The sequence below is a fragment of the Pseudomonas agarici genome (genome assembly GCF_001543125.1).
Lineage (GTDB): Bacteria > Pseudomonadota > Gammaproteobacteria > Pseudomonadales > Pseudomonadaceae > Aquipseudomonas > Aquipseudomonas agarici.
The window spans coordinates 653,461-711,131 of record NZ_CP014135.1 but is presented as its reverse complement, the minus strand read 5'-3'; the positions used below and the strand labels follow the sequence as shown (position 1 = coordinate 711,131).

Here is a 57,671-nt window from a genome sequence, read left to right as displayed (position 1 = left end):
CGAGTGGGCTCGCCACAAGATCGCGTTGGGCTTCAGGCGGATAGCGTCCCGATCCGTCAGAGATCGCCCAGCGCGTCGATCAACGCCTGGTTCTGCTCCGGCGCACCAATGGTGATCCGCAGGAACTGGGCAATGCGCTCCTGCTTGAAGTGACGGACAATCACTCCCTGCTCACGCACCTTGGCCGCCAACGCCGCCGCATCGTGCCGCGGGTGCCGGGCGAAGATGAAGTTAGCCGCCGACGGTAATACCTCGAAGCCTTTGGTCTGCAACTGTGCCACCAGCCACTCGCGGCTTTCGATGACTTTGTTGCAAGTCTGCCGGAAATATTCCCGGTCCTCGAACGCCGCCGCCGCGCCGGCAATCGCCATACGGTCCAGCGGGTAGGAGTTGAAGCTGTTCTTGATCCGCTCCAGGGCTTCCACCAAATCGGGATGCCCGACCGCCAGCCCGACCCGCAGGCCCGCCAGCGAACGTGACTTGGACAAGGTCTGCGTCACCAACAAGTTCGGAAAACGGTCGACCAGGCTGATGGCCGTTTCACCGCCAAAGTCAATATAGGCCTCGTCCACCACCACGACCGAATCGGGGCTGGCCTTGAGGATCTGTTCGACCGCTTCCAACGCCAGCAGGCAGCCGGTCGGCGCATTCGGGTTAGGGAAGATGATCCCGCCATTAGGCCGGGCGTAGTCGGCGACACGGATCTGGAACTGCTCATCCAACGCCAGCGCGGCGTAGTCGATACCGTACAGGCCGCAATAGACCGGATAGAAGCTGTAGCTGATATCCGGGAACAGCAGCGGCTTATCCTGCTGGAACAGACCGTGGAAAATGTGCGCCAGGACTTCGTCGGAACCGTTGCCGAGAAACACCTGGTTGGTCTGCACCCCGTAGTACTCGGCTACGGCGTGCTTGAGCAGGTCGCCGTTGGGGTCCGGATACAAGCGCAGATTGTCGTTGACCTCGGCCTGCATCGCCGCCAGGGCCTTGGGTGAAGGGCCGTAGGGATTTTCATTGGTGTTGAGCTTGACCAGCTTGCTCAGCTTCGGTTGCTCACCTGGCACATAGGGCACCAGGTCCTTGACGAACTTGCTCCAGAACTTGCTCATGCTGGTTTCCCCTGTACGTTGTCATCGGCGACGATCCGGTATTCCGCGCTACGGGCATGGGCGGTCAAGGATTCGCCACGGGCCAGCACCGAAGCGGTCTTGCCCAGTTCCGAGGCGCCCTGTTCAGAGCAGAAGATGATCGATGAACGTTTCTGGAAGTCATACACGCCCAAAGGCGACGAGAAGCGTGCGGTACCCGACGTCGGCAGGACGTGATTGGGACCGGCGCAATAATCACCCAGGGCCTCGCTGGTGTGACGTCCCATGAAGATCGCCCCGGCGTGGCGGATCTGCGGCAACCAGGCCTGTGGGTCGGCGACCGACAGTTCCAGGTGTTCCGGCGCGATGCGATTGGCCACTTCGATCGCCTGCTGCATGTCGCGTACCTGGATCAGCGCACCGCGACCGTTGATCGAGGTTTCGATGATAGCGGCCCGCTCCATGGTCGGCAGCAGCTTGGCGATACTCACCGCCACCCGATCGAGGAACGCGGCGTCCGGGCTGACCAGGATCGCCTGGGCGTCTTCGTCGTGTTCGGCCTGGGAGAACAGGTCCATGGCAATCCAGTCCGGGTCGGTCTGGCCGTCGCAGACCACCAGGATCTCCGACGGGCCGGCGATCATGTCGATGCCGACCTGGCCGAACACATGGCGCTTGGCGGTCGCCACATAGATATTGCCCGGGCCGACGACCTTGTCGACTTTCGGCACACTTTCAGTGCCATAGGCCAATGCGGCGACCGCTTGCGCGCCACCGATGGTGAATACGCGGTCGACGCCGGCGACACAAGCCGCCGCCAGTACCAGCTCGTTGATCTCGCCGCGTGGGGTCGGGACCACCATCACCACCTCAGTGACACCGGCCACTTTGGCCGGGATCGCGTTCATCAGTACCGATGACGGGTAAGACGCCTTGCCGCCAGGGACATAGAGGCCGGCGCGATCCAGTGGCGTGACCTTCTGGCCCAACACGGTGCCATCGGCTTCGGTGTAGCTCCAGGACTCTTGCTTTTGCTTCTCGTGGTAGCTGCGCACACGCTCGGCGGCTTTTTCCAGCGCCTCGCGCTGAGGCGCACTGATCCGGGTCAAGGCCAGTTCCAGGCGCGCGCGTGGCAGGATCAGGTCGGCCATCGAGGCAACCTGCAGGCCGTCGAAACGCTGGGTGAATTCGACCACGGCGGCATCGCCGCGCTCGCGTACCGCCTTGATGATATCCAGCACCCGCTGGTTGACCGAGTCATCGGACACACTTTCCCAGCTCAGCAGATGATCCAGATGATGGGCGAAATCCGGGTCGGCAGCGTTGAGTCGGCGAATAGCGGTGGACGTGGTCATAGCGAGGGCCTCAATAATTGGCGAATGCTTGGGAACAGCAAATCTCAGGCGCCCCAGCCTACCAAGCCATCCGCGCGGGCACCTGAGAATTCTGGCTATGACACGGATAGATGGGCGCGACTCAAGGCCGCGCATGTGAATCAACTGCGGTGTCGCGACTCCACTGCCTTGCGCAGGGTGTCGATCAGGGACTGAATGCGGGCATGTTGTATTTTCATCGAGGCCTTGTTCACCACCAGGCGCGAGCTGATGGTCGCGATCAGTTGCTGGGGCTCCAAGCCGTTGGCCCGCAGGGTGTTGCCGGTGTCGACGACGTCGATGATTTTGTCGGCCAGACCGATCAGCGGCGCCAGCTCCATCGAACCATACAGCTTGATGATATCGACCTGACGCCCCTGCTCCGCGTAGTAACGCTTGGCGACATTGACGAACTTAGTCGCCACCCGCAGGCGGCCCTTGGGCTCTACCGCGCCGACGGCCCCGGCGGTCATCAGTCTGCATTGGGCGATCTGTAGGTCCAGTGGCTCGTACAAGCCCTGGCCACCGTACTCCATCAACACATCCTTACCGGCAACGCCGAGGTCGGCGGCACCGTGCTCGACATAGGTCGGCACATCAGTGGCGCGAACGATCAGCAGGCGCACGTCGGCCTGGGTCGTGGGAATGATCAGCTTGCGACTCTTGTCCGGATTCTCGGTCGGCACAATACCCGCTTCGGCGAGCAACGGCAGGGTATCGTCGAGGATGCGGCCCTTCGACAGTGCAATGGTCAGCATGGGGGAAACCTAGGTCCTTAAATCAGGATACTCATGCCCGGCGACAACGGGCGCCGGACATAGATCGAGCCTGCAATGATACAGGCTCGACGCGTAAAACCAATGGTTGGCGTATCCCTACGCCGCTCCACTGCAGGAGCCAAGCTCGCGCCTTCAGTGGAACGTGGGACTAGCCCGGAACGCGGCGGATCTTGGCACCGAGCATCTGTAGCTTCTCTTCAATGCACTCGTAGCCACGGTCGATATGGTAGATACGATCGATCAGCGTATCGCCTTCGGCGGCCAGCGCCGAAATCACCAGGCTGGCCGAAGCCCGCAGGTCGGTAGCCATGACCGGAGCGCCCTTGAGGATCTCGGTGCCGGTGACGATCGCGGTATTGCCTTCGACCTGGATCTTGGCGCCCATGCGATGCAGTTCATACACGTGCATGAAACGGTTTTCGAAGATGGTCTCAATCACCGCACCAGTGCCTTCGGCAATGGCGTTGAGGGAGATGAACTGGGCCTGCATGTCGGTCGGGAACGCCGGGTACGGCGCGGTACGCACGTTGACCGCTTTGGGCCGCTTGCCATGCATGTTCAGCTCGATCCAATCTTCGCCGGTGGTGATCACCGCGCCGGACTCCTTGAGCTTTTCCAGGACGGCTTCGAGGATGGTCGGATCGGTATCCTTGACCTTCACCCGCCCGCCAGTGACAGCAGCGGCCACCAGGTAGGTGCCGGTTTCGATACGGTCCGGCATGACCTTGTAGGTCGCCGAATGCAGGCGCTCCACACCATCGATGGTGATCGTGTCGGAACCGGCGCCAGAGATCTTCGCGCCCATGGCGATCAGGAAGTTCGCCAGATCGACCACCTCCGGCTCGCGCGCGGCGTTCTGCAGCACACTGCGACCACGGGCCAGGGACGCAGCCATCATGATGTTCTCGGTACCGGTCACGGAGACGGTATCGAAGAAAAAGTTCGCTCCGCGCAGACCGCCTTCCGGCGCCTTGGCCTTGATGTAGCCGCCTTCCACATCGATCATCGCGCCCATGGCTTCAAGGCCACGGATGTGCAAGTCAACCGGACGCGAACCGATGGCGCAACCGCCAGGCAAGGCGACTTCGGCTTCGCCGAAACGGGCAACCATCGGGCCTAGCACCAGGATCGAGGCACGCATGGTTTTCACCAGCTCGTAAGGTGCCACCAGCGTCTTGATGGTGCGCGGATCGATTTCCACGGAGAGTTTTTCGTCGATCACCGGCTCAATGCCCATGCGCCCGAACAGCTCGATCATGGTGGTGATGTCGTGCAGGTGCGGCAGATTGGCGACAGTGACCGGGCCATCGCACAACAGGGTGGCGGCCAGGATAGGCAGGGCAGAGTTTTTCGCCCCGGAAATGCGGATTTCGCCATCAAGACGAACACCGCCGGTAATAATCAGTTTATCCATAGGAATCTCGACGCCAATTCAGGCTCAGGTGCGCTCGACCCAGGCCGCGCTGCTGAAAAATTTCATAGTGATCGCGTGGATGCTGCCATCGGTGATCCACGGGTTCAAATGGGCATAGACCTGCTGTTGACGCTTGACCGGGCTCAATGCCGCCAGTTCGTCGCTGATCACATTCAGCTGAAAATTACAGCCCTCGCCCTCAACTTCAACCTGAGTTCCTGGCAGCTTTGCTTCAAGGAAACTCTTTACTTCGGTGGCCTGCATGCTCAACCTCAATCGGCGCCCAACGCGCGCGGGTCGGCCATCATACAAAAAAGCCCCGCGCCTGCGAACCCCGCATTGCAGGACTCCGATGGGGGGCTTGTCTGCTTGTGGCAATTAATGGACAGCCAACAGTTCCGTCAGCTCGGAAACTTCGGCGATTTCACGCATGTCCAGAGGCATCGCGCGAATGCTCAACGACTTGCCATCCTGCGCCGCGTCCCGCATGAACGCCAGTAGCAGGGCCAGGCCGACGCTGCTGGACTTCTCCACGGCCGAGCAGTCGACCACCAGGGCCGGCGCTTCGCTAGCCTTGATCAGCGCCTGGCCCTGCTTGCGCAAAGCCGGGCCGGTGGTGTAATCGAGCACACCCGCCAGGTGTACTTCACCCGGTTCGCCGAGGCGAATGCTGGCCTCACTCACCGCCGCTACTCTTCTGTGGGTTTTTCTCGGATTCGACCTTGGCCTTCTCCACTTCACTGGCCCAGCCGTCGATGGTCTTGTCCAGGTTGTTGCCGTTGCGCTGCATGGCATCGGCGAACTGGTCGCGGAACAGCTTACCGATATTGATACCGTTGATGATCACGTTACGCAGCTTCCATTCACCGTTGATCTTCTCAAGGGTGTAGGACACCGGGTAGACCGTACCGTGGTTGTCTTTGACGGTCATGCCGACGCTGGTCCGGTCACCCGACTCATCCTTCGGCGGATCGACGGTGATGCCCTGGTTGTTGTACTCCAACAAGGCATTGCCGTAGAACTGGAACAGCCCGCGCTTGAAGTTTTCCTGGAAGCGACGCATCTGCTCGGGTGTCGCCTTGCGCGAATATTTGACCGTCATGATGCTCTTGGAAATGCCTTCGGCATCCACCACCGGGCCGACGATGGTGTTCAACGAGTTGTAGAAGTCCGACGGGTTCTGCTTGTACTTTTCCTTGTTCGCCGACAGGTCGGCCAACATCCGATTGGTGGTGTCTTGTATCAGGTCGTGGGCAGAAACTGCCGCCGAGGCATTGCCCATCAGCGGCAGCGACGCAAGCAGCACCAAAAGACTACGGCGCAAGGTAGAGATCATGGAAGAATTCCTCATTTGGCGTCTTTGTTAACGGTATTGAGCAGGAATTTACCGATCAGGTCTTCCAATACCAACGACGACTGGGTGTCATGAATAGTTCCACTATCCTTGAGCAAGGTGTCTTCCCCGCCCACGCTGATACCGATGTACTTCTCACCGAGCAAGCCCGCGGTGAGGATAGACGCGGTGGAGTCAGTCGGCAGGTTGTTCACGCGTTTTTCGACTTGCATGGTCACTCTGCCGGTGAAACTGTCGCGGTCCAGATCGATTGCCGTGACCTTGCCGATGGTGACACCGGCCATGGTCACCTTAGCCCTGACAGTCAATCCGGCGATATTGTCAAAATAGGCATAAAGTTTGTAGGTTTCGGTATTTGCCGTCGGGGACAGCCCACTGACCCGCAACGCCAGCAATAGCAAAGCCAGGATGCCAGCCAGCAGGAAAAGGCCGACACCGATTTCCAGGGTGCGGTTTTGCATCAGAAATCTCCAAACATCAAGGCAGTCAGAATAAAGTCCAGGCCGAGGACTGCCAGGGAGGCATAGACCACGGTCTTGGTCGTGGCACGACTGATCCCTTCTGAAGTGGGTTCACAGTCGTAGCCTTGAAACACGGCAATCCAGGTCACCACGAAGGCGAACACGATACTTTTTATAATCCCGTTCAGCACGTCACCGTTGAAGGTCACGCTGTTCTGCATATTGGCCCAGTACGAGCCATCGTAGACACCCAACCAGTCCACCGCCACCCACGAACCACCCCAAATCCCGACCACACTGAAAATCATCGTCAGCAACGGTAGGGAGATGAAGCCGGCCCATAGCCGTGGCGCGACAATATACTTGAGTGGATCGACGCCGATCATCTCCAGGCTGGAAAGCTGCTCGGTGGATTTCATGTTGCCGATTTCCGCGGTCAACGCCGAACCAGCGCGGCCGGCGAATAGCAAAGCGGTGACTACCGGCCCCAGCTCGCGCAGCAACGTCAGGGCGACCATCTGCCCCACCGCCTGCTCGGAACCGTAGCTGGAAAGGATATTGAACCCCTGTAGCGCCAGCACCATACCGATGAACACCCCGGACACGACGATGATTACCAGGGACATCACCCCTACCGAGTACAGTTGTCTGATCAGCAGGCCGAAGCCACCGCCGATTCCGCCACGACCGAACAGCACATGAAACAGAAACAACGTCGAACGCCCAAGCACCGCGAGCACATCGATGCCCGAACGGCCGAACAGACGAACTCTCTCGATTAATGATTTCTTGCGCATCAGCGCTTCCCCAACAAATCTGCGCGGTAGTCCGGCGCCGGGTAATGGAACGGCACGAGACCGTCTGGATCGCCGGTCATGAACTGGCGAATACGCGGGTTATCGGCGTTCATCAATTCTTCGGGCGTGCCTTGCCCCAGCACCTGTCCGTCGCCCATCACATACAAGTAGTCGGCAATGCTCGCGGTTTCCGTCAGGTCATGGGAGACGACGATACTGGTAATCCCCAACGCGTCGTTGAGCAGGCGAATCAGGCGCACCAGCACGCCCATGGCGATCGGGTCCTGGCCGACGAAAGGCTCGTCATACATGAGAATTCCCGGATCGAGGGCAATCGCCCGTGCCAGCGCCACACGACGCTTCATGCCGCCGGACAGCTCATCGGGCATCAGGTCGACCGCGCCGCGCAGACCGACCGCCTGCAACTTGAGCAGGACGATATCGCGAATCATCTCCTCCGGCAGTTCGGTGTGTACCCGCAGCGGAAAGGCAACGTTTTCGAAGACATCGAGATCGGTGAACAGCGCGCCGCTCTGGAACAGAACACCCATGTGCTTGCGGGCATCGAACAAGTCCCCGCGAGATAACGCCGGAAGATTCTGACCGTTGACCCACACCTCGCCGCGGCTGGGGCGCAACTGGGCACCCATCAACCGCAACAGAGTGGTTTTGCCGCACCCGGAAGGTCCCATGATGCCGGTAACCTTGCCTCGCGGAATACGAATATCGACATTATTGAAGATGCTGCGCGCGCCGCGCTTGAAGGTGACACCCTTCAGCTCGACAGCGTAGGCGTTATCGGCGCTCATCTAAACTCCTTGCGATGCAGCCTCTGACTCGGACACCAGGCCTCCATTATAGAGACGCGCACTTCCTGAGCGGGCCGAACTGGTCGCGAACTATATCACTGCTGATACGAGCCGCCCAAGACCGAAGCTTTGCTTGTTCGTGCTAAATACAGCCGGGTTTGACAGACTGCAAAGCAAAAACCCATGGCAACGTCCTACACTGATTGAGCAAAGCACAACGATCAAGCGTGAGGGAATTGTTAGTTACCGTTATAATCGCGCCCTTTCATCAGGCTATACGATTTCTGACATGAGCCCATCCAGCGACCTGATTCAATCAGCACAACGCACCATCCGCCTCGAAGTAGAGGCCGTAGAAGGCTTGTTGGCCCATATCGACGCAGATTTTGTACGCGCTTGCGAGATGATTCTGGCCAGCAAGGGCCGCGTGGTCGTGGTCGGCATGGGCAAGTCCGGGCACGTCGGCAACAAAATTGCCGCGACCCTGGCCAGCACTGGCACCACGGCTTTTTTTGTCCACCCGGCGGAAGCCAGCCATGGCGACATGGGCATGATCACTCGGGATGACATTATCCTGGCCCTGTCGAACTCCGGCTCGACCGTGGAAATCATTACCCTGCTGCCGCTGATCAAGCGTCTGGGTATCCAGTTGATCAGCTTGACCGGCAACCCGGACTCGCCGTTGGCCAAGGCCGCCGAGGTCAACCTGAACGTGCGTGTCGAGCATGAAGCCTGCCCACTGAACCTGGCGCCCACCTCATCGACCACCGCCGCGCTGGTGATGGGCGATGCCCTGGCCGTGGCGTTGCTGGAAGCCCGTGGTTTCACTGCTGAAGATTTCGCCTTTTCCCATCCGGGAGGAGCCCTGGGCCGCCGCCTGTTGCTCAAAGTGGAAAATGTCATGCATTGCGGCGACGAACTGCCGCAGGTGTTGCGCGGCACATTGTTGAAACACGCACTCATGGAAATGACTCGCAAGGGCCTGGGTATGACCGTGGTGGTCGAGGCCGATGGCCGCCTCGCGGGGATCTTTACCGATGGCGACCTGCGCCGCACGCTGGATCGCAGCATCGATATCCACAGCGCCTTGATCGAAGAAGTGATGACCCCGCACGGCAAGACCGCGCAGGCCGAAATGCTCGCCGCTGAAGCCCTAAAGATCATGGAAGACCATAAAATCAGCGCGCTGGTGGTAGTCGATGACGAGGAGCGCCCGGTGGGCGCCTTGAACATGCATGATTTGCTGCGCGCAGGAGTGATGTAAATGAACACCGATCTGCTGCAACGCGCCAAACCCATCAAGCTGGCGGTCTTCGACGTCGATGGCGTGTTGACCGACGGTCGCCTGTATTTTCTCGAGGACGGCACCGAGTTCAAGTCCTTCAGCACCCTCGACGGCCAGGGTATCAAGATGCTGATGGCCGCAGGCGTACAGACCGCTATCATCAGCGGTCGCAAGACCTCGCTGGTCGAGCGTCGGGCGAAAAACCTGGGCATCCCCCATGTGTTCCAGGGCCGTGAAGACAAACTTGTGGTTCTGGACGCCCTGCTGGCTGAACTCAATCTAAGCTATGAACAAGTCGCTTATCTGGGCGACGATCTGCCGGACTTGCCAGTGATCCGTCGCGTCGGACTGGGCATGGCCGTGGCCAATGCCGCAGGCTTCGTTCGCCAACACGCTCACGGCGTTACCCAGGCCCGCGGTGGAGAAGGTGCCGCCCGCGAATTTTGCGAGCTGATCCTGTGCGCCCAAGACAGCCTTGAAGCGGCCCACGCCGCCTACCTGTAGAGCTATTTATGCTGAGCAAGAAAATTCGCAATATTTTGCTGTTCGCCGGTATTGCCGCCCTCTTCGCGGCCGTGGGCTACTGGAACATCAACCCGGAACGTTTCCTGGAGCAAACGGCTGCGCCTGTGGATAACACGCTGATCGACTACTATGCGATCAACGCCCACAGTGTCCAGTACCTGCCAGACGGCAAGGTGCAGTACGACATGACCGGCGACAAGGTCGAGCACTTCAAGGTCTCCGACACAACCCTGGTCACCAAGCCCAACCTGCAGCTCTATCGCGGCACCGCCTTCCCCTGGCACGTCCAGAGCGAACGTGCCGAGGTCAACCCGGACGGCACCCAGGTCGAACTGATCGACTCGGTCCGCATCGCGCGCACCGACGAAAAACAGCGCAATATACTCATCACCAGTAGCCGAATGACAGTATTCCCACAGAAGCAATATGCGCAGACCGAGCAAGCCGTTAGAATCGACGGTCCCAATGGCGTCACCACGGGTACGGGCATGAAAGCCTATCTGGAAGAAAGCAGGATGCACCTGCTATCGAACGTAAGAGGACAGTATGAGTCTCGTTAAAACCCTCCCGATTTTGCTCAGCCTGGGCGCAGTACTGGGAAGCGTGAATGCCTGGGCTCTGCCGAACGACAGAGATCAGCCCATCCGCATTCAAGCCGACGATGCTCAACTGGATGACAAACAAGGCATTGCCACCTACAAGGGCGACGTTGTCATCACTCAAGGTTCGATGGTCGTCAGGGGCAATACCGTGACGCTCACCCGTACTGCCTCGGGAGACATCGACGTGGTGACCTCCGTGGGCAACCTGGCGTACTTCGAACAGCGACAGAAGGTCACCGACACACAACCGGTCAAGGGTTATGGCAAAACCATCCAATATCTCGCCCAGCAGAACCGTATCGTCCTGATCGACCAGGCCAAAGTGGTCAACGAAGGCAACACCACCGAAGGCGAGAAGATCGTCTACGACACGGTGAAGCAGGTGGCCACCGCCGGTCGCGCCAATGGCACGCCGATTGCCACGCCACGGCCGCGTATCGACATGGTTATCCAACCGAAAAAGAAAACCGACGAGCAAAAGGCCCAGTAATGGCAATTTTGAAAGCCCAGCATCTGGCCAAAGCCTACAAAACTCGCCAGGTGGTGCGTGACGTCAGCCTGTCGATCGAAAGCGGACAGATCGTCGGCCTGCTCGGCCCCAACGGTGCCGGCAAGACCACCTGTTTCTACATGATCGTCGGCTTGGTTCAGGCCGACCAGGGACGCGTGCTGATCGACGACCATGACGTCAGTCACCAGCCGATGCATGGCCGCGCCCGTGCGGGCATCGGTTACTTGCCCCAGGAAGCCTCGATTTTTCGCAAGCTGTCGGTGGCCGACAACATCATGGCAATCCTCGAGACCCGCAAGGAACTCGACAAGGCCGCCCGGCGCAAGGAACTGGAAAGCCTGCTACAGGAATTCCATATCAGTCACATTCGCGACAACCTCGGCATGAGCCTGTCCGGTGGCGAGCGCCGCCGAGTGGAAATCGCCCGCGCCCTGGCCACCGCACCGAAATTCATCCTGCTGGATGAACCCTTCGCCGGTGTCGACCCGATTTCCGTCGGCGATATCAAGCAGATCATTTACCACCTCAAGGCCAAGGGCATCGGTGTACTGATCACCGACCACAACGTTCGCGAGACCCTGGACATCTGCGAAACCGCCTATATCGTCAATGATGGACAACTGATCGCCGAAGGCGATTCGGCCACCATCCTGGCCAACGAGCTGGTCAAGGAAGTCTATCTGGGCCATGAGTTCCGCCTGTAAGCCCGACGGTGTTTGGCTACCCGCCTGAGTGCCGGAATGTTCGATAAAGCATCCTATGCTTTTATTGTTACGGCACTCTAGGCAAACGCTTGGATTTCAGGCATATAATTTGCTTATGTTTGGCGCTCCGGCGCCCTGTAGTGGATGGCGCATGTGCGCCGGCAAATAAGGTGTTAAGCCCCTGCCATGAAACCATCGCTAGTCCTAAGAATGGGCCAGCAGCTGACGATGACACCGCAGCTGCAACAGGCCATCCGCCTGCTCCAATTGTCAACCCTGGACCTTCAGCAGGAAATCCAGGAGGCCCTGGAATCCAACCCGATGCTCGAACGCCAGGAAGAAGGCGACGACTTCGATAATGCCGATCCACTGGCCGACAGCACCGAGCAAAAGCCCACTACCGACGTCCAGGAAACCTCCTACCAGGAAACCGCGCCCACGGTCGACAACCTCGAGGAAGGCGACTGGAACGAACGCATTCCCAACGAACTCCCGGTCGACACCGCCTGGGAAGACGTTTACCAGACCAGCGCCAGCAGCCTGCCTAGCAGCGATGACGACGAGTGGGACTTCACCACCCGCACCTCCGCCGGCGAAAGCCTGCAAAGCCACCTGCTGTGGCAGTTGAACCTGGCACCGATGTCCGACACCGACCGGCTGATCGCGGTGACCCTGATCGACTGCATCAACAGTCAGGGCTACTTGGACGAGACCCTCGAGGAAATTCTCGACGCCTTCGATCCGGAGCTGGACATCGAGCTCGACGAAATCGAAGCTGTCCTGCACCGCATCCAACAGTTCGAACCGGCCGGCATCGGCGCCCGCAACCTCGGCGAGTGCCTGCTGCTGCAACTGCGCCAACTGCCGAGCGAGACCCCATGGCTGAGCGAAGCGCAACGTCTGGTCAACGACTATATCGACCTGCTGGGCAGCCGCGACTACAGCCAGTTGATGCGCCGTATGAAGCTCAAGGAAGACGAACTGCGCCAGGTCATCGAGCTGGTGCAAAGCCTCAACCCGCGCCCTGGCTCGCAGATCGAATCCAGCGAAGCCGAATATGTAGTGCCCGACGTCATCGTGCGTAAGGACAGCGAGCGCTGGCTGGTAGAACTGAACCAGGAGTCGGTGCCACGCCTGCGGGTCAATCCGCAATACGCCGGGTTTGTCCGCCGCGCCGATACCAGCGCCGACAACACCTTCATGCGTAATCAGTTGCAGGAAGCCCGCTGGTTCATCAAGAGCCTGCAGAGCCGTAACGAAACCCTAATGAAGGTCGCCACCCAGATCGTCGAACACCAGCGCGGCTTCCTGGAGTACGGTGATGAAGCGATGAAACCGCTGGTCCTGCATGACATCGCCGAAGCCGTGGGTATGCACGAATCGACGATTTCCCGGGTCACCACCCAAAAATTCATGCATACCCCTCGCGGTATTTATGAGTTGAAATACTTTTTCTCCAGCCATGTCAGCACCTCCGAAGGCGGTGAATGCTCGTCCACGGCGATCCGCGCGATCATCAAGAAACTGGTTGCGGCGGAAAATCAGAAAAAGCCGTTGAGTGACAGCAAGATCGCTGGTTTACTGGAGGCACAAGGCATTCAGGTCGCCCGTCGCACCGTCGCCAAGTACCGTGAATCCCTCGGGATCGCACCTTCCAGCGAACGGAAGCGGTTGATGTAACCGCCGGGCGTGCCACAGCGTTCCAGTGGCAGGCATACGCCTGCCGCTTCATGCACTGGCAACGAAGGAGAAGCTGTATGCAAGTCAACATCAGTGGACACCAACTGGAAGTGACCGAACCCCTGCGTACCTACATCGGCGAGAAACTTGACCGGTTAGAGCGCCACTTCGACAAGATCACCAACGTGCAGGTGACAATGGCCGTCGAAAAACTGAAGCAGAAAATCGAAGCCACGCTGCACATTCACGGTGGCGAGGTGGTCGCCAACGCCGAACATGACGACATGTATGCCGCGATCGACCTGCTTACCGACAAGCTGGACCGCCAACTGAAAAAGCATAAGGAAAAGAACCTGCATCTGCTCCAAGGTACAGGTCGCTAACGCCCACCCATGATTCGACTTGAAAACATCCTGACCCCCGGCCGTTCCCTGGTGAACGTGCCGGGCGGCAGTAAAAAACGCGCCCTCGAACAAATTGCCAACCTGATCGCCCGCGAAGTGCCCGATCTGGCAATGCAGGATGTCTACGAGAGCCTGATTGCCCGTGAAAAACTTGGCTCAACCGGTTTTGGCAACGGCATCGCTATTCCCCACTGTCGCCTCAAAGGCTGTCAGTTGCCCATCAGTGCCCTGATGCACCTGGATGCTCCCATCGATTTCGACGCCATCGACGGCGCTCCAGTCGATCTGCTGTTCGTGTTGTTGGTCCCGGAGGCCGCCACCGATGCGCACCTGGAACTGCTCCGGCAGATCGCCAGCATGCTGGACCGCAAAGAGGTGCGCGACCGCCTGCGCGGCGCACCGAGCAACGAAGCCCTGTATAAGGTTGTCCTGGACATACAGAACGGTTAGTCACCATGCGCTTGATCATCGTCAGCGGCCGCTCCGGCTCAGGTAAAAGCACTGCCCTCGATGTCCTCGAGGACCACGGTTATTACTGCATCGATAACCTGCCAGCCGGCCTGCTGCCGGAACTGGCCGAACGGGCGCTGATCCATACCGAATTGGCGCAACCGCTGGTCGCCGTCTCCATTGATGCGCGCAACCTGCCCAGCCACCTGTCGCGCTTTCCCGAGCTGCTGGACGAAGTTCGCGGTCGGCATATCCAGTGTGACGTGCTGTATCTGGACGCCGACGAGGAAACCCTGCTCAAGCGCTTCTCCGAGACCCGCCGGCGCCACCCCCTGAGCAGCGCCAACCGTTCGCTGGCCGAAGCTATCCGCGACGAGAGCAGTCTGCTGGGGCCGATTGCCGACCTGGCCGATCTCAAGGTCAACACCACCCACCTCAATCTGTACCAGCTACGCGACACCATCAAGCTGCGCCTGCTGAACCAGCCGGAGCCGGGCACCGCGTTCCTAGTGGAGTCGTTCGGCTTCAAGCGCGGCATGCCGGTAGACGCCGACCTGGTGTTTGACGTGCGGTGCCTGCCCAATCCGTATTGGAAACCTGAACTGCGCGAGCAGTCCGGGCTCGACGGACCGGTGGCCGAATACCTCGCCGCGCAACCGGATGTCGAGGAAATGTTCCAGGACATTTCCAGCTACCTGCTCAAATGGTTGCCACGCTTCGCTGCCAGCAACCGGGCTTATGTCACCATTGCCATAGGCTGCACCGGCGGGCATCACCGCTCCGTCTACCTGACCGAACGCCTTGGCCAGGTTCTGCAACAATCCCTGAAGAACGTCCAGGTCCGCCACCGCGACCTTAGCTGAAAGGATCACCATCGCGATGCCCGCTCTGGAAATTGAAATTATCAACAAACTGGGTTTGCATGCCCGCGCATCCGCCAAGTTCGTCGGCGTGGCCGGCAAGTACCCCTGTCAGATCCGGGTAGGTCGCACGCCCAAGCCCGAGAGCATGGTCGATGGCAAGAGCATCATGGCCATGATGATGTTGGCTGCCGGCAAGGGCAGCAAGATCCATATCAGTACCGAAGGTGAACAAGAGCAGGCAGCATTGGATGCGCTGGTAGTGCTGATCAACAACTACTTCGACGAAGGCGGATAACCTCGCCACGGCGATGGCATCCGGCTAAGACCATCACCGTGGCGAGCGTCCTGACTACCTAGGCAATCCCACCCAACCAACCCAGCAGCCGGGCGGCGAGCAGCACCATCCCTGCCAACAGCAGCAGCCAGCCGACTCCGAAGCGAAATAGTCGCCCTCTGCTCATTGCCACGGTTTCAGCCTCCCTTATCGGCTTTGGATCTTGTTAGCTAGGTGGTTTACGCCAATGCCGCAAGATAACGCCGTTCGACCTCAGGCCAATTGATCACGTTGTAGAACGCGTTGATGTATTCCGGACGACGGTTCTGGTACAGCAGATAATAGGCATGCTCCCAGACATCCAGGCCGAGAATTGGGGTATTGCCGTTCATCAACGGACTGTCCTGGTTACCACTGCTTTCAACCACCAGATTTTTCTGCGGGGTCACGCTCAACCAGGCCCAGCCGCTGCCAAAGCGCGTCAGTGCCGCTTTGGTAAACGCCTCCTTGAACGCCTCGAAGCCGCCCAGTTGCTCATTGATCGCCTGCCCTAGAGCCGCCTCCGGCTCACCACCACCCAACGGGCTCATGACCGCCCAGAACAGCGAATGGTTAGCATGGCCACCACCGTGATTGATCACTGCTGGGCGGATTTTCTCTGGCAGTTGCTGGACCGCAGCCACCAGTTTTTCCACCGGCCAGTCGGCCCACTCCGAGCCCTCTACGGCCGCATTGAGGTTGGTGATGTAGGTCTGATGGTGCTTGGTATGATGGATTTCCATGGTCTTGGCATCGATATGCGGCTCCAGGGCATCGTAGTTGTAAGGCAGCGCAGGCAAGGTGTAGGTCATTTCAATGAACTCCATGTGGGTAACGCGACGCGGTCGATCCCAAGGAAGCCGCCTGGCTGTAGAGCAGGCGGCTGGTGCGAGGGTATTCACCGTGCTCACTGATAAAGGCAAGCAATTGGACGTAGGTCTTGCTGCTCTGACGCAGCGCCGCTTCGCGCAGTGGCGGCGCCAGGCGACTGTCCTGCATCGTCTGCAACAGGCGCTGATGGATCGCACACAAGTACTCGACACTTTCTTCGGGCTGATTGAGCCGCAGGTGCAGGTCCGCCAGGTTGTGGTGGGAAATCACGCAGGCGACCACCGCCTCCTCCGCGTCCGGCCAGCGCTCGAACAGCACCTGTGCCAGGGCCAGAGCCTGCAAGTAGTGTTCGCGGGCATCGACCAGCTCGCCTAGGTTGAAATAACGGTTGGCCCTTTCGATCATGCGTTTCCAGTGTTCCATGACGAACCTCCAGGCAATGCGTTAGGTTACACGCCGCCAACCGTGAGCCTTTCAGGATCCGGCAGAGTTTCCAGTTGGCTGCGAGGCAGATCGGTGTGTTCAAGCGCAACCTCGATAATCGGGTTGAGCGCAGTGAGCAGGATCGGATGACGCGACAACGCCTGCTTGATGTTGATCTTGAAACTGGCGATGGCCTGGTCGGCCAACAGGCGGCTGACCTTCGCCAACAACTCGATGCTGCTCAGCAGGTTCTGGGCGATGGTCGGCAGCGACAAGCTGTCCTGGCGGGGTTGTTCATGTAAGGCAGAACTCATGATCCAAGCTCGTCAGATAATGAGATTTATTATTATATGATATTGAGAATCAAAACAAGGAAATAAATGCACACAATTATGGTGCGTGGGCTTATCGGAACGCCACGCCGTCTCGCTGAAGGGCAAGGTCCCTCCTAAAGCCGAAGAACGCGCTGTATCAGACAGGCGAACTCGCCACAGCGGTTGGCACAACCACGGGCTGGGCGTTCAGCTAAAAAAAAGCGCGCCATCCACTGGATGACACGCTTTTTGTGCGGTCGAACAAGCGCAATCAGCTACCCGCTACGGTCATCCGCTCGATCAGCACCGAGCCTGTGCGAATATTGCTGCGCAGTTCAAGGTCGCTGCCAACGGCGATGATCTGCTTGAACATGTCGCGCATATTGCCAGCGATGGTCACCTCCTGGACCGGGAATTGGATTTCGCCGTTCTCGACCCAGAAACCCGCCGCGCCCCGGGAATAATCGCCGGTGACCATATTCAGACCATGGCCCATCAGTTCGGTGACCAGCAGGCCACGTCCCATGCGCCGAATCAGGGCATCCTGATCCTCGATGCCGTGGGTAACGAACAGGTTATGTACACCACCGGCGTTGGCGGTACTCGGCATGCCCAGCTTGCGCCCCGAATACGTGCCCAGGACATAGGACACCAGGGTGCCATTCTCGACGAACGGCTTGGCGTAAGTCGCCAGGCCATCGCCGTCAAATGCCGAACTGCCCATAGCCCGCATCAGGTGTGGGCGCTCGTCGAGGGTCAGCCACTGCGGGAATAACCGCTGCCCCAGCGCACCGTCGAGGAACGAGGACTTGCGGTACAGGTTGCCGCCGGAAATCGCCGAGAGAAAACTACCGAACAGGCCACCGGCCAACTCGGCTGAAAACAGCACCGGCACTTCGCAAGTCGATACCGGCCGCGCGCCCAGGCGGCTCGCCGCCCGTTGTGCGGCTTTGTGGCCGATGATCGCGGCGTCGGTCAGCAACTCGCCCTGGCGATGCACGTCATACCAGTAATCGCGCTGCATCTGCCCATCGCCTTCGGCGATCATCACGCAGCTCAGGCTGTGGCGGGTGGACGCCGAGCCACCGATAAAACCATGGCTGTTGCCATAGACACGACAGCCCTGGCCCGTCGTCAGCGTGGTGCCATCGGCATTCTTGATCCGTGGGTCGGCATCGAACGCCGCTGCCTCACAGATCAGTGCCCGCTCGATAGCCTGTTCCGGAGTGATCTCCCACGGGTGAAACAGGTCGAAATCCTTCAGCTCCTTTGCCATCAGGGCAGCATCCGCGAGCCCCGAGCTCTCGTCTTCGGAGGTATGCCTGGCAATCGCCAGCGCCGCCGCGACGGTTTCGCGAATCGCCTCCGCGCCGCTGGCCGAGGTGCTGGCCGAGCCCTTGCGCTGCCCCACATACAGGGTGATGCCAAAGCCCTGGTCGCGGTTGAACTCGACCGTCTCCACTTCTCGCTGGCGTACCGAGGTCGACAAGCCCTGCTCCAGGGACACCGCCACTTCACAAGCACTGGCGCCTTGACGCTTGGCTTCGGCGAGAATCTGCTCGACCTGCTCTTGCAGTGCCGGCAAAGCCTGCGGGCCGACGCTTTGTGCCGCATTCATGGTTTTTTCCACTCAGCTTTTCTCCACTCAAATGCAGCTTTCGGTTAAGGCCTTCGAGCGACCGGGCCGGACAAGCGGCCCCCGACTGGTTATCATGGCGGCGTTTCTTTACGGACTGCCACCATGGTTGATTCTTACGACGACTCCCTCAATGGGGAGAAAAGCAAAACCCAGGTCAAGCGCGAGCTGCACGCTCTGGTTGATCTCGGCGAGCGCCTGACCACACTCAAGCCTGACCTGGTGGCAAAATTGCCACTGACCGACGGTTTGCGCCGTGCCCTGGCCGAAGCGCCGAAGCACACCGCCAATATCGCCCGTAAACGGCATATCCAGTTTATCGGTCGGCTGATGCGCGACCAGGACACTGACGCCATCCTGGTGTTGCTGGACCAGCTCGACGCCTCTACCCGCCAATACAACGAACGCTTCCATAATCTCGAACGCTGGCGTGATCGATTGATCGCCGGCACCGACGACGTCCTGGAAAAGTTCGTCGCCGACTATCCCGATGCGGACCGCCAGCAACTGCGCTCCCTGATTCGCCAGGCCCAGCACGAACTTGCCCAGAGCAAGCCACCGTCTGCCAGCCGTAAAATTTTCAAGTACATCCGGGAGCTGGACGACACTCAACGCGGCTTGCGCTGATCTTCGTTACGGGTGAGTGCCGCCGGCGCTTACCCAAGCTCCTTGCCTCTACGACCCCGTGCCGCCCACGGTAATCGCATCGATTTTCAGGGTCGGCTGGCCGACGCCCACCGGCACTGATTGCCCATCCTTGCCACACGTGCCCACGCCGCTGTCCAGCGACAGGTCGTTTCCGACCATCGACACTTTGCTCATGGCCTCCGGACCGTTACCGATCAGCGTCGCGCCTTTGACCGGCGCAGTGATCTTGCCGTCCTCGATCAGATAGGCCTCGCTGGTGGAGAACACGAACTTGCCGCTGGTGATATCGACCTGGCCACCGCCGAGGTTGGCGCAGTAGATACCCTTCTTCACCGAAGCGATGATTTCCGCCGGATCACTTTCGCCTCCCAGCATGTAAGTGTTCGTCATACGGGGCATCGGCAGATGTGCGTAAGACTCGCGACGACCGTTGCCGGTCCGCGCCACCCCCATCAATCGGGCATTCAGCTTGTCCTGCATATAACCTTTGAGCACGCCGTTTTCGATCAGTGTGGTGCACTCGGTCGGCGTGCCTTCGTCATCGACGCTGAGGGAGCCGCGACGCCCGGCCAGGGTGCCGTCATCGACGATGGTACAGAGTTTGGAGGCAACCCTCTCACCCATGCGCCCACTGTAGGCCGAACTGCCCTTGCGGTTGAAGTCGCCTTCCAGGCCATGGCCGACCGCTTCGTGCAGCAGTACCCCGGACCAGCCGGAGCCCAGCACGACCGGCAAGGTGCCAGCCGGAGCGGGAATCGCCTCCAGATTGACCAGCGCCTGGCGCAAGGCTTCACGGGCATAACCCATGGCGCGGTCTTCGCTGAGGAAATAACGGTAGTCAGTACGACCGCCGCCGCCGTGCCCGCCACGCTCGCGCCGACCGTTCTGCTCGACGATCACGCTGACATTGAAACGCACCAGTGGTCGGACGTCCGCCGCCAGACCGCCGTCGGTGGAGGCCACGAGAATTCGCTCCCAGACCCCCGCCATGCTCACCGAGACCTGCTGGATGCGCGGGTCCAAGGCCCGGGTAGCGATATCCACACGCTTGAGCAGCTCAACCTTTTCGGCGCGGCTCATGACATCCAATGGATTGTCCGGTGCGTAGAGCTGCGCCACATCCCGGGAGGTAAACGCCTGCACGGTGCCGTTCTGTCCGGCACGGGAAATCGAGCGGGCCGCGCGCGCGGCGGAGCCCAGGGCTTCGAGGGTAATCGCATTACTATAGGCGAAACCGGTTTTCTCGCCCGATTGAGCCCGGACCCCCACGCCCTGATCCAGGTTGAAACTGCCTTCCTTGACGATGCCGTCCTCAAGGGCCCAGGACTCGGAAATCTGCCCCTGGAAATACAGGTCGGCGGCATCGATACCCGGTCCGGCCAGATCACCGAGGACCGACTGAAGGTTTTCGATTGTCACGCCACCCGGTGCCAACAGATGTTCACTGACTGAGGACAACAACTCGCTCATGGGTTTTTGCGCCTTAATTTCGTCATTCCGATGCAGGTCGCTGAGCGCCCTGCGAGAAAAAAAGCCGATGGCTCGCCACCGGCATTCGCGCCCGGATGGACGCCTGTTCAGTATTGTCGCGCTGGCCCAGCAACATCGCCTCGCCCTGATCCTGTTCAGCGACGATACGCCCCCACGGGTCGACGATGGCCGTATGACCGAAGGTTTCCCGTGGTCCTGGGTGTATACCGCCCTGGGCGGCGGCCAGCACATAACATTGCGTTTCGATGGCTCGCGCACGGATCAAGATGTGCCAATGTGCCGCCCCGGTCACTGCGGTAAATGCCGAAGGCGCGGTAATCAGTTCGGCTCCGGCCAGGCGCAGTTCGCTATACAACTCGGGAAAACGCAGGTCATAGCACACGCTCAAGCCCAACCGTCCCACTGGCGTATCGGCCACCACCACCCGACTACCCTGAGCATAGTCATCGGATTCACGATAACGCCCGCGATTATCCGCCACATCCACATCGAACAGATGCAGCTTGTCGTAGCGAGCCACCGTCTCGCCCTGTTCGTCCACCAGCAACGAGCAGGCATTGACCTTCGCCTGTGGCTGATCGACCGGTGGTAGCGGTAAAGTGCCTGCTACTATCCATAACCTGAGGTCACGTGCGGTCTGTTTCAACCAAGGCAGGATCGGTCCTTCGCCGAGCGCTTCGGCACGGCCAATGGCCGCGACATCCCGACGGCCCATGGCCGCAAAGTTTTCCGGTAGCACTGCCAGACGTGCGCCACCTTCGACCGCGCGCTCCAGCAACGCACGTGCCTGGGCCAGGTTGGCCAGGACATCGTTCTGGCTGACCATTTGAATGACGGAAAAAGTCATGGCGCACTCCTTCAAAGACATGGCGCCATGCTACTCCATCTTCAGAGAGGGGTAAAAAACATACGCAAGTTATGGTGCAGAGCAAAACACTTAGAAATACTCTAGCTTTCCTGAAACCCTGCTGCGGTAACAAGCGAGGTGTTGACTTATTCAATATTCAATGACGAAAGTCAAGCCAATGGGCGACTCCATGGTTGGTTAAGCCCCTACTATTCAGGGCAGCGCTATGCCCCGACCGGTTCAGCATGCTTTGGACTCAGTTCAAGGTACAAAGCCGGCGAACAGTGGATATGACTCAATGGGTCGGCCCAAGTGACTGATCAACAATGCAACCGAATCAGCATTGGCTAATATCACGCTGGCCCTTTTCACAGGGTCGGACAAAAAGTGGCTCCTTGCCTGATAGAGTTCCTTGGCCCCCGTCAACGTTAGAACGCGCTCAAACTCCTTTCCTTTCACATCAGTCCAACCTCCGCTGAACGTATCCTCTGTCCTGAACAGCTTTAGAACGGGTGTGCGGTGGGACAGTGATTCCTCTTGAATCTCCCTCACCCACCGTTGCCGCTCCTCGCCGGCTGGTGTCGAGGTATCGATCAGATCGTGGAAGGGGTAAAACGCATTCAAGTAAGAAATATCCAGAGCATCGAGAGCGATATGACTAAATTCATGGAGCAGCGTACTAGCCATGCTATGGAGTAACATGTTGAATGTTCTGGGTCTGATCGGTTGATAGGCGTGGAGATTTGGCTCGAAAAACTTCTCGCTCAAATAGATCCTTTTCTTTGCCTCGCAAGTCAGCACGAACGCGACGCAAGGCTCATCAAGTTTCTTTCCGGCACCGACGACGTATAGGTCCGAGGTGGCGGGAGAGCGTGCTGGATCAAGCACCGCTTGCAGGAGCGTATTGATCATGGCCTCTATTTCTTGACGCAGAGCACGACTGAGGCTCGAAACGCCAAAAAAGTCTTTGACGTATGCATACCGTTGACGATCCAGCCGTGAGTCATTCGTGAGTGACTGCAAGCGCACTTCGGCATTTTTCAAATAAGTGACGACCAACTCATGAGCCTGTCCGATTTTTCGGGCTTTATCTGGATAGAGTCGTTTAATGGCGGGCATCCCAACAGCCTGTACTTCCAATTCTTGGCGTAGCGTGCGCTGATTCTCCAGGCGATCACGCCATTGGCTTACCAAACCTCCCCCCAGTAATCGGCCAGGCAGGTCAAGGGCCCATTGGCCTTGCGTATCTTTCTTGATCCAGGGGCCCTGTTCGACCTCCGTGAGGATTCGCCAGCGTTCATTTTCCTGGCCCACCTGGAAAATGCGGCCACCCACCGCGGCGTACTGTCGGTTAGAGGCTGCATGGGTATAGATATTCAGCGAAGCCTCATGGCTGAGGTCGTTCAAAGCGACATCTGTGACTTCATAGCTGTGCAATCGCGCAATTTGCTCCTTGGTCAGTATGGGGTGTGCCCAACCGAGTCGCGGGTAGGGTGCATGGACCGCAGTTTCGGCTTCCGCGGAGGAGGTGTCGGCGATGGTTGTCGATGATAGCGCAGAGGCCTGCCCTTTTTGCGCCAATGCCAACTGCGCCAAGACACTCACAAATTCTTCCATGGCCGTTTTCCAATGGCCTTTCCAGGCGTTATCGTAGGCGTCCTTGAGCTGCGAAAAGGTCTGCCAGATGACCAGTGGTAATCGCAATCGACCGAGCATGAATTGTGCCCCCTGATACAGACCAGTCTTGAGCAGTGAGACGACCCAATCCCATGCATGACTTTCTCCCGTCATATGCTGAAAGTTCAGTTTCTTTTTGAGCCATAGAAGGTGGTCGTTGTACAAACGAGCGAACAGATTGCCTTGGATTGCATTGTTGGTAATGCGTACAGCGGGCTGCGACGAGGTAAAGACTGTGTTGGCGTAATATTGGCGAGCCGCTTGCGGCAGCTTGTTCAGTACATCTTTTTGTAGTTCGCCGATATGACTGAGTGCCCTGAGCAGTGCAGCTTCGTTTGAATACTCTCTGAACACCGCCCCTTCTCCATGGGTAGAGAGAAGAACCTGCGGTCCTTGTTCGATCAAGGATGGCCCTATGAGATAGAGACCTCGCGCAAGATCCGGAGCGACTCGACCGGCGGTCACCAACTCGAGCGGTCGCAAAATAATCGAGAGACCATTAAGGGCGGTTCGAGCCAAGCCATCAGGCATGCCTAGCACTTGCTTGATCAGGTGGTAGGCCGAGTTCGAAAGGCGCTTCTGGAGGACTTGCGTAAGGCCCCGCTCCAGGCATTGCCAAAGCAGATGTGTACTAAATACAGTCTGACGCTCGCGCGAGCCTTCACTGGGGGAAAGAAATGAATCGAGCAGAGAGGCGTATTGCGAACCGATAGCTGTCTCCTTGATCAAGGATTTCAGGTATCCGCCTGTGAGCGCATCAGGGAGAGAATCGGAGCCGTTAGCACGGGCAACGGTCGCATGAGCCTTTAGGTTATCGGCATGCTGTAGTACATAAGTCACTAAATTCAGGGATGAGACGGCTTTCGTATCAGGCAGCAGCGTTGAAACAGTCAGTTGATCCGGATCCAGCCCCTCTCCCGGAAAGTCTCTGTGCAGCAATGCGCTGAGTTTAGTCTGGGTGAAACTGTGGAGATCGGGAATATCATAGTGGATGTCCTTGGCGGCACCTGCCTGTTGTCGGTATTGGTCAAGCAATGCCGCCAAGGCCAATTGCCCGTCATGCTCAGCCGTTGCCAACCATGCAGGCAAGCTCAGACGTAAGGCGTTGTTCCGTGTGGCGTCGATGGACTTGTCCAAGTGCTCGACATTGGCGTGTTCGGCGAGGCAGGATTGAACGCGATTGTGCAGGTTGTTGGCCGACAGTCTCATTGAAGCGATGTAGGCGATCTCATCCAGAGCCTTGTCGGTCAATGATTGGAAGCAACTGCTCAGAAAACCCTGTTCAATCAGTTCAAAGCCTATCCGTGGCTCACTCTGATGGTTATTCGGCTGAGCCTCGGAGGCTCGACGAATTTGCGCGCTATTTTTCAGAAGGGGGAGACGCTCGACGGGGTCGATCAACCGGCGATTGAGTTCAATCTCGACGCTGTAGGGCGAGTCGAAGATCTCCAAACCATACTCTGGCGTCCACAGCAGTGCATTCCCTGAATTGTGAGGATCCAAGCCGCCCCGTTCGGTAATAAGGAAACAGTTGAACAGCAGCTCCGGTAGCGACAATTGACTGCGTTTCAGGGTCAGGCGAAATGCGTCGGGAATGAAGCCGTTCAGGCTTCGGCGACGTTGGCTGTCGGGGCTGTCGAGGACAATGTCGAGCAATTCCCGGGCGTTTTGCTTCAGGGAGCTGTCAAACATTCGCTGGCTGACCTCGTTTCGCAACCCCTGGCTCACGGCCTCGATCAGTCTTTCGCGGATCGAGGCGTAGACTGAGCGGTGTTGGCGCAGGAAGTTTGGAAGAAAGTGCTTCAAGGCCAGGGTGACGATTTCGTTGGTGGTGGCGATGTCCAGATTGTTGATGGGCAACCAGCTACCTTCCGGGGATTGGCTGAACAGCCCAAGGCCGATTGTACTGGAGAGTGGCCCGACCCGGCCCACGGAACGTTCAAGCAGGTGTTCGATCAGCGTGGTCGACGACAGTGCCTGACGTGATTCTTGTTGGGCATGAGTGCTGGTGTCACGGTTGATGTAGATGTTCGTCGGCGTCAGGTCTGCCCTGTGTGCGGCCATCAGCTCACCGGACAGGACTTTTTCCGCGTAGGTCATTAGCTGAGGACGGTTTGCCAAGCCATTGAGTACCTCGGTCTTGAGGGTTTCGAGTGCGAGCAACTGCTGCTTGGCCTCTCCCAGCGTTGTGGCGGGTGCTGCTTGAAGGGGGGCGGAGTGAGAGTATTCAGTGTTTAACAGGTCAAGCCGAGTGCTCCAGCGTCCTCGGGCATCGGGTAAAAGCAGGCGCCTGTCGAACATTGCGCGAATATCCAAGGCAATATCGAAGGCGGCGTCGAGATTCAGATCTCCCCCACTCTGCCGATAACGCTCAATGATGTAACGGATATTGCTCAACTGGCTGGCGAGGATCGTTTCTATGATGTTCTGGAACAGCGGGAGGGAGACTGCTCTTTCTCCTTCGGGCACGACGTGAAACTGCATCAGATCGGCGCGGGCCTGCAAAGGCAGAGCCGACAGGATTTCCTGGTGCGGATTCACCCATTGCCGCTGGACACTTTCATCCAGGGACTCCGAGCTGTCGAATACCTTGAGTCGCTCACTTATATAGAGAAAGAACTTATCTGGCGCCACGGCGCGATTGCTGCCTTGGAACGCATGGGTGACTTCTATATACGAAGCCTTTTGAGTTTTGCCACTGACTGAGCGAACCCTAATCTGCTTCAGTCGCGAAGGTGCGTGAGGATAAAGCCCGCTCAACCAGTAGTGATCATGGGGGCTGAGGTTTTCCGATAGTTGTTGTTTCAACAGCTCTGAGCGAAAGGTTGTGCCCATGGCCTCGGCGAAAAAATTCCGACGGCTTCGCCCGTTGTCCATAGGAGCATTCCAAAAGTTCGAAAGCTCACGTCGAAAATGGTGGATCAAGCGAGTTGAAACTTTCTCTATGATCGCTTCCCAGTGGTGCGTATCCCCAGTGCCCGGACTGTATCCCGGGGCGATAAATTCTCGAGTCTGGTTCTGGGGCCAGGCGCTTTCCTTGTAGTGTTTGAGCAACACATCGGTCAATGAACAGATCGATAATTGGCATCGCTTCAGTCGGCACTCATCATCTACTCCGCTGGCATAACTGATCACGGTGACGGACTCTAGACTGACCTGCGCAAAACATTGTCCTGCCTCAACAGCCAGGGCTCTGATGAGCAGCGATCTCAACGTGGGGAGTTTGAGTAGTTCTGTCTGCAGACAGTCCTGATTTTCTTCCAAACTATCGTCAATTGATCGGCGCCGATCAGGGAATACTCTTCCTCTGATCACCTCGGTCAACACGGTTGCCGAATGTGTGAAATCGAGTGATGCCTTGACCCTCAGAGCAACGAAACGGAGCAGCTCGTCGCGCAGCTCCGGGTCGTTCAGGCGCTCAGTCAGGCGGTCAACGGCCTGTGAGCGAGAGTCAAAGTGCTCGATACCAAAGCCCGGCGTATAGAGAAAGGCACTGTCGCGGGCTCGCGCAGTCATCAGAAAACTTCCCGCCAAGTCCACGACCTTGGAGTTGCGCATAGTGAAAGAGAGCTTCTCTACGAGCATGGGCTTCTCGAGAGCCTGACGGGCTTGATGATCAGGAAGCAATACCGCTCTGAGCCATTCGCGATCGGCTTGGGTGATCTTCAGTAAGCGCTCCCTCTCACTCGGAGCCTGGCGCGGCTCCATAACTTCGGAGAAGCAGTAAGGAAATTCAATGGACATTGTTCTTGCCTTCGTTCGTATTGACGAGTCGCGGAGCCCTGGTAGTCAAGGCATCGCGGGTCATAGGCAAAAAAATCTAGCGCAAGGGACTGAACCGTGGCGGTATCCTGCTATACGCTACTGACTCAGCAACGGGTCGAGCGGTTTCAACCTTAATGCCAAAGCCCGTCGGGATTTGATTGATCCCAACTTTTACTTCGATTTATCAAACGGCTTTTCGAAGGTGATTTTCGGTTCTTTCCACTGGCCAGTGACGCTGTACTTGACGCTGGCAAAGCGGGCCACCCGGTCGCCGATCAGCTTGTCGATCAGGAACAGGGCACCACCGATGGCCGGAGCACCGACGATCAAGGCGGCGATCGGCAGGTTGTTGGTCACCGGTAATGTCACCAGCAGCTTCGCATCAACCCGGTCAGCCACCATATCCAGTGTGCCATTGAGCTCAAGGTTACTCGACGGTCCGGTCAGGGTGATCGGGTCACGGGTGACATAGACGCCGTCGCTGGCGACCAGCAGCCCCTTGACCCGATCATAGCTCAAGCCTTTGCCGAGCAGGTCGGAGAAGTCCATGCGCAGGCGGCGACCGATGGAGTTGAAGTTCAGCAGGCCAAACACTCGCAGCGCACGAGCGCCCCCCTCGACTTCGACAAACTGGCCCTTGCGCAGGGTGGCCCCCAGGTTGCCAGAGAAACGCTTGAGCCCGACCCAGGCCGGCGAACCGGGCCAGCGACCGTCGACATCGAGGTGGAAATTCTCACTGGTCACGGTCGGCGCAAAGCTCCAGGCCTTCAGCACGTCCGCCAGGTTTTTGCCTTCCACCCGACCGTTGATCCAACTGTTGCCGCTGCCCGGCAGCCCCTCCCAACCACCGTCACCCTGGAGTTGCATGCCCTTAAGGCCCAAGTTGAGGTCATTGAGCCGGACCCCATTAGAGTTCGGTCGGGCTTTGAGTGACCAGGCCCCCAGCAGATCCTGGCCCTGGAACAGTTGATCGATGGTGATATCCAGCGCCGGAATCTGCCGAGGGTCCACCGAGGCCAACGGGTCGGGGGCATTTTCATCGGTCACCACGCTCGGATCCGGCGCGGGCAGCCGCACATACGCCAGATTGACGCCGATCGGCGCGCCCTGGGCATCCGGCAAGGTCACGCTGCCTTTGGCCTGCTGGCTGTCAATCATCAAGCCCCAGGCAGCGGCGCTGCGCACCATCTGCAGGCTCAGTTGATCGAACCGGGTGCCAAAGCCAGTGAGCTTGTCGACCCTGAGGTCGACGCTGCTGAGTAACTGTTTGGCATTGCCGCCGGGATCCTGGCCAGCATATTTATCAATTACCGCTTTCCATGGCTCCAGGTCCAGTTCCGAGAGGACACCAGCGACGCGCACCCCCTTGATCGTCGGCAACAGGGCATCGCCCTCACCCAGGAACAGCTCGCCACGCCCCTCGCCGAGCTTGCCGCTCGGCGCGGCAAAGGTAAAGTTCGCCAACCCACCATAACCGAACCAATAGCGTCGCTCAGGACCTTGCAGGGTCATACGGAACACGCTGTCACGACCCTGGCTGGCTGGTATGCCGAAGGGCGCCGGCAACTCGACGGCAACTCCCTTGAGGTTGGAGTTGATCATCAACTGACTGTCGGCACCGTCGAGGTTCAGTTGCAACTGATACGGCAAGTCACCGGAGACCGGCAGCGGCTGATTGAGACCCAGCCAGTCAGTGAGCTTTTTGACCGCCACCTGGCCTTCGGCGGTCACTCGGGTGCCAAGATTACCCGGCTGGCCGGAGGCGGCGATCTGCGCGGTGATCGGCCGGTCGAAAGCCTGGGCAGTGATCCCATCGCCGCTCAGCCCTTTGGCACTGTCAAAACGAAAATTGCCCTTGAGTTGGCTCAGCTCCAGGGATGGATCGGCCAGTTTCAGACGCGCCTTGTCAGTCGCGAAATCCACCTGGATCGCAGGCTCCTCACCTTTCGCCAACGGGATATCCAGCTTGACCTTACCCTGCAGATCACCATCCCCCTGCCAGCCGGCAAAAGTCGAAGCGGTGCCGATCGGAGCTTGCTGGAGAATCTTCAGGCCATCGCCAAGGCCACCGACAAAACCACCGTCGAGAAACAGGTGAGGCGCCTTGCCATCCGAGGAATGAGGGATGTTGACCACGACATCCTTGACCTGGGTGTCGAGCAACTGACCTTTGTTGGCCTTGATCCGCACACCGCTGTCCTCGATGAAGACATCGCCGCTGACCTTGCTGACATGCGGCCAGCCCGGCTGGAAGGCCAGCTCGGCGTCATGAACCTTGAAGAACAGGCTGATATTGCGCGCGGCCTCGCCGGCATCGTGATCCAGCGAGCCCTGATACTGGAAGAAGCCCTGCTCCACCGCTCCGTGGAGGATGGAGGTGCGCAACCATTCGTCGAGGGAGGGACTCAGCACCGCCGGCAGGTATTTCGGGGTGAAACGTCCGTCACCGTCAACCAGGCCGACCCGCAAGTCCATGTAGTCTTCCTGATCATGGGAAAAATGCAGGCGAATCAGGAAATCGGCAGCAATCTTGCCTTCCTCTCCCAGCACCTTGATATAAGGGGCGATCAGAGTGAAACCCTGCTGGTCGAGTTTCCAGGTCAAGCGGGCATTGGCTTGGAGGTACTGCCAGGGCTTGTTGAAGATCGGATACAGGAATAGCGAGAAGTCCTTGCTGTCCATCCGCAGCTCGCCTTGCCCCAGGTCGCCGCTGATGCTGCCACTGACATTGCGCGCCGCTGGCGCACCATGATAGGCATCGAAGCCGACTTGCTCCAGGTTGGCCTCAAAGCTCAGACGTCGGTCGCCAGTTTCCTGCGGGCGGTAATCGAGCAACACATTGCGCAAGGCACCGGTGACCTTCAGGTGATCGACCACGGTCGCCAAACCTTCCGGTAGAGGCGCCAGGCTATCAAGCAGCGGGGTAATCGGCGTCAGATCAAGGCGGTCGGCCTGCACGTGCCACAACTCTGCGGTCTTGTCGGTTGCCGCCGTTTGTTGCAATTGCAGATGGGATTGCCAACGGGTCTTCCCCAGGTTCATCGCCAGCGAGTCGAGCAGCAGGCTGAAACCCTGATGATTGCGTTGTAGATAAGCGTTGAGGGCCAGGTTTTCAATCTTCACTGGCTTGCGCTCGGCATAGGCGCCGCGAAACTGTGGAGCGTTGAGTCGCGCCACGGCGCTTTGCACCGTGCCATCGGCCCATTTCAACCAGAACTCGCCACCGGCCTTGAGCTCGGCGATGTTCCATTGCTGCTTCAAGCTAGCCGGCAACCAGCGGGCCCAGTCGCTCTGCGGCAGGCTCAGGTAGACATCCGCCGAACCCTGGCGCCAGGCGCTGGCCCGTAATCGACTACTCAGGTTGAGGGCCAGGGGCTGGCCGTCGGGTAAGGTCAGGCGTACATCCAGGCGCTGGCGAGACTGGCCGCTACGTAGGTTCAAACCGACATAAGTCAAGGTCAGCGGCGATTCGCCGAACGGTTCCAGGGTGACCTGGCTGTCCAGCACCGACAGTTGCGCAACCCTCTGCAGGTGGTTCAGCAGTTCCTCGGGATCCAGCGGCTGATCGTCCGCATGCGGCCAACCTTCAAGCGCCCACTGCCCCTCCTTGTCCTGTTGGAGGTTGAGTTGCAGGCCGTTGAGTTCCAGCCGGGCAACGCGGACTTCGCGGGCTAGCAGGCTGGCCCAGAGATCCGGGATCAGTTGGACATGATCCAAGCGCAACACCGAAACACCGGCACCGACCGTCACATCGTGGGCCAACAACACTGGCGCCAGACCGCTCCAACGTCCTTCCAGGCTGCCGATGGACAGCGGCATGCCCAGCGCGGCCTGCGCCTCGCTTTCGATCTCGGCCCGATACTCGGCCACCAGCGGCACGAACTGTCGCCCCAGGCTGGCATACAGGGCCACCAATACCAGCGACAGCGCACAGATCCCCACAGCCCAGCGGGTCAACGCGGCAACAAAGCGTGTCAGACGCTCCATGTCAGTGGCCCCTAAGGCAAGGTTCGATGAACAGGCCAACGCCAGCCAGCATGGACAGTGTATATACAGAGCAAGAAATCAGAGCAGCACCACGTCGTATTGTTCCTGGGAATACATGGTTTCGACCTGGAAACGAATGGTACGTCCGATAAACCCCTCCAATTCAGCGACATTGCCCGATTCTTCATCCAGCAGACGGTCGACGACTTTCTGGTTAGCCAACACTCTATAACCTTCGGCCTGATAGGCACGGGCCTCCCGGAGGATTTCACGGAAAATCTCGTAACAAACCGTCTCCGGGGTTTTTTGCTTGCCGCGTCCCTGGCAACTGCCGCATGGCTCGCAGAGCACCTGTTCGAGGCTTTCACGGGTGCGTTTGCGAGTCATCTGCACCAAGCCCAGCTCGGTGATACCGATGATGTTGGTCTTGGCGTGATCGCGCTCCAGCTGCTTTTCCAGGGTTCGCAGTACCTGGCGCCGATGCTCTTCGTCTTCCATGTCGATGAAGTCGATGATGATGATTCCGCCCAGGTTACGCAGGCGCAGTTGGCGGGCGATTGCGGTGGCGGCCTCGAGATTGGTCTTGAAGATGGTTTCTTCGAGGTTGCGATGACCGACGAAGGCCCCGGTGTTAACGTCGATGGTACTCATGGCTTCAGCCGGGTCGACCACCAGGTAGCCACCCGACTTGAGCGGCACCTTGCGTTCCAGGGCTTTCTGGATCTCGTCCTCGACACCGTAGAGGTCGAAGATCGGTCGCTCACCGGGATAATGTTCGAGACGGTCGGCAATTTCCGGCATCAGCTCGGCGACAAACTGCGTGGTTTTCTGGAAGGTTTCCCGGGAGTCGATGCGGATCTTCTCGATCTTCGGGCTGACCAGATCGCGCAAGGTCCGCAGCGCCAGGCCAAGGTCTTCGTAGATGACATTGGGAGCACCGATGGTCTTGATCTGCACGCCGATCTGATCCCAGAGTCGGCGCAGATAACGGATATCCATCATGATTTCGTCGGCCCCCGCCCCTTCGGCGGCGGTGCGCAAGATAAACCCGCCAGCTTCCTGGATGCCTTCCTCGGCCACACAGTCACTGACGACTTTCTTCAGCCGGTCACGCTCAGCTTCGTCTTCGATCTTCAGCGAGATGCCCAAATGGGCGGTACGCGGCATATACACCAGGTAACGCGAGGGAATCGACAGTTGCGTGGTCAGGCGAGCGCCCTTGGTACCGATGGGGTCCTTGGTGACTTGCACCACCAGGCTCTGCCCTTCGTGAACCAGCGCGCTGATACTTTCCAGTGCGGGACCTTCGCGCATGGAAATTTCCGAGGCATGGATAAATGCAGCCCGATCCAGGCCGATATCGACGAACGCCGCTTGCATACCCGGCAGGACCCGCACCACCTTGCCCTTGTAGATATTGCCGACGATACCGCGCTTTTGTGTACGCTCGACATGCACTTCTTGTAACACACCGTTTTCCACCACCGCCACGCGCGATTCCATCGGCGTGATGTTGATCAGGATCTCTTCACTCATGGCTGGCTCTCGTTCAGGCGTGTTCACAATAATTGCCGTTCACAGGCGTGCGGTAATCAGCGCACGATAAGGTTTTGCCAACAGGGTATGTCGAAATGGCCGAGCAGTTCCGCAGTTTCGCACACCGGCAAGCCTACTACGCCCGAATAGCTGCCGTGCAGATTCTCCACGAAAACTGCGGCGAGGCCTTGTATGGCATAGCTTCCGGCCTTATCACAAGGCTCACTACTGGCCCAGTAAGCGGAGGCTTCTTCTATTTTGATCGTGCGAAATTTCACTAGACTACGGACCACCCGCGACTCGCAACGATCGCCATCCAACAGCGCGATGGCGGTGAGCACTTCGTGTTCGCGGTCGGATAATGCCAGCAGTGTGGCCACCGCGGCTGCCTCATCCAGCGGCTTGCCGAGGATCTTCCCGTCCAGCACCACGGCGGTATCGGCACCCAGCACACAGAACGGCACCGGCGCCTGAGCACTCACCAGCAGGCTACCACCGGCTGCCGCCTTGCCACGCGCCAGGCGCTCGACATAGGCCGCCGCAGATTCATCCGCCAGGGGAGTTTCATCGATATCCGCGCTGATCACGGTGAAGGGCACGCCGATCTGGGTAAGCAGTTCACGCCGACGCGGTGAGCCGGAAGCCAGGTAGAGCGGTTTCATCAGGACATCTCCGTGTCGGGGTGCTTTATCGGAACCGCTCGTCAACATCATCCAGCTCACGGAAAATCGGCGCGATTCAGTCAGCTGACTTTGTAGCGTCGACACAGCCCGCGCAGCCCGAAACTGACCCACGGCCACAGCAGGGCGCTGACCAGGGCCGGCAACACCAGCGCCAGGGTCGGCTGACGGTTGCCGGTCAGGGTGCTGAGCCAGAGTTGTACCAGTTGCGCCAGCCCGAAGATCACCAGGATCACCAAGCTCTGCTGCCACATCGGAAACATACGTAGACGCTGTTGCAGCGACAATACCAGGAAGGTGATCAATGTCAGGATCAGGGCGTTCTGTCCGAGCAGGGTGCCGTAGAGCACATCTTCGGCCAGCCCCAGCAGGAAGGCAGTCACCATGCCGATCTTGTGCGGCAGGTAGAGCGACCAGAAGGCCAGCAACAGTGCTAACCACAGCGGACGCAGGATTTCCATGAACTGCGGCAACGGCGAGACACTGAGCAACAGACCGACAGCAAATGTCAGCCAGACGATCCAGCCATTACGCGAAAGAGTAGCGCCCGCCATTATTCCTCCTGCCGTTGGGTGGCCGGTGCAACCGCGGAGGGCTGGCTGGCCGGTGGCTGGGTAGCCGCGGGTTTGACGATGACGGGCTTGGAGGCCGGTGTCGCATGAGTCGGTGCATGGGGGTTGGTGCTGGCGCCATGAGCGGGCGGCTTGCCCGCCACAGCCGGCGCTGCTGGTGGCGCGATCGCTGCTGGGGTTGCCGGGGCTGCCACCGGTTTGGGCACGGTAGCCGGTATGATCGGGGCGCCGTCACCCTGCTTGTCGGCTTCCTGGGCCTGGGCCGCTTCGTTGGCACGCTCCTCCGGGGTGCGACTGTCGCTGAACACCAGCAACAGATAACGGCTGCGGTTCAAGGCCGCAGTCGGCACTGCACGAACAATGGCGAAAGGCTGCCCAGAGTCGTGAATCACCTCCTTGACCGTCGCCACCGGATAACCGGCCGGGAATCGCTGGCCCAGGCCGGAGCTCACCAGCAGGTCGCCTTCCTTGATGTCGGCGGTGTCGGCGACATGGCGCAGTTCCAGACGTTCGGGGTTGCCAGTCCCGCTGGCAATCGCGCGCAGGCCGTTGCGATTGACCTGCACCGGGATGCTGTGGGTGGTATCGGTCAGCAACAAGACCCGGGAAGTGTACGGCATCAACTCGACCACCTGGCCCATCAGGCCACGGGCATCGAGTACCGGTTGCCCGAGCACCACACCGTCGCGTTCACCCTTGTTGATGATAATGCGATGGGTGAAGGGGTTGGGGTCCATGCCGATCAGCTCGGCCACTTCGACCTTCTCGTTGACCAGCGCAGAGGAGTTGAGCAATTCGCGCAGGCGCACATTCTGCTCGGTCAAGGCCGCGAGTTTCTGCAAGCGCCCTTGTAACAGCAGGTTCTCGGTCTGGAGTTTTTCATTCTCGGCGACCAATTCGGTACGACTGCCGAACTGGCTGGCCACACCTTGCCACAACCGTTGCGGAAGATCGGTGATCCAGTATGACTGCATCAACACCAGCGACATCTGGCTGCGCACCGGCTTGAGCAGCGTGAAACGGGCATCGACCACCATCAGCGCGACCGACAGCACGACCAGCACCAACAAGCGCACGCCCAATGAGGGGCCTTTGGCGAAAAGCGGTTTAATAAGCCGCTCCTCCCAGGCAATGAGTCATTTTATTCATGCGGCATCAAACCGGCCTGGATGAAGATTGACAGAAGATAAACGCAACAGGCAGCACTGCAAAGTGCTGCCCGTGAACGGAACATCATAGATGCCTGCCAGCGAACTCACTCGCTGGAAAGCAGATCCATGGTGTGCTTATCCATCATTTCCAGGGCACGGCCTCCGCCACGGGCAACACAGGTCAGCGGATCTTCGGCAACGATCACCGGCAGACCGGTTTCCTGGGCCAGCAGTTTGTCGAGGTCACGCAGCAGGGCGCCACCACCGGTGAGCACCAGGCCGCGCTCGGCGATGTCCGAAGCCAGCTCCGGAGGCGACTGCTCCAGGGCGCTCTTCACCGCCTGGACGATGGTTGCCAGAGACTCCTGCAGGGCTTCCAGCACTTCGTTGGAGTTCAAGGTAAAGGCACGCGGTACGCCTTCGGCCAGGTTACGGCCACGCACATCGACTTCACGGACTTCGCCGCCTGGGTAGGCCGTACCAATTTCCTGTTTGATGCGCTCGGCAGTCGATTCACCGATCAGGCTGCCGTAGTTGCGGCGCACATAAGTGATGATCGCTTCGTCGAAGCGGTCGCCGCCAACCCGTACCGATTCGGCGTAGACCACGCCGTTCAGCGAAATCAGCGCGATTTCGGTGGTACCGCCACCGATATCGACGACCATCGAGCCACGCGCTTCTTCAACCGGCAGGCCGGCACCGATCGCGGCGGCCATCGGCTCTTCGATCAGGAACACTTCGCGGGCGCCAGCCCCCAGGGCCGACTCACGAATGGCGCGACGTTCGACCTGGGTCGACTTGCACGGCACACAGATCAGTACACGAGGACTGGGCTGTAGAAAGCTGTTTTCGTGAACCTTGTTGATAAAGTATTGCAGCATCTTTTCGCAAACGCTGAAGTCGGCGATCACACCGTCCTTCATCGGACGAATGGCAGCAATGTTGCCCGGTGTACGACCGAGCATACGTTTAGCTTCAGTACCGACGGCAACGACACTTTTCTGGTTACCATGGGTGCGAATCGCAACAACCGATGGCTCATTCAGAACGATACCGCGCTCGCGCACGTAAATAAGAGTGTTGGCTGTGCCCAGGTCGATGGAGAGATCGCTGGAAAACATGCCACGCAGTTTCTTGAACATTGGAAAGGGACTCTGGGCAACGCGTGGGTAAAAAAGTGCGGCAAACTCTAACAACGACGGGGATTTTGGGCAAGGCGCCAATATGCTAAATTAGGCGTTTTTCTGAGCACCATTCCATACAATCGCGGCCATGTGACCGCAAAAATGCGGTAGTGTTCCGCTAATCTAACACAGACAGCTTCCATTTTATTTTCCACTGGAGATTCCCATGGCGCTTGACCGCTCCGATGTGGAAAAAATCGCTCATCTGGCCCGCCTGGGCCTGGTTGAAGCCGATCTTCCACAGACTACCGAAGCCCTGAACAGCATTCTGGGTCTGGTCGACCAGATGCAGGCTGTCGATACCGATGGTATCGAACCCCTTGCCCACCCCTTGGAAGCGAGCCAACGCCTGCGCGCAGACGCCGTCACCGAGCGAAATAATCGCGAGGCCTATCAGTCCATCGCACCAGCGGTCGAAAACGGCCTGTACCTGGTTCCGAAAGTCATCGACTAAAGGGAAAGAGCCTGCAATGCATCAATTGACTCTGGCCGAGATCGCCCGCGGACTCGCCGACAAGAAGTTTTCCGCCGAAGAGCTGACCCGGACCCTGCTGACGCGCATCGCCCAGCTCGATCCGAAGATCAACAGTTTTATCAGCCTCACCGAAGAGCTGGCGCTACAACAGGCCAAGGCCGCCGACGCACGGCGGGCCACTGGCGAGAACGGTGCCCTGCTCGGCGCGCCGATCGCCCACAAGGACCTGTTCTGCACCCAGGGCGTGCGTACCAGCTGCGGCTCGAAGATGCTCGACAACTTCAAGGCGCCCTACGACGCCACCGTGGTGACCAGACTGGCGGCTGCCGGCGCCGTGACGCTGGGCAAGACCAACATGGACGAATTCGCCATGGGTTCGGCCAACGAGTCGAGCTACTACGGCAAGGTCAAGAACCCGTGGAACCTGGAACACGTGCCGGGCGGTTCATCCGGCGGTTCGGCAGCCGCCGTGGCGGCACGCCTGTTACCGGCCGCCACCGCGACCGACACCGGGGGCTCGATCCGCCAGCCGGCGGCGTTCACCAACCTCACCGGACTGAAACCGACCTACGGGCGCGTTTCGCGCTGGGGCATGATCGCCTACGCCTCCAGCCTCGATCAGGGTGGCCCCCTGGCCCGCACCGCCGAAGACTGCGCGATGCTGCTGCAAGGCATGGCGGGGTTCGACCCACAGGACTCCACCAGCATCGATGAACCGGTGCCGGACTACAGCGCAGGCCTGAATGACTCGATCCAGGGACTGCGCATCGGGGTACCGAAGGAATACTTCAGCGCCGGTCTCGACCCGCGCATCGCCGAACGGGTACACAACAGCATCAAGGCGTTGGAGAAGCTTGGCGCACTGATCAAGGAAATCAGCCTGCCAAACAACCAGCACGCCATTGCGGCCTACTACGTGATCGCTCCAGCCGAGGCCTCGTCCAACCTGTCGCGTTTCGACGGCGTGCGCTTCGGTCATCGCTGCGCAAACCCGATAGACCTCCAAGACCTGTACAAACGCTCCCGTGGCGAAGGTTTCGGCAGCGAAGTGCAGCGCCGGATCATGGTCGGTGCCTACGCGCTATCAGCCGGCTACTACGACGCTTACTACCTCAAGGCGCAGAAGATCCGTCGCCTGATCAAGAACGACTTCATGAGCGCCTTCAACGACGTCGACATCATTCTCGGCCCGACCACGCCCAATCCGGCCTGGAAGATCGGTGCCAAGAACAACGATCCGGTCGCCGAATATCTGGAAGACTTCTACACCATCACCGCCAACCTCGCGGGCCTGCCGGGCTTGTCCATGCCTGCGGGCTTCGTCGACGGCTTGCCGGTCGGCGTGCAATTGCTGGCCCCCTATTTCCAGGAGAGCCGTCTGCTCAACGTGGCGCACCAGTATCAGCTCAATACTGATTGGCACACCCGCACACCCGAAGGCTTCTGAGGAGAAACACATGCAATGGGAAGTCGTGATCGGGCTGGAGATTCATACCCAGCTCGCCACCCAATCGAAGATTTTCTCCGGCAGTTCGACCACCTTCGGCTCCGAGCCCAATACCCAGGCCAGCCTGGTTGACCTGGGCATGCCGGGGGTGCTGCCGGTACTGAACGAAGAAGCCGTGCGCATGGCCGTGAAATTCGGCCTGGCGATCGACGCCGAGATCGGCCAGCACAACGTGTTCGCCCGCAAGAACTACTTCTACCCGGACCTGCCCAAGGGTTACCAGATCAGCCAGATGGAGCTGCCGATCGTCGGCAAGGGCCACCTCGATATCACCCTGGAAGACGGTACGGTCAAGCGTGTCGGGATCACCCGCGCGCATCTGGAAGAAGATGCCGGAAAGAGCCTGCACGACGCCTTCAACGGTTTCACCGGTGTGGATCTGAACCGTGCAGGCACGCCGCTGCTGGAAATCGTCTCCGAGCCGGATATGCGCAGCGCCAAGGAAGCCGTGGCCTACGTCAAGGCGATCCATGCGCTGGTGCGCTACCTGGGCATCTGCGACGGCAACATGGCCGAAGGTTCGCTGCGTTGCGACTGCAACGTGTCGGTACGGCCCAAGGGTCAGGTCGAGTTCGGCACCCGCTGCGAAATCAAGAACGTCAACTCGTTCCGCTTCATCGAGAAAGCGATCAACACCGAAGTCCAACGGCAAATCGAGCTGATCGAAGACGGCGGCAAAATCATCCAGCAAACCCGCCTGTACGATCCGAACAAGGACGAGACCCGCGCCATGCGCAGCAAGGAGGAAGCCAACGACTACCGTTACTTCCCCGATCCCGACCTGTTGCCTGTGGTCATCGAAGATTCGTTCCTTGATGAAGTCCGTGCCAGCCTGCCGGAGCTGCCGCCACAGAAACGCGAGCGCTTCCAGTCCCAGTACGGTCTGTCGCTGTATGACGCTAGCGTACTGGCCTCAAGTCGCGAACAGGCGCAGTACTTCGAGCAGGTCGCGAGCATTGGCGGCGACGCCAAGCTGGCGGCCAACTGGGTCATGGTCGAGCTGGGCAGCCTGCTAAATAAGCTGGGCGTAGAAATCGACCAGGCGCCGGTAACTGCCGAGCAACTGGGCGGGATGTTGTTGCGGATCAGGGACAACACCATCTCCGGCAAGATCGCCAAGACCGTTTTCGAAGCCATGGCTAATGGCGAAGGCAACGCGGATCAGGTGATCGAGGCTCGTGGCCTGAAGCAGGTGACCGACAGCGGTGCCATCGAGAAGGTCCTGGACGAAGTCCTCGCGGCCAATGCCGAGCAGGTCGAGCAATACCGTGCGGCGGATGAAGCCAAGCGCGGCAAAATGTTCGGCTTCTTTGTCGGCCAGGCGATGAAAGCCTCCAAGGGCAAGGCCAACCCGCAACAGGTCAACGAGCTGCTGAAAAGCAAACTCGAAGGCTGATAGCGCTCAGGTGGGCTGGCACCACCTTTGTGGACAGTGCGCCACCGGGACGCGAAGCGGCCCTAAAACCAATAATCTCGGTGCCTCAGACAGAACGAGGCACCTGGTTTTACGACGGCTTCGCAGCCGAACGGGGCAAACCCCTCGCCACCCTTGTTCTATCGCCGTACCACCGAGGATATCCAATGAAACGCCTGCTCGGCGCCTGCACCCTCCTCACCCTGCTGGCCGGTTGTGCCACCCACGACATCGACCCGCGTGGCTACGACGAAACCGGCGTGGCGTCCTACTATGGTGCCCGCCACCACGGTAAGCGCACCGCCAGCGGCGAGCCGTTCGATCAGCACAGCCTGACTGCCGCCCACCGCCAACTGCCCTTCGGTACCCAGGTAAAAGTCACTAACCTCGCCAATGACCGCAGCGTCGTGGTGCGTATCAACGACCGCGGGCCTCATACCCGCGGGCGCCTGATCGATCTTTCACAGGAAGCGGCCAAACAGTTGGGTATGCTGCAAAGCGGCACCGCGCGTGTACGCGTGCAAAGCCTCAACGACTGACTTTGGGAGTTGCATCATTTTCGGATTGACCGCCCTGCCGCTATTGAGCCTGATCCAACTGCTCGGCGGCTTGTTGCTGCTAATTGTCGGCGCCGAACTGTTGGTGCGCGCCGCCGTGCGCCTGGCGGCCAGTCTGCGGGTACGTCCGTTGCTGATCGGCCTGACCATCGTCGCCTTCGGCAGCAGCGCGCCGCAGATGGCCGTCAGCCTGCAGGCGGCCCTGTATGAAAACGCCGATATCGCGGTCGGCAGCGTGATCGGTGGCAATATCTTCAACACCCTGGTGACCCTCGGCCTCTCGGCGTTGATCATTCCTTTGCGGGTCTCGCGCCAGTTAATACGCCTGGATATTCCGCTGATGATCGTCGCCAGCCTACTGGTCTTCGGCCTGGCCTTCAACGAGGAGCTAAGCCGTTTGGACGGCGCGCTGATGCTGCTGATTTTCGTCCTTTACCTGGGACTACTGCTGCGCACTTCGCCATCCCGCCAACATGCCCATCATCCGCCCGAGCACGGCCATCAACGCCAGCACGCACCGTGGATCAGCTGTGTGATCCGGATACTGCTGGGCTTGGGACTGCTGGCGCTGGCCGGTCACTTGCTCCTGGATGCGGCGGTGGAAGTCGCCACCGAGCTGGGCTTGTCCGAGCGCATCATCGGCCTGACCGTGGTCGCTGTCGGCACTTCGCTGCCGCAATTGGCGACCTCGTTGATCGCCGCGTTCCGTGGCCAGCAGGGTATCGCCGTGGGCAATGTCATCGGCGCCAACCTGTTCAACCTGCTGGGGGTACTGGGCGTCACCGCGCTGATCGCCCCGGCGCCGCTATCGGTATCGCCCAACGCATTGTCGTTCGACCTACCGATTATGCTCGGTGTTGCGGCGTTGTGCTGGCCGGTGTTCTACTCCGGCTATCGCATCACTCGCGCCGAGGGCCTACTGTTTCTCGGCCTGTACCTGGCTTATGGGCTGCACGTGATATGGTTTACCACCGGTATGCCAATGGCCCAGCGACTGGAGCACCTGATGCTGTTTTTCATTCTGCCGGTGTTGTTGGCGTATCTGCTGTTCAGCACATTGAGAGCCTGGCGTCGCCAACACGCCTAGGAGCCAAGGCGCTGGCAGATCATAGCGCTAGATCCAACCCCCCCACTGCAACACGAAGATGCCGATATTGGTCGTGATCGCCGCCATCAGGGTGGTGATCACAATAATCGCCGCCGCCAGCTCGTGATTGCCATTGGCCGCCCTGGCCATGACAAAACTGGCCGCCGCTGTCGGGCTGCCGAAGTAGAGAAACAGAATCCCCAGTTCCGCGCCGCGAAACCCATAGAGCCAGGCACCCAAGGTCGCAATGATCGGCAGGCTGACCATTTTCAGCAGGCTCGCACTCAGCGCCATATCACCGCTTTTACGCAATGCCGCCAGGGACAGGGTACCGCCGATGCAGATCAATGCCAGCGGCAGAGTCATCTGCGCCAGGTAATTGCCGGAAGTCTCCAACCATCTGGGCAGGCCGATCTGAAAATAAGCAAAGGGCACCGCGGCAATCACACTGATGATCAGCGGATTGCTGAATACGCTTTTGCAGATGCTCCAGGGGTCGGATTTGATCACCGGGCTGTAGACCGCCAGGACAATGGTCGACAGGGTGTTGTAGAACAGGATCACTAGCGCCGCGAGGATCGCTCCGAGGGAAATGCCGTAGTTGCCATACAGGCTGGCCGCCAGGGCCAGACCGATCACCCCGTTGTTGCCGCGAAAGGCGCCCTGAGTGTAGATCCCGCGATCTTCCTTTGGGCAACGCCAGATCGCCCAGCCCCAGGCAGCGGCGAACCCTGCCAGCGTGGCAACCGCGAAATACCCCAGTACCGCAGGTTGCCAGGCTGAATGCAGGTCGGCGTGGAGGATTCCGAGAAACAGCAACGCTGGCATGTTGACGTTGAACACCAGTGCCGAAGCCATATGGATGAAGCTGTCGTTGATCCAGCCGATGCGCTTGAGCGCCACGCCCAGGAACAACATGGCGAAGACGGGCGCGGTGATGCTCAATGTAGCGAGAAAGATGGCCAGCATGCCTTGGGAACCCGTTGCCTGTCGTCAGGTAAACAATGATGCGAATGATACGGCAAGCGTCCTTCTGGCGCTCAATCGAACTGCGCGCGCATCCAGGCTTGGTAGGCGCCGACACCCGCCTCGCCTTCACGCGGCGCCCAGGCCGCCCGCTCGCCATCGGCTACCGGGCGATAAGGGCCTGCCTTGCACTCGAACATCACGCTGTCGATTTCCAGGACCACCAGGCCATGGAACATCCCCGCAGGGAGATCCACGCCAGGGCAATCGCCACCGGCCCGCAACACCCGCTTGTCCAGCAGCGCGCCGGCCTCATCGAACACCAACAGACCCAGAGCTCCCTTGAGCACCAACAGGGTTTCTGCCTTGTCCGCACTGAGGTGCCGATGAGGTGGAATATAAGTGTTCGGTTGCAAGCCGACCGCCAGACGATGGCACGGTTCATCCATCTGATGAAAGTTGTGGTGCGCTCGCCCGCGCGCACTGGTCGCGGCCCTGCCGGCCAGGTCGGCAAACAACGCTTGGTCGAGAAAGCTCGGCGCGGTCATGGTTTACATGCCCTTGACAGCAAAGATGCCGGCGGCGTTACGCCAGTAGCCCTTGTAGTCCATGCCGTAGCCGAAGATATAACGGTCGATGCACAGTAGGCCGACATAATCAGCCTTCAGGTCCGCGCGGGCCTTGCGGTCATGATCCTTGTCGATCAACACGGCCGTATGCACCTGACGGGCACCGGCGTGCTTGCAGAAGTCGATAATCGCCCCAAGGGTGTGACCTTCGTCGAGGATGTCATCGATGATCAGCACGTCGCGGTCAATGAACGAGATTTCCGGCTTGGCTTTCCAGAATAGCTCGCCGCCGCTGGTTTCGTTGCGATAGCGGGTCGCGTGCAGGTAAGACGCTTCCAGCGGGAAATCGAGGTAGGTGAGCAATTTGCCGGAGAAGATCAGGCCGCCGTTCATCACGCAAAACACCACCGGGTTGCGCTCGGCCAGTTCGGCATTGATCTGTGCGCCGACCCGGGCGATGGCCGCTTCGACTTCATCATTGGTGTACAGGCAGTCGGCTTCGCGCATGACTTGACGGATATGTTCGAGATCGGCGGACATGGCGCTCTCCATAAGGGGGTGCGGGAAAAGTCGGCAAAGGTACGCACCCCGAAAGGCCAGATCAAGCGTTTCTGAACTAGCGCAAACTTGACGAGCCGCTACCGTTGAGCTGAGTGGCCTGCGAACTTGAACTCACGAACTCACCGTACAGACCACCCACGTACTACGCGTCTATAGGACATCTACCTCGGATAGATTAATCTAGGCCGTTTTTTTTGCCCGCCGCCGGAGCCTTTCCCCATGCCCACCCGTGAGATCCGCCATCCGCTGATCCGTCACAAGCTCGGCCTTATGCGCCGCGCTGACATTAGCACGAAGAACTTCCGTGAGCTCGCCCAGGAAGTCGGCGCATTGCTGACCTATGAGGCGACCAAGGACCTGCCCCTCGAAACTTATGATATCGAAGGCTGGTGTGGCACCGTGCAAGTCGAGAAAATCGCCGGCAAGAAAATTACCGTGGTACCGATCCTACGCGCCGGCATCGGCATGCTCGAAGGTGTGCTCAGCCTGATTCCAGGCGCCAAGGTCAGCGCCGTGGGCGTGGCCCGCAACGAGCAAACCCTCGAAGCCCACACCTACCTGGAAAAACTGGTCCCGGAAATCGACGAGCGCCTGGCGATGATCATCGATCCGATGCTCGCCACCGGTGGGTCGATGGTTGCCACCATCGACCTACTGAAGAAAGCCGGTTGCAAGGACATCCGTGCGATGGTCCTGGTGGCGGCCCCCGAAGGCATCGCGGTGGTCGAGAAAGCCCACCCGGACGTGACCATCTACACTGCCTCCATTGATCGGCAACTCAACGAGCACGGCTACATCATCCCCGGCCTGGGCGATGCCGGTGACAAGATCTTCGGCACTAAGCAGAAGGACGCCTGACATGCAGGAGGAGTTCAACGACCCGCTGTGGCGCACGGTACTGTCCGGCGCACAAATGCTCTTCGTCGCTTTTGGCGCCCTGGTGTTGATGCCACTGATCACCGGCCTCGACCCGAACGTCGCGCTGTTCACGGCGGGCCTGGGGACCCTGCTGTTCCAACTGGTTACCGGGCGTCAGGTACCGGTATTCCTCGCTTCGAGCTTCGCCTTTATCACCCCGATCATCCTCGCCAAGGGCCAATTCGGCCTCGCGGCGACCATGGGCGGGGTGATGGCGGCCGGTTTCGTCTACACCTTCCTCGGCCTGGCGGTGAAGATCAAGGGCAGCGGTTTTATCGACCGACTGCTGCCACCGGTGGTGATCGGCCCGGTGATCATTTCCATCGGCCTGGCCATGGCGCCGATTGCCGCGAACATGGCGATGGGCAAGGCCGGCGACGGCGCCGAGCTGATCCATTACCAGACCGCGATGATGATCTCGATGCCGGCGCTGCTGACCACGCTGATCGTGGCGGTGTTCGGCAAAGGCATCTTCCGTCTGGTGCCGATCATTTCCGGGGTCCTGGTGGGGTTTGCCATGTCGTTCTACTTCGGCGTGGTCGATACCGCGAAAATCGCCACCGCGCCTTGGTTCGCCCTGCCGCACTTCACCGCACCGGAATTCAACTGGCAGGCGATCCTGTTCATTGTACCGGTAGCGCTGGCCCCGGCCATCGAGCATATCGGCGGGGTGATCGCGGTGGGCAGCGTGACCGGTCGCGACTACCTGAAGAAACCGGGACTACATCGCACCCTGTTAGGTGATGGGATCGCCACTACGGCAGCCGGCCTGTTCGGCGGCCCTCCTAACACCACCTATGCCGAAGTGACCGGCGCGGTGATGCTGACCAAAAACTACAACCCGAAAATCATGACTTGGGCAGCGATTTTCGCCATCAGCCTGGCATTTATCGGCAAGTTCGGCGCACTGCTGCAAAGCATTCCGGTGCCGGTGATGGGTGGAATTCTTTGCCTGCTGTTCGGCTCGATTGCCGCAGTGGGAATGAACACCCTGATCCGCCACCAGATCGATCTGGGCGAAGCACGCAATCTGGTCATTGTTTCGGTAACCCTGGTGTTTGGCATCGGCGGCGTGCTGGTGGGCACCGGCACCGGACCGGACGACTTCGGCCTCAAGGGCATCGCGCTGTGTGCCGTGGTGGCGATTGCGCTGAATCTGTTGCTGCCAGGCAATGACAACTGGAGGCAGAAGAAGGCGCACGAGCCGTTGTAGTCAGACCCACGCGGGCCATGGGAGCAGACCCCATCCCCTATAATGCCAACGGCGCCCGCTGGCACAGGGCGTTCAGCGCCGCCGCCCACTGTGGTTCATCGTTCAGGCACGGAACCAGCACCAACGCCTCGCCCCCCGCCGCGATAAATTGCTCGCGCCCGCGATCGCCGATCTCTTCCAGCGTCTCGATGCAATCGGCGACAAACGCCGGGCACATCACCAGCAGCTTCTTCACGCCGGCCTTGGCCAATTCATCCAATTGCGCTTCAGTATAGGGTTCGATCCACTTCGCCCGGCCCAGCCGGGACTGGAACGACACCGACCACTGCCCGTCCGCCAAACCCATGCGCTCGGCAAACGCCGCCGCCGTGCGTAGGCATTGGCCGCGATAACAGCTGGCCACAACCTGCGGTGGCGCACCCGCGCAGCAATCACCGCCGCCTGCAAAGCTATGGCCGGGATTGAGCTTCTTCAGATGGCTTTCCGGCAAACCGTGAAAGCTCAGCAGCAAATGATCGAAACCCTGCTCCAGATGCGGTCGGGCACTGGTCACCAGGGCGTCGAGATATTCCGGCTGATCATAGAACGGCCGCAGAATGGAAAACCGCACCTCCAACCGTTTGTCCCTGACCACCCGCCGAGCCTCCTCGATGACCGTGGTCACAGTGCTGTCGGCAAATTGCGGATACAGCGGTGCCAATGTCACCTGGTGGATGCCCTGAGCCGCCAGCCGGGTCAGTACCGTCTCAATCGACGGCTCGCCGTAACGCATTGCCAACTCCACCGGGCCCTGAGTCCACCTCGAAATCATCTGCTGCTGTAGGCGACGGCTGAGCACTATCAGTGGCGAACCCTCCTCCCACCAGATCGAGGCATAGGCATGGGCCGACTGCTCGGGGCGCTTGATCAGGATCAGCGACACCAGCAAGCGCCGAAGCGGCCACGGTAGGTCAATCACATAGGGATCCATCAGGAATTGATTGAGGTAGCCGCGCACGTCCGCGACCGAAGTAGAAGCTGGCGAACCCAGGTTGACCAGAAGCAAGGCGTGATCAGTCATGCAACGTCCTATTTCAGAGGCGGTTCGACAGGTCGTCGAGGGCCGCAGGCAAATCGTTGAACCGAAAAACAAATCCCGCCGCCAGCAACCGGGTCGGCAGCGCGCGTTGGCCACCGAGCAGCAGCAGCGATAACTCACCCAAGCCCAGACGCAACACGAAAGCCGGCAGAGGTATCAGCGCCGGGCGATGCAAGACCTTGCCCAAGGCCTGCGCGAACGCTTGGTTGCGCACCGGTTTAGGCGCGCAGGCATTATAAGGACCCTCGGCGTCGCTGCGATGCAGAAGAAAATCAATCAGGGCAATTTGATCCTGTAGGTGAATCCATGACATCCACTGCCGACCGTTACCGATCGGACCGCCCAGGCAAAGCTTGAACGGTAGCAACAGCCGCGACAAAAAACCGCCCTCAGCCGCGAGCACCAGACCGGTTCGTATCCACACCACACGAATACCCAAGGTCTGCGCGCGCTGTGCGGTTTCTTCCCAGGCGATACATAATTGGCTGGCAAAATCTTCGCTGACCGGTGGCGAATCTTCCGTCAGCTCACGCTCACCACCATCGCCATACCAGCCCACCGCCGACCCAGAGATCAGCACGCTCGGGCGTTGCTCACGCCCTTCGAGCCAGACGAGTAGCGTTTCGGTCAACTGGATCCGGCTGCTCCACAGCAATGACTTGCGTTTGCGAGTCCAAGGCCGGTCGCCAATCGGCGCACCGGCGAGGTTGATCACCGCATCCAGCGGCTCACCGGCCAGATCCTCCAGATGTTGCACGCCACGCACCTGCGCCCCGCACAAACGGGCCACTTCCCCGGGTCGGCGGCTCCAGACCGTCAAGCGGTGCCCCTGTGCCGACCAGTGCTTGCACAACTGGCGCCCGATCAAACCAGTACCGCCTGTCAGCAATATGTGCATGAAAGTGTCCTCGCGTAGCGTTTTGCCGTGAGCGTTAGTCTATTTTTATAAACAGGGCTCTTTTCTTCTCGACTGTTTAACAATAGGACAGCTTCAGACAATGAGAAGATCGCGACTTATACCTAAAAACAATATTGTACAGGTTTTACCGACGGCGTAGTCTGTGCAGACAGGTAACGAGGCCCCTATGACTTTACCTATCGCAATAATTGGTGCCGGTATCGCCGGACTCTCAGCCGCCCGCGCATTGCAGGATGCCGGACACGCTATCGAACTGTTCGATAAGAGCCGCGGTAGCGGCGGGCGCATGTCGAGCAAACGCAGCGATGCCGGGGCACTGGACCTGGGTGCACAGTATTTCACCGCCCGCGATCGGCGTTTCGTCAACGAAGTACAACGCTGGCAGAGCCAGGGCTGGGTCGCCGAATGGGACCCGACGCTCTACACCTGGCAGAACGGCCAGTTGAACGTGTCGCCGGACGAGCAGATCCGCTGGGTGGGTACCCCGCGTATGAGCGCCATCACCCGTGGCCTGCTGGGGGACCTGCAGACCCACTTCAACTGTCGCATCACCGAAGTATTCCGCGGCGAGCAGCACTGGCACTTACAGGATGCCGAAGGCCTCACCCACGGCCCATTCAGCCACGCCATCATTGCCACGCCGGCCCCCCAAGCGACCACCTTGCTGGCGGCTGCGCCGAAACTCGCCAGTGCCGCCGCCGGGGTGCAGATGGAGCCGACCTGGGCCATTGCCCTGGCGTTCGCGACCCCGCTGGATACGCCGATGGAAGGTTGCTTCGTGCAAGACAGCCCGCTCGCCTGGCTGGCCCGCAACCGCAGCAAGCCGGGACGCAACGACCAGCTCGACACCTGGATCCTGCATGCCACCAGCCACTGGAGCAAACAACACCTGGACCTGTCCAAGGAAGCCGTGATCGAACACTTGCACGGAGCGTTCGCCGAGCTGCTGCATATCACCATGCCACCACCGACCTTCACCCTCGCTCACCGCTGGCTCTATGCCCGGCCAGCCGGCGCCCACGAATGGGGTGCCTTGGCCGATGCCGACCTGGGTCTGTATGTATGCGGTGACTGGTGCCTGTCCGGTCGCGTCGAAGGGGCCTGGCTCAGCGGCCAGGAAGCCGCCCGCCGGCTACTGGAACATCTGGCGTGAACCGGATCCCCTCCTGCATGCTGCAGCCGAACGGGACAGTAGTTCGTTCGCAAATCGTGAAAAACTTCCTGGGCACCCGCCTGCTCGGCGACGAAATCGGCACCGTGCCGGAACCCGAGCTGCAAGCGGACAGATGGGCGCAAAATAGCCGACCACAACCGCTCTATACAAAATATTTGACTTGCGCACGATAGAACCTATGATGAAATTTACTTGTACAAAATCAAAATCTTGTACAATTAAATTTACGAGGTTCGCCAATGCCCGTGACTACCGCCGCCGCCCACCCACCGAAGATCGCCATCAGCGCCTGCGCGACGGGCGTCGAGGTGCGCAACTCCAGTGGACACAAGGAGTGGCGACAGTGGGAAGAGGGCTGCCTGACCGATCCGGTGTTGCGGGACAACTTCCTGACCCGGGTCTTCGCCTACGCCGCCTGGCAGGAGTTGCGTGCCAGCGGCTTGAGCCGCCGCGGCCTGACTGACTTTCACTCGCGCTACAAGTACCTGTTGATGGCCCATAACCCGCTGCAGTACAAGGTGCTGGGCCGCCTGCTAGGCAGCATGGGCAAGTCAGACCCGAACGAGATCGGTCCGCGCTACTTCAGCCAGCTGATGGCCGCCTTGAAACAATGCGCGACCCGCCGCACCCATACCAATGTCCTGCAACACCTCAGCGGCTACTTGAGGCATTCCCTCAACACCGAAGACAAACAACACATGCAGCAACTCATCGGCCAGTACCGCCTCGGTATCGTACCGTTGAGGGTGCCGCTGACCCTGCTCAAACAGCACTTTGGCCAACACCCTGATCCCTATGTAGCCTTGCAGGTCTACCTGCAACCCTACCCGGAAAACCTCAGCCTGCGGGACGTGATCTGACCATGCTCACCGCCGAAGACGACAAATCCAACCCCGACTACGCCAGCGCTCTGGTCGCCGGCTGGTTGCCGATCCGCGAAGTAGCCCGGCAGACCGGCGTCAACGCCGTCACCCTGCGGGCCTGGGAACGGCGTTACGGACTGATCGTGCCGCACCGCACGCCCAAGGGCCACAGGCTGTTTTGCGCCGAACATATACAACGCATCCAGACGATTCTCACCTGGTTGAATCGTGGAGTAGCCATTCGCCAGCTCAAACAGTTGCTCGATGCCCCGCAGCCATTCGCCGTCGACCCGGAAAACCACTGGCATCGGTTGCACCACAACTTGATCCAAGCCATTACCCGGCTGCAAGAGCGTCAGCTCGATGAAAGCTTCAACCAGGCGATGTCGCTATACCCGCCCCGCACGGTATGCGAACAGCTACTGATCCCTCTGCTGGCAGAGCTCGAACAACGCTGGCAGGGCCAGTTCGGCGAGCAGATGGAGCGAAGCTTTTTCTACTCCTGGCTACGCAGCAAGCTCGGCGCACGGATCTATCACAACAATCGCCAGCTCAAGGGCGCGCCGCTGTTGCTGGTCAACCAGTCAGACCTGCCGCTGGAACCGCGCTTGTGGCTGACCGCCTGGCTGGCCAGCAGCGCCGACTGCCCGGTAGAAGTTTTCGATTGGCCCCTGCCGCCCGGCGAACTGGCGCTAGCCGTCGAGCACCTGAAGGCGCGGGCCGTGGTCCTTTACTCCAGCAAGGCGATGAATTTGACCCATTTGCCCAGGCTGCTGAGCCGTATTGTTCCCCCCAAACTGATCGTCGGCGCCACGGTGCGTATCCACTTTGCCGAGCTGTCGGTATATATCGACGAGAACCCTGACGTCAGCCTGGCCGAAGACCCGTTGGCGGCCCACCAGAGCCTGGCTCGGCTCGGATTGCTCTAGCGGCCTGTGGAATGACTATGCAATTGCTTTGGCTGCGCACCGACTTGCGCCTACATGACAACACAGCCCTGACCGCCGCCGCCCGGCGCGGCCCCATGGTCGCGGTGTATCTGCTGACGCCCGCACAATGGCAAGCCCACGACGACGCCCCGTGCAAGGTCGACTTCTGGTTGCGCAACCTGCAGGAGCTGAGCCAAGTGCTGGCCACACTAAATATTCCCCTGCTGATTCGCCATGCCGACACGTGGGACCAGGTTCCCTCGGTCCTGCTCAAGCTGTGCCAGGACCTGAGAGTCGAAGCCCTGCATCTCAACGAAGAATACGGCGTGCACGAAAGTCGCCGCGACCGGGCCGTGGCCAAGGCCGTCGAAGCCCAAGGCATTAGCTGCCACCGTTATCTCGATCAATTACTCTTCAAACCCGGTAGCGTGCTGACCCTCACCGGCAGCTATTTCCAAATCTTCAGCCAGTTCCGCAAGGTTTGTTACAGCCGCCTTCACGGTGCATTGCCGGCAATGGTCGAGGCCCCCGGAGCACAGTTGCCGCTGAGCGTGGGCAGCGACCCGATTCCTGTCGAAGTCGAGGGTTTCCCCACACCGACCCAAGCCCTGCGTGACCTCTGGCCTGCGGGAGAAGCCGAGGCCAGGCGGCGCCTGGACAGCTTTGCCGACCAGCAGATCGAGCATTACCAGAGTGAGCGGGATTTTCCGGCCAAACCGGCCACCAGCCAGCTATCCGCCTACCTCGCCGCTGGCGTGATTTCCCCTCGCCAGTGCCTACACGTCGCGCTACGCAATAATCAGGGCGAATTCGACAGTGGCAATGTCGGCGTCGTCACTTGGATCAACGAGCTACTCTGGCGCGAATTCTACAAACATATTCTGGTCGGCTATCCGCGGGTCTCGCGTCACCGCGCTTTTCGCCCGGAAACCGAAGCCGTGGCCTGGCGCGATGCGCCGCAGGATCTGGCGGCCTGGCAACAGGCGCGTACCGGCCTGCCGATCATCGACGCAGCCATGCGCCAACTGCTCGAGACCGGCTGGATGCACAACCGCCTGCGCATGGTGGTGGCGATGTTCCTGACCAAGAACCTGTTGATCGACTGGCGCGAAGGCGAGCGTTTTTTTATGCGCCACCTGATCGATGGGGACCTGGCGGCCAACAACGGCGGCTGGCAGTGGAGCTCGTCCACCGGCACCGATTCGGCGCCCTATTTTCGGATCTTCAATCCGGTCAGCCAGTCGGAGAAATTCGACAGCGAAGGCTTATTTATCAAGCACTGGCTGCCGGAACTGGCGGGGCTGAACAAAAAGCAAGTGCACAGCCCGCCGGCCCTCGACGGCCTTTTCGGTGTCGCTGACTATCCACGGCCGATCGTCGACCTGGCAAAAAGTCGCGCACGTGCCCTGGCTGCCTTCAAGAACCTGTCATCGCGGCTGGATGCCGGAGGTATAAATGAGTGACTTCCCGCACCCTTTCGCCGCACGCTGCACTGCCCAGGACTCGCCAACCCACGTCGAATGTGGCCCCCAGCCGCCAGCACGCCGGATCTGGCTAGCAGGTGCCAGCGCTGGGATTGGCGCCGCCATGACCGAAGTGCTGCTCAAGAGCGGCGTCCAACTGGCCGTCAGCGCCCGTGATGCCCAAGCGCTGAAAGCCCTTGACGAGCGTTATCCTGGCCAAGTGTTTGTGGTGCCCGGTGACCTGACAGACAGCCAACAGGTACGCGAGATCGGCGAGTGTATCAAGCAGGTTTGGGGCAGTCTCGACACGGTGATTATCAACGCCGGCACTTGTGAATATGTCGAGGCCCAAGCGTTCGATGCCTCGGTCGTCGAACAGGTGGTGCGCACCAACCTGCTTGCCAGTAGCTACTGCATCGAGATCGCGCTGCCACTGCTCAGAGGCGGGATCAAACCACACCTGGTGGGGATCGCCAGCGCCGTGACCTTCCTGCCGCTACCCTGCGCCGAAGCCCAAGGCGCCTCGAAAGCCGGTATGCGCCACCTGTTCGAATCCCTGCGTATCGACCCGGCCTGCCAAGGTATCGACGTCACCCTTGTCGGCCCTGGCTTCGTCGACACGCCGCTGACACGCAAGAATGATTTCCCCATGCCTCTGAACTGGCCGGCCGATCAGGCCGCCAGCTATATTTGCGAGAAGCTCCCTAAACACCCGCCGGAAATCAGCCTCCCGGCCCTGTCCATGGCCGGGCTTTGGCCGCCGCCGCTCCTGTCCAAGCGCCGGCAACCGGCGATCGACAGGCGCATGGTGCGCAATAGCGGCAAGGACAAGGACCTCTCATGAGGGTATCGACAGCGTGGGCCGGCAAGACCGGCACAGCGCCGAGTAGGCAACCCGCGTCCCGGCCCGGATGATCTAAAGCCGGCGCAGTTGTTCGAGTACCACGCCGTCGCGTTCCGGGGCATTGAAAAACAGCTGGCGTGCCATGTTCAGGCTGATCTCGCTACGCCAGATCCGAAACATCTCCAAGGCTCGCCCCGGTTGACCTTGGCGGATGCGTTCAAAGCGCTCCTGCTCGGCCCGGGCCTGCGCCTTGATCCCGAGAAAACGCTCGGCCCAGCGCTTCAGATGGGCGCCATGAGATTGCGGCTTGCCGTCCTTGTCCAAGGCGCCGCGCATCACGAACAACTCCTCCGGGGTGGCTTTATCGGGATAATGGAAATGCGCCACCCAAAGATTCTTGCCGGCCGCCTTGTCACGCACCACATACTCCTGAAGGAAATCCTCTTTGCCGAGTTTTGTACGCGGCCCGTTGCGAAAGATCTCGACCTCGTTGCGCTCCTTGAGAAACAACAGCCGTTCGGTGTCCGGCGCACTCGACTTGGTCACGGCAATTCGTGCCAGCAATCCCTCATGTCTGACCGTGCCTGCCTGGAGACGTAGCTGCGCGGCCTGAACCTTACCGGCGGAGACTTCGCTTTGCGTCGCGGAACTGCTCGATTCGGCCAGCGCACGGTCGATTTGCCCAGCCAGCGCCTCCAGCCCCCGTGCCCGTGCTTCGAGCACATCCTGTAGATAGACCGGGTCCTTGGCGGCGGGGATCTGTCGCTTGGCTGTCTCGACTTCCCGACCGGCCTGGCGGATCTGGCTCTCAGCCATCTGCACCAGACGCTTGAGGCCCGGCTGTGGCCTGGCCACGGGGGGGGTTGCCGGCTTGGGCAACGGCTGCCAATAACCGTCCTCTTCTTCGACAAAGGAATCGATCGGTCTACCGGTCTGGGGATCCATCAACTCAACGACCTCATGGCCATCCTGGGGCGTGTCTCGAACATAGCCGAGATAGTTTTTCCTGCGACGGGTGCGGATGACTTTCCGGATCTTGGCGGGTTGTTCCGGCGGCACCTCAGGCTCGTCCTGCGCCGGGGCCTGCGCCTCGATACGTCCGATCAGGCTGCGCTCGGCCTCCTGTTGCAACTCGACCAGGCGCCGGACAAACAGATCGCCCCAGACCAGACTGCCCCCTTGCGGCAACAACCCGATCTTGTACTCGAGCATGGCCAGCGCTTCGTTATATTGACTCACACAGGTGTTGAGTACGTCTATATCTGCCTCGGCGGACAAGGGTGAAGCGGGTCGCTCCTCCAGAATGGATTGGGAGGCCAAGGCACTGCGCAGATCGTCGAACTTCATCCAGATATCGCTCTCGAGCTGCCGCGGATCCAGCTCCCTAAAGCAATACAGCCCGAGCCGACAGGCCCTGATGGCTTTCAATCCACGCACCATGCTCCCCTTACTCCGGCCCCTGTCCCCCCGGTTCCTGATATCGCGAATGGCCTGGTAATCCGTCAGATTCTGGTTGCGATGACGGCTCAGTTCGGTAAACGCCTGTTCCTCTCGTTCCGCCCAGTCGATATACAAGTCCGCAACGCGGTTCTCCCGTTGTTCCACCTGTTGCCTTTCCGGCAAGACCCGGCCTGCCTCATCCTCATAGGGCAAGCGCTCAATCATCCGCTGGTAACGAAGTTCGACGATCCTTATCCCGTCCAGGGTAATCTGCATCCCTATGACGAACTGATGCAAGGTGCTAAAGAGTATCCCCTTGTATCCCCGCATGAATAACGTCTCGTTCATCCGCAGCATGTTGATCTGTTGCTCGTAGCCGTCAAGAAAGACTTTCACCCGATCGCCAAGCTGATTCATCCGGGCGAACCACTGCTGATCGGTATAACGATCGGGATTGCCCTCCATCGTCCTCAAGGCATCCACTTCGGGAAACAGCGCTTGTGCACGCTGCCCCTGCTCCGTCACGCGTAGATTCCACCCATCCATGAAGCGCGTACTGACCAGCTCCCGTTGTTCCTGCTCCCGGCGTTTCTCCTCAAGCAGGGCCGCTCTTCTTTTCCCGATGTTCGATCCCGGACGCCCCGATCCGCCGCGCAGACGCAGCTTCAAGTCCGGCGTCCATTTCCCTGCGCCATCGCTTTTCAGATAAAACCCTTCGCTGCGACCATCCGGCGTAACCACACGAACATTGCCCTCGCTATCTGTCTTCACCGCAAACAGCCATCCGCCGAAGTAGGCCGCCAGCCGGTTCGAGTCCTTCAACCGGATCAGCCCCTTCAGATCGCCGGACGCGATGACTTCCCCCAGAGTCTGCGGCTCTGGCAAGGGATGTGGATAAATCTTCAAGGTGAACGAACTGACACTCGGACGCGAGGAGACGGTGCCGGGCGCCACGGGGTTATCCAGCTTCATCGGCAGCGGCCTGTCCGGCCCTTCGCTGATCGTCGCCCGGTGCGCCGGGCGATACCCTTCATCTATCGGGATCTGCAGCGGTGTCTTGGCGTGTGCCTGCTGTCGAGTCAAGCGATGCCCGAGAATAAAGGCAATATTCACCAGAACATCGGCCCAGGCACTGGCCTTGGCCCCAGCGTCTTTTTCCTCCATTCGCCGAAAGTCGGCATCGACACTGGCGACCACCGCGAAAATCCAGCCGGCCACCGCCGCCGGGCCGCGAATAAACATCAACACCACGTTGAACAGTTGCCAACCGCCCTCCTTCAGGGTATTCCAGCGCAACTCGGCATTGGACACCGATTGCCGGTCCGCCAGGGCGATCAACGTCCTGGCCATCGAGCCGAACAGGTGATGCAGGTAGTCGCCCTGGACCACTGCGTCATCGAGCGTGGCCGGCGCCACCGGCAATAGCACGGCAAAATCATCCTCGAAAGAACGCCGCAGATGGGGCTCGATAAAGCCGCCGTTGGCATAAGTGCGCCGGGCCTGATCGCTTAACCAGGTCAGAACGCTGTCCTGTAATGCACCGGGTTGGCGAAGCGCCTCAAGCAGCGCCGCCCACGTCGGGTATTGCAGGAGCGGTTCGACGGGAGGCGTGGGGCGGGCGTCGTTGTCGTGAGGACAGAAACTTTTGTCCGGTGCCGACTGGAATTGCTGAAAGACCGAAGCCTGTGGGCCAGCCTTGGCGAGCAGGGGACGATAGAGAATGAACGGGCCATGGCGAGTGTCTCGCGGGCCGATAATGAACATGGACGCCACGACATCCGCCGTCGCATCGGTTTCGGCCTTGAAGGCCAGGGCGCGCAGGACAATCTCCTGGCCGTTCACTTGGCGCCGCGCCGCTTCGGGCTGCACCATCGCTTCGACATAGCGGTATCCCGTTTCGTCGAAGTTCGCTTCACCACGAATCTTCAGCTCTAGCGCCGCCATCGGCAATTGCACCCGCAGTTGCTCACTGAACAGGCTCTCCCGACGCCGCGCCTCGCCGACATTATCGATAAGCTGCGCCTTGAGCGCGTCCAGGTAGGTTCGGCCGATATCGACAAAAGTAACCAGACCCTTGACGTAGTCTGGGGTCAGCCATTCGGGCAGCGGTTTTTCCACACCACAGTGGCGGATAACGATCTTCATCTTCGCATGCCGAAAGCCCCCAAGATTCTCCAGGGCAAACTCCGTCAGGCTCATCCGGACCTTTTCCACCGTGCCCAACGCCCCTCCCGCGCCCCCGGCAGCGGCCACCGCAATGATTTTGTCGAGTTCCAAACGAATATCATCGGGGTTGGCGATATCGACGGTTTGCGGATGGTCCTCCCCCATCTTCTTGAGCAACGCCTTGACGGCGAAGCCCGGCAGATCACCCACGTCATCAAGAAATGCCTTGCCGCCCGACGCACGCTGCACATCGGCCAGTTTTTCCAGCAGGGCGCGGTAGGCGCCGATGTCTTCACTGGCGCCTCCCAGCAACCAATGCGGCAAACTGTCGCTGAGCGCCGCCAGCTCTTCGGGCAACTCAACCAGCGCATGCGGCGTTGCCGGCACCGGGGTGAAAAACCAGGTATCGGGGCGGGTAATTGCATCAAGCCGGCACTGGTAGTCCTCGAGCGTCCACTCGGTGTCGACCCCGATCAGGGAAATCTCCTGGAGCTGGTTTTCCAGCAAGGTTTCGGCAAGGCTGGCGAAGGCCTGCTCCAGTTGTATATCCGGATCGCCCTGCTGCCACAACAGATGCTCGCGGTACTCGATATCCCGGCCATTGGCCAGGACACTCATGAACAAGGGCACCAGTTGTCCAAGATCGGCGGTGTCGGCCCTGAAGAGGCCTTTGGACAGACTGAGCACCAGCGGGTTCTGCTCGACTCCCCGCTCCCTGCGACGGGCCACCAGCACCGGCAGGGCTTCAGGATAGGCGCCGCCCCACGTATCCTTGCTCACCGCCTGTACGCCATAAAGGGCGAGTTGCTGCTCGGGCCTTTCCAGATTGATCGACAGAAAGGCCCTATGCCGTTCACGATCAGTTGACAAGATGCGCACCAGTAGGCCGCCAAGACGAGCAAAGCGGCTGCCACCTTGCGCATCCTCCGCGTTCCAGTAGTCGACCAATGCCTGTTGATAGAGTTTCAGCAGGATATCTCCCCACGACCCGAGCGTAGCCTGGGTGGTCGCGGCATCAACCAGCAGCCGTTCGCCGGGCAAACCGTCGAGCTTGATCTCCAGCACATGCTCGGCGGTAAAGACTGGCGCAGCCCCCGTAGTAAAATGCTCCAGCACAAGGTCGATCACCGCACGGTATCGATAGCCACCAGAGAACCTTTTTCCATCGCGCTCCAGCCACTGCAGTTTGCCGACATACAGGTGCGAAGCATTGCGCCGCGGATTCCAACGGCCAAAAAAATGCTCCTGGATGACCGACAAGGCCACCTCCCGCAATGTCGGCGGCTGGACAAAAAGCGCCTTGGCCACCTCGATCTCCTGCTCAAGCGACCGGCTCGCTAGTGTGATTGTGTCATTCATACAGATTATTCCCTT

50 protein-coding genes and 2 pseudogenes are annotated in these 57,671 nt (G+C 59.7%); 23 read left to right on the top strand and 29 right to left on the bottom strand.

The genetic code is table 11. The annotated features are described in order from the left end of the window. Positions 1-56 precede the first annotated feature (56 nt). The 10 genes from hisC to AWM79_RS03215 form a co-directional block, all read right to left on the bottom strand. Entirely contained in the window at positions 57-1,109 is a 1,053-nt protein-coding gene (gene hisC / locus AWM79_RS03260; RefSeq protein WP_060782144.1) for a histidinol-phosphate transaminase, read from the bottom strand. Beyond that, complete coding sequence (gene hisD / locus AWM79_RS03255; RefSeq protein WP_060782143.1) at positions 1,106-2,443, bottom strand: histidinol dehydrogenase; 1,338 nt, start codon at positions 2,441-2,443, stop codon at positions 1,106-1,108. Before hisD ends, hisC begins: the two co-directional genes overlap by 4 nt. A gap of 140 nt (positions 2,444-2,583) precedes the next feature. Next, the gene (gene hisG, locus AWM79_RS03250) at positions 2,584-3,219 is read right to left on the bottom strand and encodes an ATP phosphoribosyltransferase (RefSeq protein WP_017130682.1); all 636 of its coding nucleotides are present in this window, start codon (positions 3,217-3,219) and stop codon (positions 2,584-2,586) included. A 169-nt stretch (positions 3,220-3,388) separates the two neighbouring features. After that, complete coding sequence (gene murA / locus AWM79_RS03245; protein ID WP_017130681.1) at positions 3,389-4,654, bottom strand: UDP-N-acetylglucosamine 1-carboxyvinyltransferase; 1,266 nt, start codon at positions 4,652-4,654, stop codon at positions 3,389-3,391. A gap of 24 nt (positions 4,655-4,678) precedes the next feature. Further along, positions 4,679-4,918 carry a BolA family protein gene (locus AWM79_RS03240; RefSeq protein ID WP_017130680.1) on the bottom strand — a complete coding sequence of 80 codons (240 nt, stop codon included), beginning with the start codon at positions 4,916-4,918 and terminating at the stop codon, positions 4,679-4,681. A 114-nt stretch (positions 4,919-5,032) separates the two neighbouring features. Continuing rightward, positions 5,033-5,338 (bottom strand): STAS domain-containing protein, encoded by a 306-nt coding sequence (locus tag AWM79_RS03235; RefSeq protein WP_017130679.1) that lies wholly within the window; start codon positions 5,336-5,338, stop codon positions 5,033-5,035. Then, entirely contained in the window at positions 5,331-5,990 is a 660-nt protein-coding gene (locus tag AWM79_RS03230; RefSeq protein ID WP_017130678.1) for an MlaC/ttg2D family ABC transporter substrate-binding protein, read from the bottom strand. Before AWM79_RS03230 ends, AWM79_RS03235 begins: the two co-directional genes overlap by 8 nt. A gap of 11 nt (positions 5,991-6,001) precedes the next feature. Continuing rightward, positions 6,002-6,469, bottom strand: coding sequence for an outer membrane lipid asymmetry maintenance protein MlaD (gene mlaD, locus AWM79_RS03225; RefSeq protein WP_017130677.1), 468 nt, complete (start codon positions 6,467-6,469; stop codon positions 6,002-6,004). Beyond that, positions 6,469-7,266, bottom strand: coding sequence for a lipid asymmetry maintenance ABC transporter permease subunit MlaE (mlaE, locus tag AWM79_RS03220; protein ID WP_060782142.1), 798 nt, complete (start codon positions 7,264-7,266; stop codon positions 6,469-6,471). Before mlaE ends, mlaD begins: the two co-directional genes overlap by 1 nt. Further along, a complete protein-coding gene (locus AWM79_RS03215) occupies positions 7,266-8,075 on the bottom strand; it encodes an ATP-binding cassette domain-containing protein (RefSeq protein WP_017130675.1) in 810 nt (269 codons plus the stop codon). Before AWM79_RS03215 ends, mlaE begins: the two co-directional genes overlap by 1 nt. A 289-nt stretch (positions 8,076-8,364) precedes the next feature. Here AWM79_RS03215 and AWM79_RS03210 point away from each other — a divergent pair, with 289 nt between their 5' ends. The 10 genes from AWM79_RS03210 (at position 8,365) to AWM79_RS03165 (ending at position 15,394) form a co-directional block, all read left to right on the top strand. Further along, entirely contained in the window at positions 8,365-9,339 is a 975-nt protein-coding gene (locus AWM79_RS03210) for a KpsF/GutQ family sugar-phosphate isomerase (protein ID WP_017130674.1), read from the top strand. Beyond that, positions 9,340-9,864, top strand: coding sequence for a KdsC family phosphatase (locus AWM79_RS03205; protein ID WP_017130673.1), 525 nt, complete (start codon positions 9,340-9,342; stop codon positions 9,862-9,864). It begins immediately after the preceding gene. A gap of 8 nt (positions 9,865-9,872) precedes the next feature. After that, on the top strand, positions 9,873-10,445 hold the full coding sequence (gene lptC / locus AWM79_RS03200) for an LPS export ABC transporter periplasmic protein LptC (RefSeq protein ID WP_017130672.1): 573 nt from the start codon (positions 9,873-9,875) through the stop codon (positions 10,443-10,445). Continuing rightward, on the top strand, positions 10,432-10,977 hold the full coding sequence (gene lptA, locus AWM79_RS03195; protein ID WP_017130671.1) for a lipopolysaccharide transport periplasmic protein LptA: 546 nt from the start codon (positions 10,432-10,434) through the stop codon (positions 10,975-10,977). Before lptC ends, lptA begins: the two co-directional genes overlap by 14 nt. Next, a complete protein-coding gene (gene lptB, locus AWM79_RS03190; protein ID WP_017130670.1) occupies positions 10,977-11,702 on the top strand; it encodes an LPS export ABC transporter ATP-binding protein in 726 nt (241 codons plus the stop codon). The genes lptA and lptB overlap by 1 nt, the downstream gene beginning before the upstream one ends. A gap of 186 nt (positions 11,703-11,888) precedes the next feature. After that, on the top strand, positions 11,889-13,382 hold the full coding sequence (locus AWM79_RS03185; RefSeq protein WP_060782141.1) for an RNA polymerase factor sigma-54: 1,494 nt from the start codon (positions 11,889-11,891) through the stop codon (positions 13,380-13,382). A gap of 77 nt (positions 13,383-13,459) precedes the next feature. After that, positions 13,460-13,765, top strand: coding sequence for a ribosome hibernation-promoting factor, HPF/YfiA family (hpf, locus tag AWM79_RS03180; RefSeq protein WP_060782140.1), 306 nt, complete (start codon positions 13,460-13,462; stop codon positions 13,763-13,765). A gap of 9 nt (positions 13,766-13,774) precedes the next feature. Next, a complete protein-coding gene (ptsN, locus tag AWM79_RS03175; protein ID WP_060782139.1) occupies positions 13,775-14,236 on the top strand; it encodes a PTS IIA-like nitrogen regulatory protein PtsN in 462 nt (153 codons plus the stop codon). Between the two features lie 5 nt (positions 14,237-14,241). After that, entirely contained in the window at positions 14,242-15,099 is an 858-nt protein-coding gene (rapZ, locus tag AWM79_RS03170; protein WP_060782138.1) for an RNase adapter RapZ, read from the top strand. A gap of 16 nt (positions 15,100-15,115) precedes the next feature. Further along, on the top strand, positions 15,116-15,394 hold the full coding sequence (locus tag AWM79_RS03165) for an HPr family phosphocarrier protein (RefSeq protein WP_017130665.1): 279 nt from the start codon (positions 15,116-15,118) through the stop codon (positions 15,392-15,394). Positions 15,395-15,612: 218 nt separating this feature from the next. On the opposite strand, the gene AWM79_RS03160 is transcribed toward AWM79_RS03165, so the two are convergent. The 4 genes and pseudogenes from AWM79_RS03160 to pmbA form a co-directional block, all read right to left on the bottom strand. Next, a complete protein-coding gene (locus tag AWM79_RS03160) occupies positions 15,613-16,224 on the bottom strand; it encodes a superoxide dismutase (RefSeq protein ID WP_060782137.1) in 612 nt (203 codons plus the stop codon). A gap of 1 nt (position 16,225) precedes the next feature. Next, a complete protein-coding gene (locus AWM79_RS03155; RefSeq protein WP_060782136.1) occupies positions 16,226-16,666 on the bottom strand; it encodes a hypothetical protein in 441 nt (146 codons plus the stop codon). 26 nt (positions 16,667-16,692) lie between these two features. Then, positions 16,693-16,944 (bottom strand): annotated as a pseudogene (gene aspA / locus AWM79_RS03150) (aspartate ammonia-lyase); the annotation flags it as partial. 307 nt (positions 16,945-17,251) lie between these two features. Beyond that, the gene (gene pmbA / locus AWM79_RS03145; RefSeq protein WP_060782134.1) at positions 17,252-18,598 is read right to left on the bottom strand and encodes a metalloprotease PmbA; all 1,347 of its coding nucleotides are present in this window, start codon (positions 18,596-18,598) and stop codon (positions 17,252-17,254) included. A 123-nt stretch (positions 18,599-18,721) separates the two neighbouring features. Between pmbA and yjgA the strand changes: the two genes are divergently transcribed. Next, positions 18,722-19,243: a ribosome biogenesis factor YjgA gene (gene yjgA, locus AWM79_RS03140; protein ID WP_017130659.1), complete on the top strand. Its 522-nt coding sequence runs from the start codon at positions 18,722-18,724 to the stop codon at positions 19,241-19,243. Positions 19,244-19,291: 48 nt separating this feature from the next. Here yjgA and tldD read toward each other — a convergent pair whose 3' ends face one another. The 9 genes from tldD to mreB all read right to left on the bottom strand — a co-directional run bounded on the left by tldD (position 19,292) and on the right by mreB (position 36,112). After that, on the bottom strand, positions 19,292-20,734 hold the full coding sequence (gene tldD / locus AWM79_RS03135; RefSeq protein ID WP_060782133.1) for a metalloprotease TldD: 1,443 nt from the start codon (positions 20,732-20,734) through the stop codon (positions 19,292-19,294). Positions 20,735-20,756: 22 nt separating this feature from the next. After that, positions 20,757-21,602, bottom strand: coding sequence for a carbon-nitrogen hydrolase family protein (locus AWM79_RS03130; RefSeq protein WP_060782132.1), 846 nt, complete (start codon positions 21,600-21,602; stop codon positions 20,757-20,759). Positions 21,603-21,863: 261 nt separating this feature from the next. Beyond that, positions 21,864-27,023 (bottom strand): dermonecrotic toxin domain-containing protein, encoded by a 5,160-nt coding sequence (locus AWM79_RS03125; protein ID WP_060782131.1) that lies wholly within the window; start codon positions 27,021-27,023, stop codon positions 21,864-21,866. Positions 27,024-27,215: 192 nt separating this feature from the next. Then, the gene (locus AWM79_RS03120; protein ID WP_060782130.1) at positions 27,216-31,031 is read right to left on the bottom strand and encodes a YhdP family protein; all 3,816 of its coding nucleotides are present in this window, start codon (positions 31,029-31,031) and stop codon (positions 27,216-27,218) included. 78 nt (positions 31,032-31,109) lie between these two features. Continuing rightward, complete coding sequence (gene rng, locus AWM79_RS03115; RefSeq protein WP_060782129.1) at positions 31,110-32,567, bottom strand: ribonuclease G; 1,458 nt, start codon at positions 32,565-32,567, stop codon at positions 31,110-31,112. A 56-nt stretch (positions 32,568-32,623) separates the two neighbouring features. Beyond that, a complete protein-coding gene (locus AWM79_RS03110; RefSeq protein ID WP_060782128.1) occupies positions 32,624-33,229 on the bottom strand; it encodes a Maf family protein in 606 nt (201 codons plus the stop codon). Positions 33,230-33,309: 80 nt separating this feature from the next. Beyond that, entirely contained in the window at positions 33,310-33,801 is a 492-nt protein-coding gene (gene mreD, locus AWM79_RS03105; protein ID WP_017130651.1) for a rod shape-determining protein MreD, read from the bottom strand. After that, a complete protein-coding gene (gene mreC / locus AWM79_RS03100; RefSeq protein WP_074861781.1) occupies positions 33,801-34,931 on the bottom strand; it encodes a rod shape-determining protein MreC in 1,131 nt (376 codons plus the stop codon). The genes mreD and mreC overlap by 1 nt, the downstream gene beginning before the upstream one ends. 143 nt (positions 34,932-35,074) lie before the next feature. Continuing rightward, a complete protein-coding gene (gene mreB / locus AWM79_RS03095; protein ID WP_002555108.1) occupies positions 35,075-36,112 on the bottom strand; it encodes a rod shape-determining protein MreB in 1,038 nt (345 codons plus the stop codon). Between the two features lie 208 nt (positions 36,113-36,320). Here mreB and gatC point away from each other — a divergent pair, with 208 nt between their 5' ends. The 5 genes from gatC to AWM79_RS03070 all read left to right on the top strand — a co-directional run bounded on the left by gatC (position 36,321) and on the right by AWM79_RS03070 (position 41,194). Beyond that, positions 36,321-36,608, top strand: coding sequence for an Asp-tRNA(Asn)/Glu-tRNA(Gln) amidotransferase subunit GatC (gatC, locus tag AWM79_RS03090; RefSeq protein ID WP_017130649.1), 288 nt, complete (start codon positions 36,321-36,323; stop codon positions 36,606-36,608). A gap of 16 nt (positions 36,609-36,624) precedes the next feature. Further along, a complete protein-coding gene (gatA, locus tag AWM79_RS03085) occupies positions 36,625-38,076 on the top strand; it encodes an Asp-tRNA(Asn)/Glu-tRNA(Gln) amidotransferase subunit GatA (protein ID WP_060782127.1) in 1,452 nt (483 codons plus the stop codon). Positions 38,077-38,086: 10 nt separating this feature from the next. Next, positions 38,087-39,532, top strand: a complete 1,446-nt coding sequence (gene gatB, locus AWM79_RS03080; protein WP_060782126.1) for an Asp-tRNA(Asn)/Glu-tRNA(Gln) amidotransferase subunit GatB — start codon at positions 38,087-38,089, stop codon at positions 39,530-39,532. Between the two features lie 185 nt (positions 39,533-39,717). Next, positions 39,718-40,089 carry a septal ring lytic transglycosylase RlpA family protein gene (locus AWM79_RS03075; RefSeq protein ID WP_017130647.1) on the top strand — a complete coding sequence of 124 codons (372 nt, stop codon included), beginning with the start codon at positions 39,718-39,720 and terminating at the stop codon, positions 40,087-40,089. Positions 40,090-40,138: 49 nt separating this feature from the next. Continuing rightward, positions 40,139-41,194 (top strand): calcium/sodium antiporter, encoded by a 1,056-nt coding sequence (locus AWM79_RS03070; protein WP_026013037.1) that lies wholly within the window; start codon positions 40,139-40,141, stop codon positions 41,192-41,194. 27 nt (positions 41,195-41,221) lie between these two features. Here the strand turns inward: AWM79_RS03070 and AWM79_RS03065 are convergent, their stop codons facing one another. From AWM79_RS03065 to AWM79_RS03055, 3 genes are all read right to left on the bottom strand, one after another. Further along, a complete protein-coding gene (locus AWM79_RS03065) occupies positions 41,222-42,163 on the bottom strand; it encodes an AEC family transporter (RefSeq protein WP_017130645.1) in 942 nt (313 codons plus the stop codon). A 71-nt stretch (positions 42,164-42,234) separates the two neighbouring features. After that, entirely contained in the window at positions 42,235-42,708 is a 474-nt protein-coding gene (locus tag AWM79_RS03060; RefSeq protein WP_017130644.1) for a WbuC family cupin fold metalloprotein, read from the bottom strand. A gap of 3 nt (positions 42,709-42,711) precedes the next feature. Next, positions 42,712-43,269, bottom strand: a complete 558-nt coding sequence (locus AWM79_RS03055; RefSeq protein ID WP_017130643.1) for a hypoxanthine-guanine phosphoribosyltransferase — start codon at positions 43,267-43,269, stop codon at positions 42,712-42,714. A 240-nt stretch (positions 43,270-43,509) separates the two neighbouring features. Here AWM79_RS03055 and upp point away from each other — a divergent pair, with 240 nt between their 5' ends. Continuing rightward, the gene (gene upp, locus AWM79_RS03050; RefSeq protein WP_017130642.1) at positions 43,510-44,148 is read left to right on the top strand and encodes a uracil phosphoribosyltransferase; all 639 of its coding nucleotides are present in this window, start codon (positions 43,510-43,512) and stop codon (positions 44,146-44,148) included. 1 nt (position 44,149) lies between these two features. After that, the gene (locus AWM79_RS03045) at positions 44,150-45,421 is read left to right on the top strand and encodes a uracil-xanthine permease family protein (protein WP_017130641.1); all 1,272 of its coding nucleotides are present in this window, start codon (positions 44,150-44,152) and stop codon (positions 45,419-45,421) included. A 37-nt stretch (positions 45,422-45,458) separates the two neighbouring features. Here AWM79_RS03045 and hemH read toward each other — a convergent pair whose 3' ends face one another. Next, the gene (gene hemH / locus AWM79_RS03040) at positions 45,459-46,481 is read right to left on the bottom strand and encodes a ferrochelatase (RefSeq protein ID WP_060782125.1); all 1,023 of its coding nucleotides are present in this window, start codon (positions 46,479-46,481) and stop codon (positions 45,459-45,461) included. 13 nt (positions 46,482-46,494) lie between these two features. Beyond that, positions 46,495-47,397, bottom strand: coding sequence for a TIGR01777 family oxidoreductase (locus tag AWM79_RS03035; protein WP_060782124.1), 903 nt, complete (start codon positions 47,395-47,397; stop codon positions 46,495-46,497). A 187-nt stretch (positions 47,398-47,584) separates the two neighbouring features. Between AWM79_RS03035 and AWM79_RS03030 the strand changes: the two genes are divergently transcribed. From AWM79_RS03030 to AWM79_RS03010, 5 genes and pseudogenes are all read left to right on the top strand, one after another. Next, positions 47,585-48,571, top strand: coding sequence for an NAD(P)/FAD-dependent oxidoreductase (locus AWM79_RS03030; protein ID WP_017130638.1), 987 nt, complete (start codon positions 47,585-47,587; stop codon positions 48,569-48,571). A 368-nt stretch (positions 48,572-48,939) separates the two neighbouring features. Further along, positions 48,940-49,452: pseudogene (locus tag AWM79_RS03025) on the top strand (YbgA family protein); the annotation flags it as partial. A 2-nt stretch (positions 49,453-49,454) separates the two neighbouring features. Continuing rightward, positions 49,455-50,384: a MerR family transcriptional regulator gene (locus AWM79_RS03020; protein ID WP_017130635.1), complete on the top strand. Its 930-nt coding sequence runs from the start codon at positions 49,455-49,457 to the stop codon at positions 50,382-50,384. 17 nt (positions 50,385-50,401) lie between these two features. Then, positions 50,402-51,847: a deoxyribodipyrimidine photo-lyase gene (gene phrB / locus AWM79_RS03015; protein ID WP_017130634.1), complete on the top strand. Its 1,446-nt coding sequence runs from the start codon at positions 50,402-50,404 to the stop codon at positions 51,845-51,847. Continuing rightward, the gene (locus tag AWM79_RS03010; RefSeq protein WP_218165161.1) at positions 51,840-52,691 is read left to right on the top strand and encodes an SDR family NAD(P)-dependent oxidoreductase; all 852 of its coding nucleotides are present in this window, start codon (positions 51,840-51,842) and stop codon (positions 52,689-52,691) included. The genes phrB and AWM79_RS03010 overlap by 8 nt, the downstream gene beginning before the upstream one ends. A gap of 72 nt (positions 52,692-52,763) precedes the next feature. Here the strand turns inward: AWM79_RS03010 and AWM79_RS03005 are convergent, their stop codons facing one another. Then, positions 52,764-57,656: a dermonecrotic toxin domain-containing protein gene (locus AWM79_RS03005; RefSeq protein ID WP_156430071.1), complete on the bottom strand. Its 4,893-nt coding sequence runs from the start codon at positions 57,654-57,656 to the stop codon at positions 52,764-52,766. Between the last annotated feature and the right edge of the window lie 15 nt (positions 57,657-57,671).

What these genes read in the sequence shown, in the direction of transcription:
- hisC (WP_060782144.1), bottom strand. Translation starts at nt 1,109, where the DNA reads ATGAGCAAGTTCTGGAGCAAGTTCGTCAAGGACCTGGTGCCCTATGTG.
- hisD (WP_060782143.1), bottom strand. Translation starts at nt 2,443, where the DNA reads ATGACCACGTCCACCGCTATTCGCCGACTCAACGCTGCCGACCCGGAT.
- hisG (WP_017130682.1), bottom strand. Translation starts at nt 3,219, where the DNA reads ATGCTGACCATTGCACTGTCGAAGGGCCGCATCCTCGACGATACCCTG.
- murA (WP_017130681.1), bottom strand. Translation starts at nt 4,654, where the DNA reads ATGGATAAACTGATTATTACCGGCGGTGTTCGTCTTGATGGCGAAATC.
- AWM79_RS03240 (WP_017130680.1), bottom strand. Translation starts at nt 4,918, where the DNA reads ATGCAGGCCACCGAAGTAAAGAGTTTCCTTGAAGCAAAGCTGCCAGGA.
- AWM79_RS03230 (WP_017130678.1), bottom strand. Translation starts at nt 5,990, where the DNA reads ATGATCTCTACCTTGCGCCGTAGTCTTTTGGTGCTGCTTGCGTCGCTG.
- mlaD (WP_017130677.1), bottom strand. Translation starts at nt 6,469, where the DNA reads ATGCAAAACCGCACCCTGGAAATCGGTGTCGGCCTTTTCCTGCTGGCT.
- mlaE (WP_060782142.1), bottom strand. Translation starts at nt 7,266, where the DNA reads ATGCGCAAGAAATCATTAATCGAGAGAGTTCGTCTGTTCGGCCGTTCG.
- AWM79_RS03215 (WP_017130675.1), bottom strand. Translation starts at nt 8,075, where the DNA reads ATGAGCGCCGATAACGCCTACGCTGTCGAGCTGAAGGGTGTCACCTTC.
- AWM79_RS03210 (WP_017130674.1), top strand. Translation starts at nt 8,365, where the DNA reads ATGAGCCCATCCAGCGACCTGATTCAATCAGCACAACGCACCATCCGC.
- AWM79_RS03205 (WP_017130673.1), top strand. Translation starts at nt 9,340, where the DNA reads ATGAACACCGATCTGCTGCAACGCGCCAAACCCATCAAGCTGGCGGTC.
- lptC (WP_017130672.1), top strand. Translation starts at nt 9,873, where the DNA reads ATGCTGAGCAAGAAAATTCGCAATATTTTGCTGTTCGCCGGTATTGCC.
- lptA (WP_017130671.1), top strand. Translation starts at nt 10,432, where the DNA reads ATGAGTCTCGTTAAAACCCTCCCGATTTTGCTCAGCCTGGGCGCAGTA.
- lptB (WP_017130670.1), top strand. Translation starts at nt 10,977, where the DNA reads ATGGCAATTTTGAAAGCCCAGCATCTGGCCAAAGCCTACAAAACTCGC.
- AWM79_RS03185 (WP_060782141.1), top strand. Translation starts at nt 11,889, where the DNA reads ATGAAACCATCGCTAGTCCTAAGAATGGGCCAGCAGCTGACGATGACA.
- hpf (WP_060782140.1), top strand. Translation starts at nt 13,460, where the DNA reads ATGCAAGTCAACATCAGTGGACACCAACTGGAAGTGACCGAACCCCTG.
- ptsN (WP_060782139.1), top strand. Translation starts at nt 13,775, where the DNA reads ATGATTCGACTTGAAAACATCCTGACCCCCGGCCGTTCCCTGGTGAAC.
- rapZ (WP_060782138.1), top strand. Translation starts at nt 14,242, where the DNA reads ATGCGCTTGATCATCGTCAGCGGCCGCTCCGGCTCAGGTAAAAGCACT.
- AWM79_RS03165 (WP_017130665.1), top strand. Translation starts at nt 15,116, where the DNA reads ATGCCCGCTCTGGAAATTGAAATTATCAACAAACTGGGTTTGCATGCC.
- AWM79_RS03160 (WP_060782137.1), bottom strand. Translation starts at nt 16,224, where the DNA reads ATGACCTACACCTTGCCTGCGCTGCCTTACAACTACGATGCCCTGGAG.
- AWM79_RS03155 (WP_060782136.1), bottom strand. Translation starts at nt 16,666, where the DNA reads ATGGAACACTGGAAACGCATGATCGAAAGGGCCAACCGTTATTTCAAC.
- pmbA (WP_060782134.1), bottom strand. Translation starts at nt 18,598, where the DNA reads ATGAATGCGGCACAAAGCGTCGGCCCGCAGGCTTTGCCGGCACTGCAA.
- yjgA (WP_017130659.1), top strand. Translation starts at nt 18,722, where the DNA reads ATGGTTGATTCTTACGACGACTCCCTCAATGGGGAGAAAAGCAAAACC.
- tldD (WP_060782133.1), bottom strand. Translation starts at nt 20,734, where the DNA reads ATGAGCGAGTTGTTGTCCTCAGTCAGTGAACATCTGTTGGCACCGGGT.
- AWM79_RS03130 (WP_060782132.1), bottom strand. Translation starts at nt 21,602, where the DNA reads ATGACTTTTTCCGTCATTCAAATGGTCAGCCAGAACGATGTCCTGGCC.
- AWM79_RS03125 (WP_060782131.1), bottom strand. Translation starts at nt 27,023, where the DNA reads ATGTCCATTGAATTTCCTTACTGCTTCTCCGAAGTTATGGAGCCGCGC.
- AWM79_RS03120 (WP_060782130.1), bottom strand. Translation starts at nt 31,031, where the DNA reads ATGGAGCGTCTGACACGCTTTGTTGCCGCGTTGACCCGCTGGGCTGTG.
- rng (WP_060782129.1), bottom strand. Translation starts at nt 32,567, where the DNA reads ATGAGTGAAGAGATCCTGATCAACATCACGCCGATGGAATCGCGCGTG.
- AWM79_RS03110 (WP_060782128.1), bottom strand. Translation starts at nt 33,229, where the DNA reads ATGAAACCGCTCTACCTGGCTTCCGGCTCACCGCGTCGGCGTGAACTG.
- mreD (WP_017130651.1), bottom strand. Translation starts at nt 33,801, where the DNA reads ATGGCGGGCGCTACTCTTTCGCGTAATGGCTGGATCGTCTGGCTGACA.
- mreB (WP_002555108.1), bottom strand. Translation starts at nt 36,112, where the DNA reads ATGTTCAAGAAACTGCGTGGCATGTTTTCCAGCGATCTCTCCATCGAC.
- gatC (WP_017130649.1), top strand. Translation starts at nt 36,321, where the DNA reads ATGGCGCTTGACCGCTCCGATGTGGAAAAAATCGCTCATCTGGCCCGC.
- gatA (WP_060782127.1), top strand. Translation starts at nt 36,625, where the DNA reads ATGCATCAATTGACTCTGGCCGAGATCGCCCGCGGACTCGCCGACAAG.
- gatB (WP_060782126.1), top strand. Translation starts at nt 38,087, where the DNA reads ATGCAATGGGAAGTCGTGATCGGGCTGGAGATTCATACCCAGCTCGCC.
- AWM79_RS03075 (WP_017130647.1), top strand. Translation starts at nt 39,718, where the DNA reads ATGAAACGCCTGCTCGGCGCCTGCACCCTCCTCACCCTGCTGGCCGGT.
- AWM79_RS03065 (WP_017130645.1), bottom strand. Translation starts at nt 42,163, where the DNA reads ATGCTGGCCATCTTTCTCGCTACATTGAGCATCACCGCGCCCGTCTTC.
- AWM79_RS03060 (WP_017130644.1), bottom strand. Translation starts at nt 42,708, where the DNA reads ATGACCGCGCCGAGCTTTCTCGACCAAGCGTTGTTTGCCGACCTGGCC.
- AWM79_RS03055 (WP_017130643.1), bottom strand. Translation starts at nt 43,269, where the DNA reads ATGTCCGCCGATCTCGAACATATCCGTCAAGTCATGCGCGAAGCCGAC.
- upp (WP_017130642.1), top strand. Translation starts at nt 43,510, where the DNA reads ATGCCCACCCGTGAGATCCGCCATCCGCTGATCCGTCACAAGCTCGGC.
- AWM79_RS03045 (WP_017130641.1), top strand. Translation starts at nt 44,150, where the DNA reads ATGCAGGAGGAGTTCAACGACCCGCTGTGGCGCACGGTACTGTCCGGC.
- hemH (WP_060782125.1), bottom strand. Translation starts at nt 46,481, where the DNA reads ATGACTGATCACGCCTTGCTTCTGGTCAACCTGGGTTCGCCAGCTTCT.
- AWM79_RS03035 (WP_060782124.1), bottom strand. Translation starts at nt 47,397, where the DNA reads ATGCACATATTGCTGACAGGCGGTACTGGTTTGATCGGGCGCCAGTTG.
- AWM79_RS03030 (WP_017130638.1), top strand. Translation starts at nt 47,585, where the DNA reads ATGACTTTACCTATCGCAATAATTGGTGCCGGTATCGCCGGACTCTCA.
- AWM79_RS03020 (WP_017130635.1), top strand. Translation starts at nt 49,455, where the DNA reads ATGCTCACCGCCGAAGACGACAAATCCAACCCCGACTACGCCAGCGCT.
- phrB (WP_017130634.1), top strand. Translation starts at nt 50,402, where the DNA reads ATGCAATTGCTTTGGCTGCGCACCGACTTGCGCCTACATGACAACACA.
- AWM79_RS03010 (WP_218165161.1), top strand. Translation starts at nt 51,840, where the DNA reads ATGAGTGACTTCCCGCACCCTTTCGCCGCACGCTGCACTGCCCAGGAC.
- AWM79_RS03005 (WP_156430071.1), bottom strand. Translation starts at nt 57,656, where the DNA reads ATGAATGACACAATCACACTAGCGAGCCGGTCGCTTGAGCAGGAGATC.